The sequence below is a fragment of the Streptomyces sp. NBC_00440 genome, from assembly GCF_036014215.1.
Classification (GTDB): Bacteria; Actinomycetota; Actinomycetes; order Streptomycetales; family Streptomycetaceae; genus Streptomyces.
The window spans coordinates 7,463,822-7,520,877 of record NZ_CP107921.1 but is presented as its reverse complement, the minus strand read 5'-3'; the positions used below and the strand labels follow the sequence as shown (position 1 = coordinate 7,520,877).

Below are 57,056 nucleotides of genomic sequence, written 5' to 3'. Positions count from 1 at the left end.
GACGGTGGAGGCCGCCGCCGAGTTCTTCGCCGGTACGCCGGCCGCCGCACGCAGTCTGCGGACGCTGCTCGACGTGGGGCTCGGCTATCTGCGGCTGGGGCAGCCCGCGACCGAGCTGTCGGGCGGTGAGGCTCAGCGCATCAAGCTGGCGAGCGAGCTCCAGCGGGCCCGCGGGGCGCACACCCTGTACGTCCTGGACGAGCCGACCACCGGGCTGCACCCGGCCGATGTCGAGGTGCTGATGCGGCAGTTGCACGGTCTGGTGGACGCGGGCCACACAGTGGTGGTGGTCGAGCACGACATGGCGGTGGTGGCCGGCGCCGACTGGGTGATCGACCTCGGGCCCGGCGGGGGCGGTGACGGCGGGCGGATCGTCGCAGCGGGCCGGCCGGCCGAGGTGGCTGCCGCGCCCGGCAGCCGGACCGCGCCGTATCTGACGCGCGCGCTGCGCGGGGTGTGACGGGACACCGTACGCCCTGTCACACCCCGCGCAGCGGCCCCGGAACGAGCAGAGCCGGCGGGATCAGCGGCTGACCTTGCGGGTGGCGCGCAGCCACTCCTTGTTCATCGCGGTGATCGACGGCAGCGGGATGCCCTTGGGGCAGGCGGTGGCGCACTCCCCGGTGAGCGTGCAGCCGCCGAACCCCTCGTCGTCCATCTGAGCGACCATGTCGAGGACCCGCGTCTCACGCTCGGGAGCCCCCTGCGGAAGCACGTTGAGGTGGTTGACCTTCGCCGATGTGAACAGCATCGCGGAGCCGTTGGGGCAGGCCGCCACACAGGCACCGCAGCCGATGCACTCGGCGTGCTCGAAGGCGAAGTCGGCGTCCGGCTTCGGTACGGGCGTGGCGTGCGCCTCGGGCGCCGCGCCGGTCGGGACGCTGACGTATCCGCCGGACTGGATGATCCGGTCGAAGGCCGAGCGGTCCACGACGAGGTCCTTGACGACCGGGAACGCCGAGGCGCGCCACGGTTCGACGTCGATGGTGTCGCCGTCCCGGAAGGAGCGCATGTGGAGCTGGCAGGTGGTGGTGCGCTCCGGGCCGTGGGCGTCACCGTTGATGACCAGGCTGCACGCGCCGCAGATGCCCTCGCGGCAGTCGTGGTCGAAGGCGACGGGCTGGTCGCCCTTGAGCGTGAGTTCCTCGTTGAGGGTGTCGAGCATCTCCAGGAACGACATGTCCGGTGAGATGTCGTCGACTTCGTAGGTCGTCATGGCGCCGGGGGCGGCCGCGTTCTGCTGGCGCCAGACGCGCAGGGTGAGCTTCATGCGTAGCTCCGCTGAGTGGGGTGGACGTACTCGAAGACCAGGTCTTCCTTGTGCAGGACGGGGGCGTCGCCGGTGGCGGTGAACTCCCAGGCGGCGGCGTACGAGAACTCCTCGTCGCGCCGCGCGGCCTCCCCGTCCGGGGTCTGCGACTCCTCGCGGAAGTGGCCTCCGCAGGATTCCTCGCGGTGCAGCGCGTCGAGGCACATGAGCTCGGCGAGCTCCAGGTAGTCCACGACGCGGTTGGCGCGTTCCAGCGACTGGTTGAACTCCTCGCCGGTGCCCGGCACCTTGATGCGGCGCCAGAACTCCTCGCGGATCTCCGGCAGCCGGTCGAGCGCCTTGCGCAGGCCGTCCGCCGTACGGGCCATCCCGCAGAGCTCCCACATCAGTTCACCGATCTCCCGGTGGAAGGAGTCGGGGGTGCGGTCGCCGTCGACCGAGAGCAGCAGGTTGAGCCGGTCCTCGGTCTCGGCGACGGCCTCGGCGACCGCCGGGTGGTCGGCGGTGACCTCCTCGTGGTGCGGGTTGCGGGCGAGGTAGTCGTTGATGGTGGACGGCAGGACGAAGTAGCCGTCGGCGAGCCCCTGCATCAGTGCGGAGGCGCCGAGCCGGTTGGCGCCGTGGTCGGAGAAGTTGGCCTCACCGACCGCGAACAGGCCAGGGATGGTGGTCTGGAGGTCGTAGTCGACCCAGAGGCCGCCCATCGTGTAGTGCACGGCCGGATAGATGCGCATCGGTGTCTCGTACGGGTTCTCCGCCGTGATCTGCGCGTACATGTCGAAGAGGTTGCCGTACTTCTCCTCGACCGCCCTGCGGCCCATGCGCCTGATCGCGTCGGCGAAGTCCAGGTAGACGCCCTGGCCGCCGGGGCCGACGCCACGTCCCTCGTCGCAGACGTTCTTCGCGGCGCGCGACGCGATGTCGCGCGGTACGAGGTTCCCGAACGAGGGGTAGGTGCGCTCCAGGTAGTAGTCGCGCTCGTCCTCGGGGATCTCGTTGGCGGGGCGGTCGTCGCCCTTCGCCTTCGGTACCCAGATCCGGCCGTCGTTGCGCAGCGACTCGCTCATGAGGGTCAGCTTCGACTGGTGTTCGCCGGTGCGCGGGATGCAGGTGGGATGGATCTGGGTGAAGCAGGGGTTGGCGAACCAGGCGCCGCGCCGGTGGGCGCGCCAGGCCGCGGTGGCGTTGGAGTTCATGGCGTTCGTCGAGAGGTAGAAGACGTTGCCGTAGCCCCCGCTGGCCAGCACCACCGCGTCCGCGAAGTAGCTGGAGATCTTCCCGGTGATCAGGTCGCGGGCGACGATCCCGCGGGCCTTGCCGTCGACGACGATCAGATCGAGCATCTCGGTGCGCGGGTGCATCTCGACGGTGCCCGCCGCGATCTGCCGGGACAGCGCCTGGTAGGCGCCGAGGAGCAGCTGCTGCCCGGTCTGGCCGCGGGCGTAGAAGGTACGGGAGACCTGGACGCCGCCGAAGGAGCGGGTGTCCAGGAGTCCGCCGTACTCACGGGCGAACGGCACGCCCTGGGCGACGCACTGGTCGATGATCTCCACCGAGATCTGGGCGAGCCGGTGGACGTTGGACTCGCGGGACCTGAAGTCGCCGCCCTTGACGGTGTCGTAGAAGAGCCGGTGCACGGAGTCGCCGTCGTTGCGGTAGTTCTTGGCGGCGTTGATCCCGCCCTGCGCGGCGATGGAGTGGGCGCGGCGCGGCGAGTCCTGGTAGCAGAACTGCACGACGTGGTAGCCCTGTTCGGCGAGAGTGGCGCCCGCAGAGCCGCCCGCGAGCCCGGTGCCGACGACGATGACGGTGTGCTTGCGGCGGTTGGCGGGGTTGACCAGCTTGGCCTCGAAGCGGCGGGTGTCCCAGCGTTCGGCGACGGGCCCCTGCGGGGCTTTGGTGTCGGCGGCCGGGGTGCCGGTCGTGTACTGCGTGTAGTCGGTCATGTCAGCTCACGACTCCGGTCATGACGGCGACGGGTACCGAGATGAAGCCCACCGTCAGCACCAGCGCGAGGATGTTGGCGGTGGCCTTGAGCACCCGGTCGCGGGTGGCTTTCCCGGCGCCGAGGGTCTGTGCCGCGCTCCAGAAACCGTGCCTGATGTGCAGGCCGAGCGCGAGCATCGCGACGATGTAGATGACGTCGCCGTACCAGGTGTGGAACGTCGCCACGACGTTCTCGTACGGGTGCCCGGGCTGGGCGTTGTTGTTGACGGTGAGGGTGGTGAAGTCCAGCAGGTGCCACACGATGAACAGCACGATGATGATGCCGCCCCAGCGCATGGTGCGGGTGGCGTAGCTGGACCGCGGGCGCTTGTGTGCGTACGCGACCGGGCGGGCCCGCAGGTCGCGGCGGCTGAGCTGGTAGGCGCAGACCGCGTGCAGCACCACAGCGACGACGAGCACGACGCGGATGATCCAGAGCGCCCACTCGTAGTGCAGGAAGGGCTCGCCGATGGTGCGCAGCCAGTGCGCGTAGCTGTTGAACTGCCCGGAGCCGAAGAAGATCTTGAGGTTCCCCAGCATATGGACGACCAGGTACAGCAGCATGATCAGACCGCTCACGGCCATGATCGTCTTCTTGCCCACGGTCGATCCCCAGACCGATCGCGCCATGGACGGCCGTTGGTCCGTCTTTGTTGCCAGTGCCATGTCAGAAGACGTTACGGCTCCGGATGGCCAGAGGTCCAAGACATGATGCGGCTCATCTCCATAGGCACTGGCTATCGTGGTCGGCTACCGTGGGAGACATGCAGCTCCAGCAGCTCGGCTACTTCGTCGCCGTCGCCGAGACCCGCCACTTCACCCGTGCCGCCGAGGAGCTGCATGTCGCCCAGCCCTCGCTCTCCCAGCAGATCAGGGCGCTGGAGAAGGAGCTGGGCGCCGAGCTGTTCAGCAGGGCCCGGGGGAACATCACCCTCACCGGCGCCGGCGAGACGCTGCTGCCGCTCGCCCGGCGGATCCTCGCCGACGCCGAGACGGCCCGCCACGAGGTGCAGGAACTGGCCCAGCTGAGGCGCGGCCGGGTACGGCTGGGCGCGACGCCGAGCCTCTGCACCGGCCTGCTCCCCGATGTCCTGCGCACCTTCCACGACCAGCACCCCGGCATCCAGCTGATGATCGAGGAAGGCGGCTCGCACGACCTCGTACGGGAGCTGGCGCGCGGCACGCTCGACCTCGCGCTGGTCGTCCTCCCGCTGCCCACGCCCTCGCCGGCGCTCACCACCGTCGAACTGCTCCAGGAGGACCTGGTCGTCGTCTCGTCGCCCGCGGCCACCGCACCGCGCTCACCGCTGCGGGTCGCCGATCTGGAGGGCGAGCCGATGGTGATGTTCCGGCACGGCTACGACCTGCGGGACCTCACGCTGTCGGCCTGCCGGGCCAAGGGGTTCGAGCCGTACTTCACCGTCGAGGGAGGCGAGATGGACGCCGTGCTCGGCTTCGTACGGGCCGGACTCGGCATCGCGGTCGTGCCCAGCATGATCGCGGCACGGGCCGGTCACGGGCTGCGGGTCACCCCGCTGGCCCGCCCCGGACTGCGCCGTACGATCGCGCTGGCCCACCGCAGCGATGTGGCGCCGCCGCGTGCCGCCCGGGTCCTCCAGGACATCCTGCTGAGCGGCGCAGGGCCGGCCGGCCTGGACCGGTGAGCTCCGGCCGGGCCGGACCGGTTGAGCCGCCCTCGGCCGGCCGGGCCGGATCAGTGAGCCGCGCCCGGCCACGTCACACAGCGTCGGCCAGCGACAGCGTGTGGATCCGGTCGGGTGCGCCGGGCCGTGCGTAGTACCAGCCCTGGGCCGTGTCGCAGCCCAGCTCCTTCAGCTGGTCGGCCTGCGCGCCGGTCTCCACGCCCTCGACGGTGACCGCCAGCTTCAGGCTGTGCGCCAGCGCGACGATCCCCTCGACGATCCTGAGGTCGACCGGGTCGGCCGGATGCTGCTGCATCGACTGCGTGAACGACCGGTCCAGCTTCAGCACGCTCACCGGCAGCCTGCGCAGATTGGCGAGGTTGGAGTATCCGGTGCCGAAGTCGTCGAGCGCGATGTCCACGCCCATGTCGGCCAGTTGCCGCAACGGCTTCAGCAGGTCGTCGTCGGCGCCGATCAGCGCCGACTCGGTGACCTCCAGGCAGAGCGCGCCCGGATCGAGGCCGGTGCGCTCCAGGACCGCCACCGTGTCGGCGACGAGCCCCGGGTGGTAGAGCTGGGTGGGCGAGAGGTTGACGTTGATCCGCAGTGGCCCGCCGTCGCTGTGCGCGGGGTGCAGCTGCTGCCAGCCCCTCGCCTGCCGTACGGACTCCTCCAGCACCCAGCGGCCGAGCGGCACGATCAGTCCGGTGTGCTCGGCGAGCGAGATGAACCGGTCGGGCCCGAGTATCCCGTGCTGCGGATGCGACCAGCGCACCAGCGCCTCCGCCCCGTGCACGGTGCCGTCGCCGAGGTGCACCAGCGGCTGGTACTCGATGAAGAACTCGCCGCGTTCCAGAGCCGCGGGCAGCGCGGTGGTGAGTCCGTGCCGGGTGATGGCGCGGGCGTCCGCCTCGGCGTCGGCCAGCTGGAAGCGGTTGCCGCCCGCGGCCTTCGCCCGGTACATCGTGATGTCGGCGCTGCGCAGCACCTCGGCCGCGCTCTGTGTCCCGGACAGCCCCTCGACCACCCCGATACTCCCCCGGACGGTCAGCTCCCGGCCGTCGATCCGGATGGGGGCCGCCAGCACCGACAGGATGCGTACGGCCAGTTCCTCGACCTCGTCGGCGGACTCGTACCCCGTGGTGAGCGCGACGAATTCGTCACCGCCCAGCCGGGCCACCATCTCGCCGGACGCCGTCGCACAGCTCTGCAGCCGGTCGGCGACCTCGACCAGCATCCGGTCGCCCGCCGAGTGCCCGAGGCTGTCGTTGATCGCCTTGAAGCCGTCGAGGTCCAGATAGCAGAGGCCGAAGCGCATCCGGTCGGGTGCGGTGACCGCCTTGTCCAGCCGCTCGAAGAAGAGGGTGCGGTTGGGCAGTCCGGTCAGCGCGTCGTGCGTCGCCTCGTACCGCAGCCGCAGATTGAGCAGCCGCCGCTCGGTGGTGTCCTCGATGAGCGCCAGCTGGTACTGCGGCTTGCCCTCCGCGTCCCGCAGCAGCGACACCGTGAGGTTGGTCCACAGGACGGTGCCGTCGTTGCGGTAGTACGGCTTCTCGACCCGGTAGTGCTCACGGTCGCCGCGCACCAGCTCGGCGTGGAGCCGCCAGACCTGCGGGGCGTCGTCGGGGTGCACCCACTCGTTGACCTTGCGGCTGCGCACATGGTGGTCGACCCCGCCGAACATCCGCAGCAGGGCCGCGTTGATCTCCAGGATGTTGCCGTCCAGGTCGGCGATGCCGATACCGACCGCCGCGTCCTCGAACACCGCGCGGAAACGCGTCTCGGTGACGTGCAGCGCCTTCTCGGCGGCGCTGCGCGCGGAGAGCGCCGAGCGGGCGATGGCCTCCTGCTCCGCGAGGGTGCGTTCGCGCAGCGCCTGGGCGAACCCGGCGGCCAGGGAGTGCTGGAGGCGGGCGCAGCGGTTGCGGATCTCCTCGGCGGTCAGGTCGGGGCCCGTGTCGAGCGCGCCGCAGTAGAGCACCAGATACGAGTCGACCACCCCGAGAGTCCGGCTGAGGGCGTCGGGGTCGGTGCAGTGGGCGGCCACCAGTTCGCCGCCGATCCGGTGGGCGGGCGCCGGGTCGAAGGGCCAGGCGTGCAGCGCCTCGCTGAGGCCACGCGCGAGCGGCAGCAGATGCTGCTCGAACTCGGGCCTGGTCAGCGAGGTGGCGGTGGACGGGAAGATGGCCCGGCTCCAGATGGTCGCGAAGCGGCCGATTCTGTCCTCGGGACTGTCCTGGTCGGCCGGGGACGCCGACTTCTGCCTCGGCAGGTTCACGGCCTGAGTCCCACTCCCACGACACCCGCGAAGGCGTACGGGTCCTCCTGGTCGACCGGGGTCTCCGGCCGCCACTCCGGCATGGCGACCAGTCCGGGCTGTACGAGTTCGTACCCGTCGAAGAACCGGGCGACCTCCTCGCCCGAGCGCATCACCAGCGGGTTGCGGATGCTGCGGTAGACGCCGACCGCACCGCCCGCCTGCTCCTGCGGGAGCGTCATCCGCTCGTACGACGCGTGGGTGAGGATCAGCAGGCTGCCGGGCGCGAGGGCGTCGCGCAGGGTGGCGACCGCCGTGTACGGGTCGTCGGCCTCCTCGATGAAGTGGAGTACGGCCACCAGCAGCAGCGCCACCGGGCGGTCGAGGTCGAGCAGGGCCTTTACCTCGGGGCAGTTCAGGATGTCCTGGGGCTTGCGCAGGTCGGCGGCGGCCACCGCGGTCAGGTCGTTGCCTTCGAGCACGGCCTTGCTGTGGGCGACGGCGACCGGGTCGTGGTCGATGTACACCACCCGGGAACCGGGATCGACGGACTGGGCGACCTCGTGCACATTTCCGAAGGTCGGTATGCCGGAGCCGATGTCGAGGAACTGGGTGATTCCCCGTTCCACGGCGAACCGCACCGCCCGGCGCATGAAGGCCCGGTTCGCCTGCATCACCTTGGGAAGTCCAGGCATGAACTCCATGGCTTTGCGGGCGGCCTCGCGGTCCACCTCGAAATTGTGCGAACCGCCCAAGTAGTAGTCGTAGATCCGCGACACGCTCGGCACCGAAAGATCGATGCCCTGCGGGGCCCAGGCAGGACGCTCCATCAATGTCTCCAACAGGTCGGCACGACGGTCGGCCATTGTCCATGGCCACTGTGACTGTGGGGGCCGAATCTACTGACCACCTGGCAAGAGAGCGAGCAAAAACGGAAATTGGCGGTCCGTTATTGGTCACATGCAGCTGGCAAGTGCTCCCGGCCTGCCGCCACGCGCTCCGTGCGAGCGTGGCGGAGCCCATCGTAAGCACCCTCCTCCGCGGCAATTCCCGCGGGTGACACGTGAGATGGCCGACTCAAACACAAAGGCGCAGATATCCCCCCTTCCGGCGAATCGGCGACAACGCCGGAGTGCTGACGTGCCGGGCGGATCATGCTGCTCGGCATGTACCGATCGCCGCGGACACTCGTTCCGCTCACCGGCCGGCTGCTGGCGGTGGCGGGCCTCCTCTGGTTGCCGCTGATACCCGTGCCCGCAGCGTCTTCCGACTGCTCCTACGCCTCCATCTCCCAGTCGGGTCAAGCCGTTTCGGGGAGAGCGGTCGCCATCGGCGGCAGCAGCAGCTGCACGGCTGAGCACACCCACAAGCCGAAGCCCCCGCCGCCGCGGCCGAAACCGCCTGCCCCGCCACCTCCGCCACCTCCGCCTCCGCCGCCTCCGCCGCCTCCGCCGCCTCCGCCGGTGTACCACCCGCCGCCCGTCCAGCACCGCGCGCCGGCCCCGGCACCACCGCCGGCCCCCGCGCCACGGCCCGCACCACCGAAGCCTTCGGTACGCCCGCGACCGCCGGCGCCGAAGCCCGTGGCCCTCCCGGATTACAAGGCCCCCGTGCGGAAGAAGCCGCACACCGGGCCGCCCATCGTCACGCTGATGCTTCTGGTGACGGCTCCCGCCGTCTTCGCCGTGGCCGTGCTGCGCCCGCGCTCCTCCCGCTGATCCGCCCGCTCACCGACGGAGACACCCGTGTCGGAATGGCTTGTTCTCACTCTCGCGATGGCGGCCGCCTGTGCCGTCGTCCTGACCATCACCCTGCTCAGCAACCGCCGGATCCCCGAGGACGACGACCCGTCGGAGACCCCCGACGTCATCGAGTACATGACGATGATGATCGGCGTGATCTACGCGATCGTGCTGGGCCTGGCCATCGCAGGCGTCTGGGAGGGCCTCGGCGCCGCCCAGGAATCCGTCCGTACGGAGGCCCAGGCCCTGCACGAGGTCGACGCCCGCTCGGCCGTCTATCCGCCCGCTGTCCATCAGCGCATCCACAACGACGTGGAGACCTATGTCAGTTACGTTCTGGACACCGAGTGGAAGCACATGGGCGAGCACGGCGACCTCACCGACCGGGGTGCGCAACTCCTCAACCAGGTACGCCGGGACGTCACCGACTACAAGCCCGCGAACGATCACGAGGGGGAGGCCTACCAGCCGCTGGTCGACCAGGTGGCCGCGGCCGACGACGCCCGCAGTTCACGGGCGCAGAGCGCGCAGGCGACGATGCCGGGGGTCGTCTGGTTCGGTCTCATCACCGGTGCGGTGATCACCGTCGGGCTGATCTTCACCCTGCAGATCCGGCGCTCCCCGAAGGAACTGCTGCTCGCCGGGCTCTTCAGCGCGCTGATCGCCTTCCTGCTCTTCCTGATCTGGGACTTCGACGCGCCATTCGGCCGGGGCGTCATCTCCGCCACGGCCGGTCCATTCCTCGACCTCTTCCCGCACGCCTCGAAATAGCCCCGAAAGCCCCAGGGGCCTCGGGAGCTTCGGGAGCCCCGGAAAGGTCGAAAATAGGAGCCCGAACGCCGGAGCGATAACCTCTCGGCGTGACAGATCAGCAGCCTCACCAGTTCGAACGCGGTACAGACGGTCCCAAGGTGATCGTGGTCGGGATCGACGGATCGGAGCCGTCGCTCCGGGCCGCCTCGTACGCCGCGGGACTCGCCCGGCGGCAGAACGCACTGCTCGCCATCGTGTACGTGCAGCCGGTGCTCTCCGCCGGGGTGTCCCTCGGGGCCCCGGTCGGAGAGACCACCGGGGAGATCGCCGAGGCACTGGTCGCCGAGATCCGGACCGCGACCGAGCGGGTCAAGGAGATATTCGCCGTGCGCTGGGAGTTCCACACCTTCCGCGGCGATCCGTACAACGGTCTGGTCACCGCGGCCGACGAGCTCAAGGCGGACGCCGTGGTGGTCGGGGCCTCCGAGTCGGCCGGCCACCGGATCATCGGATCGGTGGCCGTCCGGCTGGTCAAGGCCGGCCGCTGGCCGGTCACCGTCGTCCCGTAACCGGCTTCCTCCCAGGTCGCGCAGAATCCGCGCAGGGCACAGCCCGGCGCGCACGCCGACCGCTCACCGTGCCGTTCGTCGCACCGTTCAACCGCTCGCCGCAGAGCCGTGCCCGGCCGCTGTCCCTCCCCGCCGTGCTGCGCTCGTATACGGAGGTGACCTCCACACAGACGCGCCGCGGAACGGACGAGCGGGATCTCCTCGAACTCCAGCGCAGCCACGGCGGTGCGCTGCTGCAGTTCCTGCTGCGTCTGACGTACGGAGACCGGCAGCGCGCCGAGGACCTGGTGCAGGAGACCCTGGTGCGTGCCTGGCAGCACCCCGAGGCCTTCGAGGGTCCGTACGAGTCGATACGGCCCTGGCTGTTCACGGTGGGCAGACGGCTGGCCATCGATGCCCGCAGATCCCGGCTGGCGCGCCCGGCCGAGGTGAGCGACCGGCTGCTGGAGTCCGCCGCCACGCACGGCGATCCCGCCGAGCGGTCGGCCGCCGCCCTCGACGTCCGTGAGGCGGTACGGACCCTGAGCCCGGAACACCGGGAGGTGCTGGTGCAGATCTACTTCCGCGGGCTGAGTGTGCACGAGGCCGCTTCGGCGCTCGGGATTCCGGCAGGGACCGTCAAGTCCCGTGCGTACTACGCCCTGCGCGCCCTGGGCCGCAGCCTGCCCGGCTATCCGGACGGGGTCCGCTGAGCCGCCGGGAAGCCGGGCCCGCCGGGAAGCCGGTCTTCCCTGTCCACAGGGCGCCGTCCGGTGAATCCTGGGTTTATGGCCACGTGGGGCTCCCGGCACGGGTTCAATGCTCCGTGGAGCGTCTGACGGCGCGCCTGCCGACGAGTCGGAGAACTGCCCGGCCGAGAGACGAAAGAGGCGAGACGGGATGCGTCCCGAGAGCACCAACGGGACCAGTGGTGGCGAACTACTGGTCCCGATGGACTGGATGTACGCCGAGTACATCGCGGATGAACTGCTGCGGACCGGCGATCTCATGCCGCCGACGACGATCGAGTACCAGGCAGGACGGGACGCGCTGGCGCTGACCGTCTTCCTCTCCGACGGCCCGGTCGGCGGCGCGCGGGTGGTGGCGCGGCTCGACGAATGGCTGTCACTCACCGCGTACGACGCCCGCTGGCGGGAGTGGGTGTGCCGCCGCATCGGGGAGCTGGTGGATGCGGGCGGGCAGGGGCCCGACCTGCCGCTGGCTCTGGCGGCCTGGCGGTGGCTGGAGGACACCGAGCTGTTCGCGGCCGATCTCGACGCGGTCACACCGGGAGCGGTGCCGGGCCGGGACGACGAGCCCCGGGTGTGGACCCCGGCCTGGCAGCTGGGGCTGCCGCTGGGCCATCTGGCGATCCATCTGTTCTGAGGCGCGCTCCTCACCCGCCGGGCCGCCAGCCGGGTGTCGGGACGGCCGCGCGCAGGGCGCGGGTGTACTCGTCCGCGGGGGCGTCCAGTACCTGCGCGCAGCTGCCCTGCTCCACGACCCGGCCGCGCCGCAGCACCAGCGCGCTGTCGCACAACTGCCTGACCACCGCGAGGTCGTGGGAGATCAGCAGATAGACGATCCCGGTCTCGGCCCGGATGTCGGCGAGCAGATTGAGGATCTGCGCCTGGATGGAGACATCGAGCGCGGAGACCGCCTCGTCCAGGATCAGTACTCGCGGCTCGGCCGCGAGAGCGCGGGCGATGGCTGTCCGCTGGCGCTGACCCCCCGACAACTCCTTGGGTTTGGCATTGGATTGACGGGCCGTCAGTCCGACCTGGTCCACCAGCTCATCCACCCGGGCGGCACGTTGGGGTTCCGTCAGGTCCGTTTGGTGCCGCAGCACCTCCTCGACCGCGGACCGTACGCTCTGCGTGGGGTCCAGAGAGGTGTAGGGGTCCTGGAAGACGATCTGCGCCTCCCGTGCCCTGCGGCGGCGTTCGGCGGCGCCACGGCCCGGCCGGGAACGGTCGCGTCCCAGGACGGTGATGGTCCCGCTGGTGGGGCGTTCCAGGCCCACCAGCATCCGGGCGATGGTGGTCTTGCCGGACCCGGACTCCCCCACGATGCCGAGCGAACCGCCGGCCGGCACGGTGAAGTCGACGTCCGCGACAGCGGTGTGGCGGGTCTGGCCGCCGCTGCCGTCCGGCACTTTGAAGACCTTGCCCAGGCCGTGAACGGAGACCGCGTCGGCCGCGGCCCGGTCGGGCTGGTGCTGTACGGCGCTGGTCATGCGCTCGCCTCCTCGGCGCAGATCTCGGCGACCCGGTGGCAGCGCACCAGACCGTCCTGGAAGGGCAGCAGCTCCGGACGGCTGCGCCGGCAGATGTCCTGGGCATGCGCGCAGCGGTCGGCGAACGCGCAGCCCGGGCCCGTTTCGAACGCCGAGACCGGGCGTCCCGGAATGGCGTCCAGCCGCTCCATCCGGGCATCGATGGACGGCCGCGAGCCCAGCAGTCCCAGCGTGTACGGGTGCGAGGCCCGGTGGTGCAGTTCGTCGGCGGCGCGGATCTCCACGATCCGGCCCGCGTACATCACCGCGACGCGCCCGCAGACCGCGAGTGCCAGGTCCAGGTCGTGGGTGATGAAGACCATGCCGATGCCGCGTTCACGGCGCAGCCGGTCCAGGATGCCCACGACTTCCGCCTGGATGGTGACGTCCAGCGCTGTGGTGGGTTCGTCGGCGAGGATCAGCCGGGGCTCGGCCAGCAGCACCGAAGCGATCATCACGCGTTGCAGCATGCCGCCGGACAGTTCGTGCGGGTACTGCCGCAGCCGCCGGGCCGGGTCGTCGATTCCGACCTCGGCCAGTACCGCCTCGGCGCGCGCCCGGGCGTCCTTCCGGCTGACGCCGCGGTTGCGGACCAGGGCTTCGGTGAGGAAGGAGCCGACGCGCCGGATCGGGTTGATATGGGCTCGCGGGTCCTGGAACACCATGCCGACGCGGTTGTCCCGGTAGCGGCGCAGCTCAGCGGCGTCCATCGCGCCGACGTCCTGGCCTTCGAAGCGCAGGACGCCTTCGGCGCGGGCCCCGGCCGGCAGCAGCCGGGTGACGGCACGCACCGTCATCGACTTGCCCGAGCCGGATTCGCCGACCAGACCCAGTGCTTCGCCCGGGGCGAGGGTGAGGTCGATGCCGTCGAGGACCGGCCGCAGGGTGTCCTGCGCGGCGAGATGGACACTGAGGCCGGCGATTTCCAGCAGTGGTGGGGATGGTGTCGTGTCGGTCATGACAGGGCTCCGGTGGTTCGGGCAGTGCGGCGGGGTGTGCGGCGGCGGCGCAGATACGGCTGGGGGCGCTCGCCGCTGATCCGGCTGCCGAGCACGGTGAGCGCCAGTACGCACAGCACGATCAGCACCCCGGGAGCGATGACGGTGAGCCAGTAGCCCTTGGCCAGGGCGTCGCTGTCGCTGACCATGACGCCCCAGTCGGATCCAGGTGCCTGCACGGCGAGGCCCAGATACGACAGCGACGCCAGGTCCAGCAGGGCGTAGCCGAAGGCGATGGCGGCCTGGCCGAGCACCACCGGGGTAATGTTGCGCAGGATGTGACGGACCGTGATGCGCAGCGTCCCGAACCCCTGGACGGCCAGCGCGTCCACATAGGGGCTGACACGCTGCTGGCGGGCGGCGGCGCGCACGATCCGGCCGAGGAAGGGGATGTAGGCGATGGAGAGCGCGGCGACCGCCGGTGTGAGCCCGGGTCCGAACAGCGCCACGGCGAGCACCGCGAGCAGCAGCCCCGGCAGGGCGTACACCAGGTCGAAGACACGGGCGATGACGGCGTCCACCGCTCCGCCGTACCAGGATCCGGCCAGTGCCAGCGGGATGCCGATCAGCAGCGAGACCGCCACCACGAGTGCGGGCCCGAGCAGGCTGGTGCGCGAGCCGTAGACGAGCCGGGAGGCGATGTCGCGTCCGAGGCCGTCGGCGCCCAGCAGATGCGCGCCGGACGGAGCGGCGTAGGAGTCCAGGAGACTCTGGGTGTTGGGGTCGGTGGGCGCCAGCAGCGGCGCCGCGACCGCGAGTACCAGGACGAGCAGCAGGAAGGCGGCAGCCGCGATCCCGGAGACGCCGAGGGCGGCGCGGGCCCTGCGCGACCAGCCGGCCGCGGGGGCGGACCGTACGGTATCGGCTGGGCTGCCGGCGGTCTCTTCGACGGAGCCGGTGGAATCGGTGAGCGCGGTCATGCGGTCCTCCCCGCGGTGCGCAGGCGTGGGTCGATCAGGGCTTGGACCAGGTCGCTGACGGCGTTGCACACGACGAACGCGCCGACCAGCAGGAGCGCGACGGCCTGCACCACGGGGAAGTCCTTCTGCGCCACCGACTGGATGGTGAGCTGTCCGATGCCGGGCACCGCGAAGGCGGACTCCACCACGAGCGTGGAGGCGAACAGACCGGAGGTGAGCAGCCCGACGGCGGTGATCACCGGCGGCAGGGCATTGCGGAACACGTGGTCGCGCAGCACCACCCGCCGCGGCAGGCCCCGTACCAGCGCGGTCTGTACGTGCTCGCGGTCCAGCTGTTCGCGCAGGGCGTTGCGGGTGATCCGGGCCAGGAAGCCGGCCGAGATCAGGGCGAGCGCACAGGACGGCAGCACCAGGCCGTGCAGGGTCCCGCTCAACCCGCTGCTGGTTCCCGACGCCGGGAACCAGCCCAGGCGTACCGCGAACACCGAGATCAGCAGGGTGGAGGCGACAAACGGCGGTACGGTCACCGACACCGAGGTGATGGCGTTGACGGCGCCGTCCACCCGTCCGGGCCACAGTGCGGCGGCCGTTCCGAGCGTCAGCCCGAGCAGCACCACCAGCACGATGCTCAGACCGACCAGCAGCACGGTGGTGCCGAGTCCGGCGCCCACCCGGTCGCTGACGGGCTGTCCGGTGACCATGGAGCGGCCGAGGTCGCCGTGCAGCAGCCCGGTGAGCCAGTCCCAGTAGCGCACCAACAGCGGCTGGTCGAGGTGGAGTTGGTGGCGGACCGCGGCCCGCGCCTCCGCAGAGGGCGCGCGGCTGCCGAACAGGACGTTCTCCGGGCTGCCCGGAGCGAGGTAGAGGCTGCCGAAGACCAGCATGCTGGAGAGCAGCAGTGTGGTGACCATCCCGCCCAGGCGGTACAGCAGCAGGCGCCCCATCAGGGCGCACCGATGGCCGCGGCCCAGGCGGAGGCCATGTAGGAGAAGGTCAGCGGCGCGCCGGTGACCGCCTTGTTCTGGAACAGCACGGCGCGCGGCGCGACGATCGGGATCCACGGCAGATCGCGCGCCAGCACCTTCTGCGCGGTGAGCACATGGGCCGCACGCGCCTGCGGATTGACGGCGCCCTGGGCTTGCAGCAGGGCCTGCTTCACGGTGGGGTCGGAGTAGCCGTTGAAGTTCTGTGCGCCGGTATCGGTGGCGTAGCTGGCGTACATCGTGGCGGCCTCGGGGAACTCCAGGTAGTTGACCGTCAGGAACGAGTCATAGGCGGAGCGGGCCTTGCGGTCGGTGAACAGCTGTCCGTACTGCTGATCCGGCAGTCCGGTGATCTTCACGTTCAGGCCGATGGCCTTGCCGGTCTCCTGCAGTACCTGGGCAAGCTGGGCCTGGCTGGGGGTCCCGGCTGCGTAGCCGATGGTGATCTTCTTGCCGGTGGCCTTCGCCTGCTTGACCAGCGCGGTGGCGGCAGCCACGTCGGGAGCCTTGGCCAGGCTGTTGTATCCGGCGGAGTAGGTGGCCTTCGCGGGGCTGCCCTGCCAGAATCCGGGGCCCGCCACCGCGTACAGCGGGTCGGCTGCGCCATTGAACAAGGTGGTGGCAATGGCCTTGCGGTCGATGGCCATGGACAGCGCCTGCCGCACCCGCCGGTCGGCCAGGCCGCCGGTGAACCGGGTGACGATCAGGTCGATGTTCTGGGTCGTGGATCCCTTGGCGCCGACGTAGAGCTTTCCGCCGGCTGTCCTGCTCAGCTTGCCGATGGCGGAGGCGGGCAGGTCGAAGCCGCCCTGGAGGCTGCCCGATGCGAGCGCGTTGGCCAGCGCGGACGGGTCGGTGAGGAACTTGAAGGTGATGCTGTCGGCCTTGCCGGCCCGACTCGGGTCCCAGTACCGGGAATTGCGCTTGAGGACCATGGTGTTGGTGCCGTCGAAGGACCCGACGGTGTACGGACCGGCGCAGACCACGCCGGTGCCGGGGCTGCCGAAGTGCTGCCCGGCCTTGACCGCGAACTCCTTCTCCACGACAGCGGCGGCCAGTACCCCCAGGTCGTGCACGAACAGGTAGTCGGGCCGGCTGAAGGTGATCGTGACCTGGGCGGCGCCGGTGGCCTTGATCGCGCTGACGTCGGCGTAGCTGTCGGAGAAATTGCTGGCCACCTTGGGGTCCTGGTTGCGCGCCAGGCTGAAGGCGACGTCCTCGGCGGTGACCGGATGACCGTCGCTGAAGACGGCGCGCGGGTCCAGGTCGAGTACCAGGTGGGTGGCGTCGGGCTGCTTCCAGGACTTGGCGATGCCCGGTCGCAGGCTGTAGTCGGGCGCGGTGCGCAGCACCGGCTCGCAGACATTGCCCAGGATGGTCTCCTCCGGGTAGTCGGCGGTCTTGAGCGGGTCCTCGGAGTACGGGGCGTGGTAGTCCCCGGACCAGGTGAGGTTGCCGATCCTGCCCTTGCCGGGGGCGGTGGTGACCTGCGTGCCGCTGAAGTTGCTGCGGGAGCCGGAGGTGTCGGCGTGCGTGCCGGATCCGCCGCAGGCGGTGGCGAGCAGCGCGAGGGCCGCGACCGGGACGGCGGCGCGCAGCCGGCCGCGTCTGGTCGGGCGCGCCTTCATAGGTGCCTTCATCTGCATGGTGGTGCCTCTCCGTAGGACGGCGAAGGGGAGGGAGGGTTACTGAAGGACGGTGAGGTCAGGACGCGGTGAGGTCAGGAAGCGGCGTGCACGAGAACGCCTTCGACGTAGGTGCGGTCCACCCCGGTGCGGCCGATGTCCCGGGCGGGCCCCGCGAAGGGGTCGCGGTCCAGCACGACCAGATCGGCGTACTTGCCGGGCTGTACCGAACCGGTCTCCGCGTCCAGGTGGTTCACCCGCGCGCTGCCCGCGGTGTACGCCGCGATGGCGGCGCCCAGGTCGATCCGCTCCTCGGGGCCGAAGACCCGTTCGCCGTCCTCGGGCCCGCACCGGTTGACGGCCACATGGGCTCCGAGCATCACGTCCGGGGTGCTCACCGACCAGTCGCTGCCCGCCGCGAGCATCGCCCCGGCGCGCAGCAGTGAGCCGAACGGGTACTGCCAGCCGGACCGGCGCTCACCCAGGAAGGGGATGGTGAGTTCGTCCATCTGCGGTTCGTGCATCGCCCACAGGGGCTGGATGTTGGCGGTCGCGCCCAGCGCCCGGAAGCGCGGGATGTCGTCGGGGTGGACCACTTGCAGGTGCGCGAGATGGTGCCGGTTCCCCCGCCGGCCGTTGCGCCGCTGCGCTTCCTCGACGGCGTCCAGGGCGCTGCGCACGGCGCGGTCGCCCAGCGCGTGGAAGTGCACCTGGAATCCGGCCGCGTCCAACTCGCTGACGTACTCGGCGAGTTTGCCCGGGTCGATGAAGTCGATCCCGGACTCGCCGCTGGAGCAGCCGCAGCCGTCCAGATAGGGCTCCAGCATCGCGGCGGTGTGGTTCTCGGCGACACCGTCGAGCATGATCTTCACGCTCCCCGCCCGGAACCGTCCGCGCCCCTCCCCCGCGCCGGCCGCCTGCTCCCGTCGGTCGGCGAAGCCCGCGAGCTGTTCGAGTCCGCCGTCCCGGTCCCACCACTGGGCGCCGCGGACACGGGCGGTGAGCGTTCCCCGGCCGGCGGCGACGAGGTAGGCGCCGTACACATCACCGGGACCGAAGCCGCTGCCGACGGCGGCGTCCTGCCAGCCGGTGATGCCGAAGCCGTGCAGATGGCGCTGCCCTTCGAGCAGGCCTTCGTAGAACTCCTCGTCCGTGATGGCCGGGATGTGACGGGTCACCAGGTCGGCGGCCCCCTCCTGGAGCATCCCGGTGGGGACGCCGTCGCTGTCCCGCTCGATGCGGCCGTCCGCCGGGTCCGGTGTGTCGCGGTCGATGCCGGCGATCTCCAGGGCGCGGGAGTTGGCCCACAGGCCGTGTCCGTCCCGGTTGGGCAGGGCGACCGGGCGCTCCGGGACGACGGCGTCCAGCATGGAGCGGTGCGGAGTGCCGCCCGGGAACGCCTCCATGCTCCAGCCGCCGCCGGTGATCCACTCGCGCTGCGGATACGCGGCGGCGTAGGCGGCTACGGCGTCGACGTAGAGATCCGCTTCCTCCAGGTCGTACAGGGCGCAACTGCGCAGACCGGCCCCGGCGAGGACCGGATGGACATGCGAGTCCTGGAATCCCGGCAGGAGCAACTTCCCTGCCAGATCGACGACTTCGGTGTTCGCTCCGATGAGATGCCGGACGTCGTGGTCGTCGCCGACTACCACGATCCGGCCGTCACGGACGGCGACGGAGCCGGCCCAGGAGCGGGCCGGATCGACGGTGTAGACGGGGCCGCCGGTGAAGACCAGGTCGGCGAAGTGGTGATCGCGGGGCACGGGGCCTCCGTAGTGGGAAGTGGCACTGCCGGATGATCGAGCAGCAAAGCCGATGTCAATCTCACTGTCAACGGCGTTGACAACGATGCTCGGTTACGATCGGATCAACCCGGCCGCCTATGGGGCCGACCGACGGATGGAGCGCAGATGGGTCAGGCCAAACCGACCGCGGTAGCAGGCCGCACACGCAGGGCGGCCCTCACCAGGGAGTCGATCCTGGAGGCTGCGCTGCACGTGTGCTCACCCGAAGGCGGTGCGGTCCTGACCTTCAACCGGCTCGGCAAAGAGCTCGGCGCCGACCCCACCGCCGTCTACCGGCACTTCCGCGACAAGGACGAACTCGTACTGGCGCTCAGCGAAGTGCTGGTCCGGGAGTCGGAGGAACTCGCCGCCGCCGACGCGCCCGGCCGTGAGGACTGGCGCGGCTGGCTCACCGCCACCGCCCGCGCCTTGCGCACCGTCTACCTGCGCCGCCCGGTCCTCGCGGTACTCGCCGCCGGACGCACCACGGCCGGACCGGCGGAGACCGAGAGCGTCGAGGAGATCATCGGAGTACTCCACCAGGCCGGACTGCCCGTGATCGAGGCGGCCGAGTGCTACCGGATGGCCGTGGACCTGACGCTGGCGTTCATCCACACCAACGCCTCGTTCCTCGTCCTCGACGCCGACACCCAGGCCAAGGACGACTCTGCCTGGGCCGTCAAGTACGGCCTGCTGCCGGCCGACCGTTTCCCGCTGCTCCAGCAGAGCGCGGCCCGCCTCACCGAACTCTTCCGCAAGGACGAGGAAGTCTTCGAGATGGTCCTGTCGACCTTCCTCGACGGCGTGGCACTGCGCATCGAACGCGCCAGGGGGTGACCCGGGCGCCACGAGCCGCCGGTCCACCACCCGTCCCGTGGCCCTGTGGCGCGGGGATCACGAACCGTGCACGCCCGCACGGTATTTCGGGATGCGCAGAGTCACTTTCATCCCCGCGCCGCGCGCCGTCTCGATCACGAGGCCGTACTCGTCCCCGTACACCTGGCGCAGCCGTTCGTCCACGTTCAGCAGTCCGACGCCGGACGAGGTCCCGGCCTCACCGCGAAGAATCCGGCGCAGCCGGTCCGGCTCCATGCCGACGCCGTTGTCCTCGACCACCACCTCGGCCTCGGCCCCCGCGTCGAGCGCGCTGATGGTGACGCGGCTCTGTCCCGTCTCCCCCTCGATCCCGTGTTTGACGGCGTTCTCGACGAGCGGCTGCAGACAGAGGAACGGCAGCGCCACGGGCAGGACCTCCGGCGCGACCTGGAGCGTGACACCCAGCCGGTCGCCGAAGCGGGCCCGCACCAGGGCCAGGTACTGGTCGATGGAGTGCAGCTCCTCGGCGAGCGTGGTGAAGTCGCCGTGGCTGCGGAAGGAGTAACGGGTGAAGTCGGCGAACTCCAGGAGCAGTTCGCGTGCCCGCTCGGGGTCGGTGCGGACGAACGAGGCGATGGCCGCGAGGGAGTTGAAGATGAAGTGCGGGGAGATCTGCGCCCTCAGGGCCTTGATCTCTGCCTCGATCAACTGGGTGCGGGAACGGTCGAGTTCGGCGAGTTCCAGCTGTACGGAGACCCAGCGGGCCACCTCCCCGGCCGCCCGGGCGAGCACCGCCGACTCGCGCGGTGCGTAGGCGACGAGCGCGCCGAGCACCCCGCCGTCGACGGTCAGCGGGACGGCCACCGCCCAGCGCAGCGGGCAGTCCAGATCGTCGCAGGCACTGCTGAACGCCTGGTCCCTGCCGGTCTCCAGGAGGGCGCCCAACTGCTCCATGACGGGGGCGCGGTGGTGGTCACCGATGCCGTCCCAGGCGAGGACGCGCTCGCCGTCGGTGAGGCAGAGCGCGTCGGTGCCGAGCAGGGAGCGCAGCCGGCGTGCGGCCTTGCGGGCGCTTTCCCCGGTGAGCCCGGCCCGCAGCGGCGGGGCGGCGAGCGACGCGGCGTGCAGCGTCTCGAACGTCGCGTGCTCGACGGGCGTTCCGACGCCGCTGCCGCGTGCGGGGCGGGTGCGCCGGCCGAGCAGGAACCCGCCGGCCACCAGCAGCGGTCCGAGCACGATCAGCGCGGCGAGTGCGGCCCCGCTCACCGGCCGCCGCCCCGGGCCGCGGCCAGCGCCTCCGGCAGATGGAAGCGGGCCATGGCGGCGCTGGTGCCCGGCGGGATACGGCCAGGGGTGGCCAGCGACACCAGGATCATCGCGAGGAAGCCCACCGGTACGGACCATACGGCGGGCCAGGCGAGAAGGGTGTGCGCCCAGCCCGGCGGCACGCCCCCGCCCATCGTGACCGAGACGGCGATCAGCGCCGAGCCCCCGCCGAGCAGCAGTCCCGCGACGGCGCCGGGCGGGGTGAGGCGGCGCCACCAGATGCCCAGGACCAGCAGCGGGCAGAAGGACGAGGCGGACACGGCGAAGGCCATCCCGACGGCGTCGGCGACCGGTACGCCACTGACCAGCAGGGCGGCGCCGAGCGGTACGCCCATGGCCAGCAGCGTCGCGAGGCGGAAGTGCCGTACCCCGCGGGCCCCCTGGGTGAGGACACCGGTGACCGCCATGGTCAGTCCCGAGGCCGTGGAGAGGAAGGCGGCGAAGGCCCCGCCCGCGACGAGCGCACCGAGCAGGGCGCCGCCGGTGCCGCCGATCACCCGGCCCGGCAGCAGAAGCACGGCCGCGTCGGCGTCACCGCCGAGGGACAGCTCCGATGCGTACAGCCGTCCCAGCGCCCCGTACACCGGCGGGAGCAGATAGAAGGCGCCGATCAGTGCGAGGACCACGACGGTGGTGCGGCGGGCGGTGCGGCCGTCCGGGCTGGTGTAGAAGCGGACGACGACATGGGGCAGGCCCATGGTGCCGAGGAAGGTCGCGATGATCAGTCCGTAGGTCGCGTACAGCGGGTGTCCTGCCCGGTCGAAGCCTGCGGCGACGGCCAGTTGGGGGCCGACGGACGGCACCCGCGGGCGTCCGTCGCCCTGCCAGGCGAGGACCAGGAAGAGCGCGGGGACCAGCAGCGCGGTGAGTTTGAGCCAGTACTGGAACGCCTGGACGAAGGTGATGCTCCGCATTCCGCCCGCGGCGACCGAGAGCACGACGACCGCGGCGACGATCACCGGGCCCAGCCAGCCGGGCGCACCGGTGAGGATCTCCAGGGTGAGCCCGGCGCCCTGGAGCTGGGGCACCAGATAGAGCCACCCCGCGCCGGTGACGAGGACCCCGACCAGGCCGCGGACCTGCCGTGACTCAAGCCGTCCTTCGGCGAAGTCGGGCAGGGTGTAGGCGCCGGAGCGGCGCAGCGGTGCGGCGATGAGCACCAGCAGGACCAGATATCCGGCGGTGTAGCCGACCGGGTACCAGAGCATGTCGGGGCCGTGGACGAGGACGAGTCCGGCGATCCCCAGGAACGAGGCGGCGGAGAGGTACTCGCCGCTGATCGCCGCGGCGTTGAGCCGTGGGCCCACGGTGCGGGACGCCACGTAGAAGTCGGACGTCGTACGGGAGATCCGCAGGCCGAAGCCTCCGACGAGGACGGTGGCGAGGACGACGACGGCCACCGCCACCACGGCGTACGTGCGGCTCACCGCGCGGGGCGGCCTTCCACGAGACGGGCGAAGTCCTGTTCGTTGCGTTCGGCGCGGCGCACGTACCACCAGGCGACGGCCACCAGCAACGGGTAGGCGCAGAGGCCCAGGACGACCCAGACGGCCAGGTCGCTGCGGAGTGCGGTGAAGGCGAGCGGCAGGGTGCCGGCGAGGAGCGCGACGAGCGTGAAGGCACCGAGTCCGGCGCGGAGCTGACCGCGCATCAGGGAGCGTACGTAGGCGTCGCCCAGCGCGGTCTGTTCGTCGATCTCGGACTGCGTCCGGTGGCGGGGCAGCGGCCGCACCCGCCGGGGCTCGCCCGTCACCGTCTCGCGTCGGGGTGGCGGCTCTGCGGGCATGGCGCGGAGTGTACGCAGCGCGGCGAGCCGCCGGGAGGGAAACGGCGAAGGACCACTCGTGCGGGGTTCAGCGGCCGGGGCGCCGCATGAGCCGGTCGCGCAGCGCCCTGGCATGGCGTCTGCTCACCTGGAGTTCGGCCGTACCGATCCGGACGTTCATGGAGCCCGCGTCCAGGCGCAGTTCGTCGATGCGGTCCAGCGCGACGAGATGGCTGCGGTGGATCCGGACGAAGCCGCGTGAGCGCCACCGCTCCTCCAGGGCGGAGAGCGGGACGCGGACGAGATGGCTGCCGTCGGCGGTGTGCAGCCGTGCGTAGTCCCCGTGGGCCTCGGCATAGGTGATGTCGGCGACGGCCACGAAGCGGACGACACCGCCACGTTCGACCGGGATCTGGTCGGCGGCGGCGTCCAGTACGGGGGCCGCGCGGTCGGTGACGAGTTCGGCGACCCGGCGCACGGCTTCGGCGAGGCGTTCTCTGCGCACCGGTTTCAGCACGTAGTCGACGGCCTGGAGGTCGAAGGCCTGGAGGGCGAACCCCTCGTGCGCGGTGACGAAGACAATCAGCGGGGGCCGGGTGAACCCCGCGAGCAGCCGGGCGATGTCGAGGCCGGTGAGCCCGGCCATGTGGATGTCGAGGAAGACGACGTCGACGGCCGGCGCCTCGTCGGCGCCCGGGCCGAGCGCGTCACCGATACGGCGCAGTGCCTCGGTGGCGTTCAGCGCGCCGTCCGCGCTGTGGACACGGGGGTCGCTGCGGAGCAGGTAGAGAAGCTCTTCGAGGGCGGGCTCCTCGTCGTCCACGGCCAGTACGCGCAGCATGGCCCGGAGTGTACGGCCAGGCGTGTACGGGCCGGTGTGCGCCTCAGATGCCGTAGATCCGTGCGGCGGTGGCTCCGAGTACCTGGGCACGCTCCGATTCGCTGAGCCGGCCGGTCAACCGGTGTGTGGTGTCGACGACTTCGCCGTAGGAAGCGCCGAGGGTGCAGACCGGCCAGTCCGAGCCGAACATCAGCCGGTCGGGGCCGAAGGCTTCGAGCACCGTGTCGGCGTACGGGCGGAGTCCGTCCGTCGTCCAGTCCGCGCCCGCTTCGGTGACCATGCCGGAGAGCTTGCAGACGGTGTTGGGGCGGGCCGCCAGGGCGCGTACGTCGGATGCCCAGGGCTGGAGTGCGCCGTCGGCGATGGGCGGCTTGCCCAAGTGGTCGAGTACGAAGCGGAGTTCGGGGACCTGCGCGGCGACCGCTGCGGCGACGGGCAGCTGGTGGTCGAGGACGATCAGGTCGTAGGCGAGACCGGCCGCCGCGACGGCGGCGAGACCGCGCCGGACGTCGGGGCGCAGCAGCCAGCCGGGGTCCGGTTCGCCCTGCACCTGGTGGCGGATGCCGACCAGGCACTCCCCGCCGGGCAGTTCACGCATCGCGGCGAGCGTGTCCGCGATCCCGGGGTCGGTGAGATCGGTCCAGCCGACGACTCCGGCGACCAGGTCGCTCTGCCCGGCCAGGGCCAGGAACTCGGGGGTCTCGTCGGCGACGGTGACGGTCTGGACGAGGACGGTGGCCGCCACGCCGGCGGCCCGGGCCTGCGGTGCGAGGTCACCGAGTGTGAAGTTCCGTCGCAGCGGGGCGAGTTCCGGTCCGGTGATCCAGTCCTGGTCCCGTACGGCGAGGTCCCACACATGGTGGTGGGCGTCGATGATCCGCATCGGCTCTCAGCCCTCCCACAGTGCGGTGAGGTCGTCCCAGAGTGCCTCCGGTATGCCGAGCCGCAGCATCTCGGCTGCGTCGCGCACCTCGGCGGCCGAGCGGGTACCGACGAGCACACTCGCCACCGCCGGGTGGCGCCGGGGAAACTGGAGGGCGGCGGCGCGCAGAGGTATCCCGTACCGTCCGCAGACGTCCTTCATCCGCAGCGCCCGGTCGAGGACGCCGGCCGGCGCCGTCCCGTAGTCGTACGGGGCGTCCGGCCTGGGGTCGGCCAGCAGGCCGGAGTTGAAGACCCCTCCGACGACGACGCTCCGGCCGCGCGCCTGCGCCTCGGGCAGCAGAGCGTCGAGGGCGGACCGGTCGAGCAGGGTGCAGCGCCCGGCGCAGAGCACCACGTCGGCATCGGTGTCGCGGAGGAAGCGGGTGAGCATCGCCGTCTGGTTCATCCCGGCACCGATCGCGCCGAGCATCCCCTCCGAGCGCAGCTTTTCCAGCATGGGGTAGGCGTGCCGGAAGGCGTCTTCGGCGTGATCGTCCGGGTCGTGCAGATAGGCGATGTCGATCCGGTCGGTGCCGAGCCGGGTCAGGCTGTCCTCGATGCTGCGCCGCACCCCGTCCGCGCTGAAGTCCCAGACCCGGTGATGGGTCGCGGGGACGGCGAACCCGTTTCCGATGTCGTCGCCCTGACCCGGCCCCGGCTCCAGCAGTCGTCCGACCTTGGTCGACAGCACATACTCGGCGCGGGGCCGGTCGCGCAGCGCACCGCCGAGCCGGCGCTCGGAGAGGCCCAGCCCGTAGTGCGGAGCGGTGTCGAAGTAACGGATCCCCGCTTCCCAGGCAGCATCCACTGCCTCGTCGGCCTCCGCCGGGTCCACCGGGGTGAAGAGATTGCCGATCCCGGCTGCCCCGAAGGACAGTTCGGTGATGTCGACCGTGCTGTTTCCGATCTTGTTGCGCCGCATGACACGAATATTCATCGGATCACTTCAGGGCGTCAACACCCTTGCATGATCTCTCGTCCGTCACTTTCAGCAGTTCGGCCAGTTCGTCCGAGAAACACTGGGCGAGCAGTCCCGCGTCCGGCACCGCCTTGCCGTCCGCCACCAGGCCGACATGGACCCGCCCGCCGTAGGCGGAGAGCGCGACGGCGAGGGACTGCCCGTGCGCGAGCGGCGCCAGCGGGTAGAGCTCCCGGAGCGGGCAGCCGCCGAGCGACAGCGTGGAGCGCGGCAGCGGCACGCTGGTCACCAGGACGTCGAAGAGCATCCGCGCCGCGTTCCCGGCCAGTTGGGCTCCCACCCGGTGAGCCAGCGGGGGGAGCCGGTCCGCCAGTACGGCCACCGCACCGGCGCCGCGCGCGGGCCCCGCCGCCTTGTTGCGGTCCATGGCGGCCCGGACCCGGCCGAGCCTGCGCCACGCGTCGGGTTCCGAGACCGGCAGCCCGAGCAGATACGCGGACAGTTTGTTCGCCGAGCCGGGCGGGGAGCCGGGGCGGCGCCGGGACACCGGGACCAGGGCCCGCGGATCGGCTCCGGGCAGCCGCTCACCGCGCTCCAGCATCCACCGGCGCAGCCCGCCCGCGACCACCGCGAGCAGCACGTCGTTGGCGGTGCCACCCGCCTCCCTGCGCACCCGCAGCACGTCGTCCTGGTCGAGCACGGCGGTGGCGAGCCGCCGGGTGCCGCTGGAGCTGGCGGCCAGTGCGGATCCGGCCCACAGGTCGATGCGGCTGGCCCGCATGACGGAGGCGCCGATCCCCACGGCCCGGCCCAGCTCCTCGATCCGCTCCCGGGCGAATCCCGCGAACTGACCGGGCCCCGGCAGCCATGAGCGCGGGGGCACCGGACGCGCCCTCCTGCCGTCCGCGCCGTGACCGCCCGCGATCTGGTCGAAGATCCCGGCCCCGATCGCCACGGCCCGCATCCCGTCGGCGAGCGCGTGGTGCAGTTTGACCAGAACGGCGAAGGGATCGCCGGAGCGTCCGGTCAGGACGTACATCTCCCAGGGCGGGCGCCCGCGTTCCAGCGGCCGTTCCATCAGCTCGCCCGCGAGCCGGTTGGCCCCGGTGGCGAAGTCGCCGTCGGGCAGGACGGCGTGCCGCACATGACGGCGTACGTCGAAGTGCTTGTCCTCGGACCATGCCGCGCCGCCGAGCGGCAGCAGTACCGGGCGTACGCACATCCGCAGCCGGGGGATCGCGGCGGCGCGCTCCGCCAGCAGGTCCATGACCTCCTGCGGGCCGGGCCCCGGGGCGGGACCGGGCCCGAAGACCGCGAGCGCCCCGAGATGCATGGGGTGCTCGGCGGATTCGAGGTGCCAGAACGCGAGATCAAGCGGGGCCAGCAGCTCGGAGCTCAACAGAACCTCGATGTCGTCGGGAGCCGGTGCCGCGATGTCATGGACAGACATCCGGGAAGCAGCAGTCAAGCTCCATGGGTCAGTTACGGTCAAGTACGATCTCGATACTGACAGTTACCGTTGGGTATCCTTCACATCGACGTCCTCTCCGGCACCGCGAATTCACTCCAGACGCACTTGCCGCCGCCCCGCGACTCGACCCCCCACCGGTCCGCGAGCCGGTCCACCAGCAGCAGGCCCCGTCCGGACACCCCCGTCTCCCCCGCGTCCAGGCGGCGCGGCAGCGCGCTGGAGCAGTCGTCGACCTCGACCCGCAGCCGTCGGTGCGGCCGGGCGAGCACTCTGAGGGTGATCACCGCCTCGCCCTCCGTATGCGTCAGGGCGTTGGTCATCAGCTCGTCGGCTGCCAGCTCGATGTCGTCGGCGCGCTCCGCCGCACCCCAGGCACGTACCGCCGCACGGACCATGCGGCGTGCGGCGGTGAGCGCGTCGGGGTCGGACTGCGCCACGTGCTGCTGGAGCCTGCCACCGCTCTGCGGGGCGTCCAGCCCCTGTCTGCGCAGCAGGAGCAGCGCGACATCGTCGGGGCCACTCCACTCGTGGGCCACCTCGCACAGCTGGTCGGCGAGGAGTTGCAGGTCGCGGGGACCGCGCTCGACCACCGTGGCGAGCCGTCGCATCCCGTCGTCCAGGTCGGCACCCGGCTCCTCGACCAGCCCGTCGGTGAAGAGCAGCAGGGTGTGGCCCGGATCCAGTTCCAGGGTGGTGACCGGGTAGTCGAGCCGGGCGAACTCCGCCGAGAGCCCCAGCGGCAGCCCGCCGTCCACCGGCACCCGGCGACAGGTGCCGTCGGGCGCCCGCAGCAGCGGATCGACATGCCCGGCGCGGACCAGTTGGACCACTCCGGTCGCCAGATCGACCTCCGCGTACAGACAGGTGGCGAAGCGGTCGGTGTCCAGCTCGTGCAGGAAGTCGGAGGCTCGCGCGATCACGGTCGCCGGGCTGTGCCCCTCGGCGGCGTACGCCCGCAGCACGATGCGCAGCTGGCCCATGACGGCGGCCGCGTGGGTGTCGTGCCCCTGCACATCCCCGATGATCATGCCGAATCTGCCGCTGGGCAGCGGGATCACGTCGTACCAGTCGCCGCCGATGTCACGGCCCATCCCGGCGGAGCGGTAGCGGACCGCGACCTGGCCGCCGGTGACCTCGGGTATGCGGCGCGGCAGCATGGCCTGCTGGAGCCCCTGGGCCAGGTCGTGCTCCTGCTCGTAGAGCACGGCCCGCTGGAGGCTCTGCCCGATGGAGCTGCCGAGCGCGATCAGCAGGTCGCGTTCGTCCGCGCTGAAGCCGACCTTGTCGCGGTAGAGCAGGCCGATCGCGCCGATCGGTCTGGCCTGCGCGATCAGGGGAAGATAGGCGGCCGACGTGATGCCGAGGCCCTTGATGTGGGGCCACAGCCCCGGGTACGAGACGGCGAAGTCGTGCGCCGACTCGATGAAACGGGGCGCGAAGGTCCGGATCACCTCACCCATCGGGTACTGCTCGTCCACCCGGGTGTAGCGGGTGCCGGGCACGAAGCTCCCCTCGGGCCCGTCCGCGACCAGCCGGATCCGCCCGCCGTCGACGAGCCCCACCACCAGGCTGGTCGCGCCGAGGTATTCGAGTCCCTGAGCGTCGTTGAGCACATCGATGACGTCCTGGACGGTACGGGCATGGGCCAGGGCCGCGGTGGTGCCCTCGACGACGCTGGTTCTCCGGCGGCCCTCGTCGTCCAGGGCGATACGGACCGAGGCGTCCGCGAGTTCCTGGGCCGCGTGCCTGACGATGCCGATGATCCGGTGCGGCCGGCCCGAGACGTCACGCCGGACGGCGCCCTGCGTATGGGTCCACCGCAGCGAACCGTCGCGGCGGCGGATGCGGAAGTACGCGCCGTAGAAGGCGGCCCCGCTCTTGAGTGCCTGGGACACCATGGCGTCCAGCCGGGTCGACTCATCGGGCGGCACCCGCCGGGCCAGCGTCGCCGGACGGCCGTCGTACTCGTCGGCGTAGAGGTCGAACACGTCGAGGGCGGCCTGATCGAGGTGCATCAGCCCGGTGTCGAGATCCCAGTCGAAGCTGCCCATGCGGTTGAGGGCAAGACTCAGATCGGGGTGGGCGGGCCAGTCCGCCGGTAGGGACAGGGCGCCCTCTGCCCGTTCAACCATGCGATCACTCTGTCATGGTTTGTCCAATTCTTCGAGAGGTCTCACCACCTCAGAAGGGAATGGTTGTTCTATTTTCGGCGGGTCAGGAAGGATGAAAAGGGAAAGGCCCGCCGGGGTCGGAACCCCGGCGGGCCCCGGTGCGGCTACCTGCTCTGCTCGACCTTGAAGACCCAGGCGTACTCGCCGGCGGAGCGCGCACCCGCGGGTACGTCGATCACCAGCTTGTCCCCGCTCGTACGCCAGGTGAGCGGCCGCCGGTAACCGAGCATGGTCACCCGGTCCCCGCTGCGGATCGGCACCGGCGCCTCGACGGTCAGCGTGGCGCCCGGCCGGACCAGCGAGTGGATGTAGAACGCCTTGCCGGGCCGGACCGTGAAGCGCAGATCGTCACCGAGCTGGGGCATCCGCGCCCAGTAGGTGCTGCCGTGGATGGCCTCGCCGTTGACCTCCAGCCATTTGCCGGTCTGCCGCAGCCTGGTCTGCATGATCTCCGGAATGGTGCCGTCCGCGCGCGGCCCGATATCGAGGAGGAAGTTGCCGTTCTTGCTCGATGTGTCGATGAGCGTGTGCACGATCTCCTCCGCCGACATGTACATGCTGTCGGGGGTGGCCTGGTTGTAGCCGTAGCTGTAGGGATCGAGCCCCCGGCTGGCCTCCCACTTGTCGGTGACGATCGAGTCGTACGTCGCGTACTCGGGGGTCGTGAAGTCGTGCGGCCCGATGCCGGAGCGGTTGTTGACGGCGACCCCGATCGGCCGGGCCCGGTCCTTGGCGTTGTTGTAGTACTCGGCCATCACCCGGTGGCTGTCGTTCGGCCCGCCGATGTCGCACCAGAGCACCTCGGGGTCGTATCCGTGGATCAGCTCCAGCATCTGCGGGGCCTGGTAGTCCTTGATGTAGTCCTTGCCCGCCGTGTAGCCGGTGTACGGGACGGGCTCCAGGGTGTACGGATTGCGCGGCGGATAGAGCTGCCCGCTCCAGGGGTTGTCCGGGTTGAACCACTCGGGCATCGAGAAGTACAGCCCCCGGTGCAGCTCCGGCGCGTACCGGCGGGAGGCGTCGAACAGCTCCTTGACCAGGTCGCGCTTCGGCCCCATCTTCACGGCGTTGCGGTCGGAGACCTTGGTGTCCCACAGCGCGAAGCCTTCATGGTGCTTGGAGGTGAGGACGTGGTACTGCGCTCCGGCGTCCCGGAACAGCTCGACCCAGGAGCGCGGATCGAACTTCTCGGCTGTGAACCTCGGGATGAAGTCGTCGTAGTTGAAGTTCTCGCCGTAGACATCGCGGTGGTGGGCGTACGTGGGGTTGTTCGGGTCCTGCATCTGGTTCCAGTACCACTCGGCGTACTGCTTGCCGACCGGCGCCCAGGCGGGCACCGAGTAGACACCCCAGTGGATGAAGATCCCGAACTTGGCGTCCTGGAACCAGTACGGCGCCTGGTGAGTGGAGAGCGAGGCGTCGGTGGCCTCGAACTCCGGAACACCGAGGGTGAGCCTGCTCGCCGCCGTGGCCGCGTCGGAGCCGCGGCCGTGCGCCACGACGCGGCCGTCGCGCGCGGTGCCCGGCTTGACCCCGGGCTTGCTGCGGATACCGATCCGGACCCTCGCCTGGTCGCCGGGGGCGAGCCGCGGGACGCGAGCGGGATCGACCGTACGGGCGCCCTGCACATCGACGGAGAGGGTGAGGGCGTCGGAGCCGAGCACGGCGACCGTGCCCGCGTTGACGACGGTGGCCTCGACGCTCTGGGCGCCCGAGTCGAGCAGGCTGGTGGTGGAGTGGGCGTCACGTACGGCCAGCACGCGGCCCTCGGCCGCCGGCTGCAGAGAGAGGGCGAAGACGTGCAGTGAAGCCTTGTTGGCCTCGGCCGGATTCGTCTTCGGCAGGGTGATCCCCACCAGTTCCCGGGCGGCGTCCACCGCCAGTTCGGAGACCCCGATGACGACCTGATGCTGGTCCTTCGCGCCGGACGAGGTGTAGCGGTAGGGGGCCGAGAGCGGACCGCTGCCGGTGTACCAGTCGGGTCCGCCGAGACCTGCGGTGCCGGTGGAGCCGTCCGCGTAGTGCAGGGTCGCCTGACCTGACGCCTCCCCGTAACTGCACGCGACGAGGAACGCCCCGGACAGATAGCGCCCCCGGGGCAGGTCCAGCCGCTGCCCGAGGGCGACGGCGTTGTTCTTGGCCCCCGCGGTCGCGACCGGGAAATCGAATGCGATGCCGTTCAACTGCACGGCGCCGGAAGGAAGTTCCTCGCCGGGGAAGGTGTATCCGGAGCCGTCGAAATCGCCGCCGCGGGCGTCCGCGGTGTCGATGCCGTCGTTGTCGAACCACTGGTCGAGCGGTACGGGGACCGCGGCCGGAACCTGCCCCCAGCCGCCTTTCGTTCGTGCGCCGGGAACCGCCGTTCCCGTACCGGGGGTCCGGGCCCCCTGCGTGCCGGTGTCCGCGTCGGCCGTGGCCGGGGCGAGCAGGGCGGCGCCGACTGCCGCCCCCGCCGTCATTCCGAGTACATGGCGTCTTGGAAGTTCGGTCATAAGGTCCGATGATTGGAGCATGACGAGTGCCTGTCAATACACCTCACAGCACAGAAAGCGGCATGGAGAAATAATCCTCCACCAGACATCGGATGCCTGACGATTTCAGCTGGCCGGCGAAAACCCTGTCCGCACCACGCGAACGGCCCGCTCCGGATGCGGAGCGGGCCGTTGGGGCGTGCGTGCAGCGGTCAGTCGATCCCCTGCAGGATGTGGGGCTCGGCGAGGTCGTCCTCGTAGCCCGCAAGCCTGATCGGGGCCGACCTGGCCCAGACGTCGAGATTGAGGAGCTTCTCGGGCCGGACAGTCCCGGTACGTTCCGCCGGGCGCTGCTCGCGCTTCGTGATGGTCTCTGATGTCACCGCGCACTCCTTTGTGTCGCGTAACCGCATGGACGGGGGCAGCTCGGACGCGGTGGCGCCGGTTTTCGGGCGGGACCGCGGCCGTGGTGCGTACCTGTCCCAGGACGGGACGAGAGATTTGGTGGAACCCCATCGACTGTCCGTCCGCATCAGAGTAACCAAATGAGCGGGGTTCCGCTCGATAGGGGCGACAGTCGGATGGCCAAGTTTTCTTTGCCTTCCGTTCAGAGGGACTTCCATCCGGCCATGATCTGCTCGAATCCGCCCGACGGCACTCCGGGAGGACGGACCGGTGGCGTCGGACGGAGCGGCGGAGCTGGAGGTCCTACCAGTTCGCGGGCGCGTAGTCCTTGAGGAAGACGCTGTGCAGGTCTTCGCCCGCCTCGCCGCGCACGATGGGGTCGTAGACCCGGGCCGCACCGTCGATCAGGTCCAGCGGAGCGTGGAAGCCCTCGTCCGCGAGGCGCATCTTGTCCGGGTGCGGGCGCTCGTCGGTGATCCAGCCGGTGTCCACCGCGGTCATCAGAATGCCGTCCGATTCGAACATCTCCTGGCCGCTGGTGCGGGTCAGCATGTTCAGCGCGGCCTTGGCCATGTTGGTGTGCGGGTGGCCGGCCCCCTTGTAGCCGCGGCTGAAGACGCCCTCCATCGCGGACACGTTGACCACATAGGTACGGTCGGCCGCCGCTGCCGCCATCGCCGGGCGCAGCCGGCTGATCAGGATGAACGGCGCGGTGGAGTTGCAGAGCTGGACCTCCAGGAGCTCGACCGCGTCGACCTCCTCGACGGTCTGGATCCAGCTGTTGGTGTCGTGCAGATCCGGCACGAGTCCACCCGCGTCGATCGCGGTGCCCGCCTCGATCCGGGCAGGCGAAGCGGATCCGGTGACCAGCGCGAGCTCGGCCACGTCCTGGGCGCTCAGCCCACCGGGCCTGGCGCTGGGCAGCGAGACCTGCGCCCCGCTGCCGAACGCGCCGATGACCTGCGAGGAGGGCAGCTCGCCCGCGGGCAGGGGCGCGGCCTCGGCGGCGATCAGCTCGCTGTACGCCTGCGGGGAGCGGCGCACGGTCTGCGCGGCGTTGTTGATCAGGATGTCGAGCGGGCCTTCGGCGGCGACCGAGTCGGCCAGGGCCACGACCTGGGCCGGGTCACGCAGATCTATGCCGACGACCTTCAGACGGTGGATCCACTCGTCGCTGTCGGGCATCGCCTTGAAGCGGCGGACCGCGTCCTTCGGGAAACGCGTGGTGATGGTGGTGTGGGCGCCGTCCCGCAGCAGCCGCAGCGCGATGTACATGCCGATCTTGGCCCGGCCGCCGGTGAGCAGGGCCCGCCGTCCCGTGAGGTCGGTACGGGCGTCGCGGCGCGCGCGGTTCTCGGCGGCGCAGTCGCGGCAGAGCTGGTGGTAGAAGACGTCGACCTCGACGTACCGGGTCTTGCAGATGTAGCAGGAGCGGGGGCGCTGGAGTACGCCCGCGATCTCGCCCTGGGCGCTCGACGAGGGCAGCACTCCCTGCGTCTCGTCGTCGATGCGCTCGGCGGAGCCGGTGGCGGTGGCTTCGGTGACGGCCTTGTCATGGGCGGTCTTGGCGGCGCGGCGCTCCTGCCTGCGGCGCTGCTTCACCGTGCGGTAGACACCGGCAGTGGCACGGCGTACCGCGACGGCGTCCGGGTGGTCGACGTCGATCTTCTCCAGCTCGTCGAGCACGCTGAGGCAGAGAGCCAGCCGCTCCGGATCAATGCCGGGGCCGAATGCCTGGCTGTCCTCTGTCACCGTCATCGTCGTTCCTCTGTGTTCCCCAGCCCGAGGTCAGCAGAGCCCCAGGTCAGCAGTCGGCCATCGACCAACTTACGAAGATATACGCAGCCGGGCGGGATACCAAAAACGGCGGCCGCACACCCGGTCGGCCCCGCGGGCCACACGCCAGTGCCTCCTGCCCGGCGAAGGCCGGATGTGGCCTGACACGTTCGGCCCAACACCGCGTTTTATCCCACTTGTTGGGCGTTTTGCGGCGTAATGTCCCACTCGCGTCAATGAGTGTCATTGCGCTTCACGAACCAGGAGACCCTCTTGTCCACAACCGCTGTCCTCCGTACCCTCCGCGGCCGGAACGTCATCGCGGGCGCAGGCGCGCTGACCACCGCCGTGGCCCTCGGAGCCACGCTGATGGCCGCCGCCCCGGCCCAGGCCGATCCGCACGGCCCGTACGGCACGGTCACCGCCCGCACCGGCCTGATCGAGCGCCAGTACCCCAGCACCGACTCGTCCGTGCGGGGATCGCTGCACTTCCGCCAGACGGTTGCCCTGAAGTGCAAGGTCCGCGCCCAGAACATCGAGGGCAACACCGTCTGGTACCTGCTCCGTGACCGTCAGGTGTGGGTCTCGGCGCGCTACATGGACAACCACGGCTTCGTGAAGTACTGCAAGGACGTCGACCGCAGCAGCCGCGAGATGCTCAACTCGGTGCCGAAGGGCGCCATGGGCTGATCAGCCCCATCGGCTGAGCGCGCCGGGATGCTCGTCACCCCGGCGTGTCAGCGCCCCGGGGTGAAGTACCCGGTGGGACTGGTACCGAGCGCGCGGCGGAACATCGCGGTGAACGCGCTCGGTGTCGCATAGCCCAGTGCGCCGGACACGGATGTGACCGGCACTCCCCTGGCGAGAAGTGTCACCGCGTGAATGAGCCTGGCCTGCTGAACCCAGCGGGCCAGGCTCATTCCGGTTGCGGCCGGGAATCTGCGCTGCAGGGTCCGCGGGCTCAGATGCGCGAAGGCCGCGGCCTCCTTCGTCCCCCAGGCCGCTCCGGGCTCCCGTACGACCGCAGCGCAGAGCGACGACAGAGCGTCGTCCGCGGGGGCGGGCAGATGCAGTGCGGGGACCGGGTGCGGGGTCAGCTGGAGGAGGAGCAGCTCCATGACCTTGCCGTCGCGGCTCTCCGGGTCGTACTCCACGGGCAGCCGCGCGGCCTCCTCGATCAGTTCGCGCAGCAGCGGCGAGACCGAGACGACGGTCGGCTCCCGCGGCAGGTCCGGCTGCGGCTCGACGTACAGGGTGCGCATGGCGACCGCCCCGGCGCAGCTCATCTCGTGAGTGAGGCCGGCCGGCACCCAGACCCCGCGAGTGGCCGGGACGACCCAGGCCCCGTGGCCGGTGACCACGGTGATGGCACCGGTCGTGCCATAGATCAGCTGGGCCCGCCGGTGGTGGTGCGGGGGGATGTGGTGGCCGTCGGGCAGGTCCCTGGCCATCGCCGCCAGCGGTCTGGGGACCGACTGGTAGTCGTCGCGCTGCTCGCTCTTCCCGTACATTGGCGCATTCTCGATAGACATTGGCGTAGCAGAGAAAGTCTGCCACTGTTTGCCCGCCCTAACGTCGACCTATGTGATCGAATCCAACGTTTCCGCAGGCCAGAGCCGTGCGAGCGGCGGCGGGACCCGGCGGCTCACCCTGCTGCTCACCGCCACCAGCGCTGTCACGGCTGCCAATGTCTATCTCAGCCAGCCGCTCATGGGAGCGGCGGCCGCCTCGCTCCGCGCCGGGCCCGATGCCCTCGCGGCCGTTCCGACGGCCACCCAGCTCGGCTATGCGGCAGGCATCCTGCTGCTCGTGCCGGCCGGGGACAGCCATGACCGGCGACGGCTGATCCTCGGACTCGGTACGGCGTCGGCCGTCGCGCTCGCGGGGTGCGCGCTGGCCCCTTCGGTGGGCTGGCTCGTCGTCGCCGGGTTCGCCGTCGGTCTGCTCTCGCCCGTCCCGCAGTTGGTCACTCCGCTCGCCGTGGCCCTGGCGGGCGACGGACGGACCGGGCCGGGGGCCGGACGGATCGTCGGCACCGTGCAGGGCGGCCTGCTGATGGGCGTGCTCGCGTCCCGCGCCTACTCGGGTTCCCTGGCCGAACTGGCGGGCTGGCGCGCCGTGTTCGGATGCTCCTGCCTGCTGACCCTGCTGCTGGTGCTCGTGCTGCGCGGGGCCCTGCCGTACGTCCCGGCCGCCACCGGCGCAGCCTCGTACCGGGCCACCCTGTCCTCACTGCCGCGGCTGTTCCTGGCCCACCCGCTGGTCCGCCGGATCACCGTGTCGGGGGCGCTGGTCGGGATCGCGTTCGGCGCCTTCTGGACCACGCTGACGTTTCTGCTGGAGCAGCACTACCGCGTCGGTCCGACCGGCATCGGGCTTTTCGGTCTGGTCGCGGCGGCCAGTGCTCTGCTCTCGCCGTTCGCCGGGCGGCTGGCCGACCGGATCGGCCGGCGCGGCGCGCTGGCGGCGCTGATCGGGCTGGTCGTCGCGGGGTGGCTGGTCCTGCTGCCTGGCGGCACCCGGTTCTGGTGGCTGGTGGCCGGGGTGATCGTGCTCGATGTGGGGGTCTGGGGCGGTCAGGCCGTCAGCCAGACCGTGCTGTTCACCCTGGACCCGCGTATCCACAGCCGTCTCAACACCCTCTACTTCACCTTCCGTTTCCTGGGAATCGCACTCGGCTCACTGGTGGGTTCGCTGGCGTGGGCGGGCGGCGGCTGGCCCGCGGTGGTGGGCACCGGGGTGGTCGCAGCCGTGGCCGGTCTTGTGGTGGGCGTCCTGCCCGCACGCGACGGGGACCGCCCGCCCCCCAGCACCGGAGCGGGCGGTACGGGAGCGGGCGGTCCTGATCAGCCGGTCAGCGAACGGCGGGCGGGGCGGCGGAGGCGTCCGTACCCCAGTCGGACGGCTTGGCTCCGACGTTGAAGGAGAGGGTGCGGCCCGAGCGGATCTCGTCGGTGGTGAGATACGTCTTGGCGTGGGCCGTGCCGTCCACGGCCGCCGACTGGATGTACCGGTCGGTGTCCGAGGCTCCCGGCGCCTTCACCGTGAAGCCGCCGTGCGGGTAGTAGCGGCGGTCCAGCTTCAGATCGACGCGCTGGAAGGCGGGCGTCGACAGGCCCCAGGTGTCGGTGCCCGGCTGGACCGGGAAGACACCGATGGAGGACAGGACGTTCCAGGCGGACATGGTGCCCAGGTCGTCGTTGCCCGTCATACCGGTCGGGGTGTCGGTGAAGAGGGTCAGCGCGGCGTGCACCACATCGGTCGTCTTCCACGGCTGGCCGGTGGAGAGATAGGTGTACGGGGCGATCAGGTCGGGCTCGTTCTGCGGGTTGTACTTGTCCGCGTTGTAGTAGTCGTACGGGCCGTTGACCCACACGTCGGTGGCCGTCTTCGCCGGGTCGGCGAGGAGCTGGTCGTAGGCGAAGAAGGAGTCGAGGCGCTTGTTGGCCGCGTCCTTGCCGCCGATCAGACCGACCATGCCGGACAGGTCCTGCGGGACCATCCACTGGTACTGCCAGGCCGTGCCCTCGTGGAAGCCCTCGCCCTGCGCCGGGTCGGCCGGACCGGTGAAGTTGCCGTTCTCGTCGCGGGCACGGAAGAAGCCGGTCGAGGGGTCGAAGATGTTGCGGTAGCTCTGGGCGCGGGCCGCGTAGCGCTTGGCGTCCGCCTGGTGGCCGAGGTCGCCCGCCATCTGACCGAGCATGGCGTCGGACAGCGCGTACTCCAGGGTGGCCGACGCACCGTGGTCGAAGTCCGAGTCGCCGGGCTTCACATGGGGACGGTCCTTGATGTACGGCGCGAAACCGTCCTTCAGATACTGCACGTTGGCCTCACGGCCGACCGCCGGGGAGTCCGCGGGCGGGGTCCCGTCGGCGTTCTTCTTGAGCGCGCGGTAGGCCTGCTCCTCGTACCCCTTGAGCAGCCCCTGCCGGTAGGCGTTGGTGAGGAAGGGGGTGACCGGGTCACCGGTCATGATGTTCGTCTCGACCGTGCCGTAGCCCCACTTGGGCAGCCAGCCGCTCTGCTCGTCGATCTTCAGTACGGAGATCGCCATGTTCCGTTCCTCGCGCGGCGCGAGGAGGGAGAGCAGCTGGGTCTGGGTGCGGTAGGTGTCCCACAACGACCAGTTCTGGTAGTAGTCGAACCCCTTGGCGCGGTGGATCTTCTGGTCCCAGCCCGTGTAGCGGCCGTCGGTGTCGCTGCCGATGTTGGGCGCGAGGAACGACCGGTAGAGCGAGGAGTAGAAGGTCCGGCGCTGGGTGTCGCTGCCGCCCTGCGCCTGGACGTCGTCGAGCCGGTCCTCCCAGCTCGCCTGCGCGGCGCGGTGGACCCGGTCGAAGCTCTTGCCGCCCTCGGCGCGCAGATTGCGGGCCGCGCCTGTCGCGTCGACGTAGCTGATGGCCGTGGTGGCCTCGACCGTACGGTCCTTGGACGTGTCGAAGCGCACCCAGGCGCCGTTGCCGCCGGTCCCGGTGGACTTCCGTGAGCCCTGAGTGACGGTGCCGTCCTTCCAGGTGCCCGATGTGGTGAAGGGGCGGTCGAAGTGCGTGACCGTGTAGAGGGTGTACGGCTTGGTGTCCTGGCAGAAACCGCTGCCTGTGATGGTGGTGCGGATGGTGCGGGAGTCGAGCACTTCGACGGAGGTGGAGACCGTCTTGTGCAGCGACTGGCCCGCGTTCAGCAGGACGTTGGCCTTGTCGGTGGCGGGGAAGGTGTAGCGCTGCACCCCGGTGCGCTTGGTGGCGGTGAGTTCGGCGGTGATGCCTGAGTCGAGGCCGACCTTGTAGTAGCCGGGGCTCGCCTTCTCGGTGTCGTGGCTGAACTTCGCCGCGTACTTGGCGTAGTCGGTCTCGGTGACGTCACCGGTGGTCGGCAGGGTCGGCAGATCGCCGCCGAGGCCGCAGCCCACCCCCGAGATGTGCACGCTGGAGAAGCCGCGGATCTCGTTCTGGGCGTGGTCGTAGCCGGTGTTGTGCCCGGTGTCCGGCGAGAGCTGCACCATTCCGAAGGGCACCGCGGCACCCGGGTAGGTGTTCCCCTCGTTCTCCGTGCCGATGAACGGGTTGACCAGATCGGTCAGTTGGCCGCCGTGAGGAGCTCCCGCCGCCTCGGCCGTCGGCGCGGCGAGGGCCCCGCCGATCAGCGCGGCGGCGGCCACGGCCGTCCCTGCGCCGCGCAGCCGTTGTGTCCAGTACATGGGTGGAGACCTCCACGGGGAAGAAGGGCGGGCTGTGTGTACGGGGCTGTGGGGGGGGCTTTCGGGGATGGCGGGCGCCGGGGTCAGGAGGCGCCGAGCGGGACGAGGGGCGCGTCGTCGTAGTGCCGGCCGGGAACGGCAAGGGCAAGGGCAACATAACGGGCGGACCCGTCCGCGGTCGGCGCGCTGTCCTGGCCGTGGCGGGAGAGTTCACCCGCCGGCCGGTAGGCGAAGCGGCGTGGGCTCAGCTCGTACGGGTGATGGGACAAGCCGCTCCGCCTCCTTTGGACAACGTTGTCAGAACGCGATCATTGTTGATTCCTGTCGCGCTCGCGTCAAGAGTTCCGACCGCGCAAGAGTTCCGACCGCAACGCTCCGGGTGCACCGGGCCGTGCGCGGTCCGGTGCACCCGGACCGGTCAGGAGGCCGGGCACCCTGCCGGAACCGCCTGCGACGCGTCGTGGATCAGCGCCTGCTGGGCGGCCCTGACCCGCTTCACATCGGGCTTGACGATCTTCCGGTCGTAGGTCATCAGCCCGTTCAACTCGCCCTCCACATCGGAGATCTGGGTGTAGACGGCGCCGTTGCTGCCCTGGCAGGCGAGCTTGCGCACCTCGTCCAGCTTGGCGAGGTAGTCGTCGGTGTACGTGGCCGGGTCGACCGCGACGTACGACTGCTGCACCGCCCAGGCGTGCCCGGGGACGGCCAGTCCGAGTCCGCCGTACTCACCGCTGACCAGCGCGCGTCTCCCGTCGGGCGCCGGCAGGGCCGGGCTCGGGTAGCCGTGCTCGTCGATGATGTCGCCGGTGCCGCCGTCCGTTCCCAGGTTGATGCCCGACATGCTGTTGACCAGCCGCGTCGGGTCCCATGCCTTGGCCTGGTCGGCGATGCGCGCCATGTCGTACTGGCCCCAGCCCTCGTTGAAGGTCACCCACATGACGACCGACGGATGGCTGCTGTGCTGGTCGATCATCTGCTTCATCTCGTGCTCGTACTCGGTGCGCGCGGCCGGGGACGGGTTGGTGCCCGCCTCCATGGCCGGCATGTCCTGCCAGACCATCAGACCGAGCTTGTCCGCCCAGTAGAACCAGCGGTCGGGTTCGACCTTGATGTGCTTGCGGACCGCGTTGAAGCCCATCGCCTTGTGCATCTTGAGGTCGTACGCGAGGGCCTGGTCGGTGGGCGCGGTGTACAGGCCGTCCGGCCAGAAGCCCTGGTCGAGGGTGGCCATCATGAAGACGGGCTTGCCGTTGAGTACGGTGCGCGGGGTGCCGTTCACCTTCTCGACGGCGATGGAGCGCATCCCGAAGTAGCTGCCGACCCGGTCGGAGCCGACGGTGACCCTGAGCCGGTAGAGATGCGGATCGTCCGCCGACCAGAGGTGCGGCTCGGGCACCGGTACGTTCAGTGCCGCACCGGTACGGCCGGTGGCGGTGCCCACCTTGCGCTTCCCGTCGTACGCGGTGGCCGTGACGGGTACCCCGTCGCGTACGCCCCGCACGTCGACGGCGACCTGCTGCGCCGTGATGTCCGGGGTGAGCTTGAGGGAGTCCGCGTGGTCGGCCGCGACCGGCTCCATCCACACGGTCTGCCAGATGCCGGACGACGGGGTGTACCAGATGCCGCTCGGGTCCAGGCGCTGCTTGCCCATCGGCGGATTCTCGCCGCCCTTGGCGTCGGTCGGGTCATAGACCCCGACGATCACTTCCTGGGTGCGGCCCGGCTTCAGCGCGTCGGTGATGTCCGCGCTGAACTTGTCGTAGCCACCCTTGTGTTCGGTGACCTTGGTGCCGTTGACGTACACCTCGGCCTGCCAGTCGACCGCCCCGAAGTTGAGCTGGAGCCGCTTGCCCGAGCCGACCTTCCAGCCCTTGGGGACGGTGAACGTACGCCGGTACCACATCCGGTCCTCGTGCCGCTCGATCCCGGAGAGCTGCGACTCCACCGGGTACGGCACGAGGATCTTCTCCGCCAGCTTCTTGCCGACCGGCGGCTTCTCGCCCGCCTTGGCGGCGGCGAACTGCCAACTGCCGTTGAGGTTCTGCCAGTCGTCCCGGGTGAGCTGGGGCCTCGGGTACTCGGGGAGCGCGTTGGACGGGCTGACGTCGTCCGCCCACTTGGTGCGCAGTTCGTACTCGGAGTCGTTGCCGCCGCTCGACCAGAAAGCTCCGACCGTCTTGCCGTCCCGGCCCTTCAGCGCGCCCTTGCCGTCGTAACGGATGTCCGCGAGGCCGTTGGCGCCGCCGCCCTTCTTGCCCACCACGGGCTTCTTGAGTGCCACGATCAGGCTGCGCGGGTCGGCCGGGTCCGCCTTGACGGCGCCCAGCGGCCAGGTCGCGCCGCCGATGACGGCATCGAGATGGCCCGCCAGTCCGGCGGGCAGGGGCGCGAGCTTCTGCGCGAAGTCCAGCTTGAGGGTGCGGCCGGACTTCTGGACGGTGGCGGCGATGGCACCGTCGTAGTCGTAACCGTCGGGCAGCCGGAACGCGGACTGGGGGACCGGCGTCTTGGTACCGCCCGGCGGGGTCCACTTCAGATGGAGGTCGGACCCGCCCTCGTGCTCGAAGTACTCGATCTTGATGTCGTAGGCCCTGCCCGCCGTCAACTCGACCGGCTGGGAGGTCTGTTCCTTCTCCCAGTCGTCCACCCAGTGGTCGATGACCGGTTTTCCGTCGATCCAGAGCCGGAAACCGTTGTCGCCGATCATCGAGAACGTGTGGGCGCCGGACTTCTCCGGGACGATCTTCCCGGTCCAGCGGACGCTGTCGTTGTCCGACTGTCCGGTGGCGGACTGGAGCCGTGACTCCAGGGTGGGGAAGTCGATATCCGGGTCGAACCCGGTGGCCTTGAGCTGCCCGAAGTCGAAGGCGCCCGGGGCCGATTGGGTGTAGTACTCCCCCTTCAGCCCGTGGGCTGTGACGGCGGGACTCGGGTGTGCGGGCGTGGCGGACGCGGCCGGCAGGGCGGAGAGCCCCGCGAAGCCGGTGACGGCGGCGAGGAGTAGGGCCAGATTTCTTCGGATGCGCACGGATCCTCCTTTGGTGAGGAAGGGTGGCGGCTCGTTGCGACAGTCTGTACAACGTTGGAAGGAACGGCAGTTGGCATGACAGCACGACTCCTGCCTGCTGTCCAGCGGCATGACCACTCGGAGGGGAGACTCAGTGGGCGTAAGCCTCAAGGACGTCGCCGGGCTCGCGGGCGTCTCGATCAAGACCGTCTCGAACGTGGTGAACAACTACCAGCACGTCACTCCGGCCATGCGGGCCAGAGTGCAGGCGGCGATCGACGAACTCGGCTACGTACCGAACCTCACCGCGCGCCACCTGCGGAAAGGCCGTACGGGAATCCTCGCGCTCGCGGTGCCCGAACTGGGCAACCCGTACTTCGCCGAGCTGGCGGGGGCCGTCATCGACGCGGCGGCCGAGCACGACTACACGGTGCTGCTCGACCACACCCGGGGCGAACGCGAACAGGAGATCCTGGTCAGCCAGGGCTTCCGGGGCCGGGTCATCGACGGGCTGATCCTCTCCCCCATCGAGCTGGAGGCCGACGACCTGCGCAGCCGGATCCACGACGCCCCGCTGGTGCTGCTCGGCGAGCGCGAGTACGACCTGCCGTACGACCACATCGCGATCGACAACGTCGCGGCGTCGCGCAGCGCGGTGCGGCATCTGATCGGACTCGGCCGCACCCGCATCGCGTACCTCGGCGCGCGCACCGACCGGATCAACAGGCCCGCCCAGCTGCGGCTTCGTGGCTGGCGCGAGGAGCTGACCGCCGCCGGTCTGCCGGCGCCGGACACTCTGGTGGCTCCCACCAGCGGCTGGGACCGGGATGACGGGGCGCAGGCGATGGCCTGGCTGCTGGACTCGGGCCGGCGCCCGGACGCGGTCTTCGCCTATAACGACCTGGTCGCGGTCGGTGCGATGCGGGTGCTCTCGGAACGGGGACTGCGGGTGCCCTGGGACGTGGCGGTGGTGGGGTTCGACGACATCGCGGAGGGCAGGTTCGGCGCGGTCACCCTCACCACCGTCTCGCCGGACAAGCAGTCCATCGCCCGGCTCGCGGTCGAGTCGGTCATCGACGGTCTCCAGGACTCCGAAAGGGGCCCCGGAACGGGATCCGGCAGCGGCTCCGGCCGGCACCCGGGGCAGGTGGCCGACGCGCCGGCCGGACGTGAACTCGCCGCGGAATTCCGGCTGGTGGAGCGGGAGAGCACCCTGGGCCGCCGGTGACGCGGCATCAGGCCCGGTATCGGCTCCGGCGCCGGGCCCGATATCGGGTTGTCAGGTACGCGAAGGGTTTACAGGACTCTTCTAACGTTGTAAAAAGTGGCCCGGAACGCTGAGTCGACTCGTACGAGCCCGCCTCCCGTGCCTCGTTGCCACGGGCCCGCGCCACATCTGGGGACGCCATGAATCCGACCATGCTCCTTCGACGTACCACCAGCAAAGCCCTACTCGCCACCGGTCTCGCCGCGAGCCTCGCGCTCGCCTCCGGCTGCGCCAAGTCGGAGGACGACGGCGCGAAGGACACCTCCGCCTCGTCCGGCAAGGGCGATTCGGGCCAGGTCGTCGCCACCCCGTCCGCCGGGGACGCCAAGAGCTGCACCATCGGTCAGTTCGGCGGCAAGAAGCTCGACATCAAGAGCGCCACCATCGGTTTCTCCCAGTCCGAGAAGGAGGCCAACCCCTTCCGGATCGCCGAGACCGCCTCCATGAAGGCCGAGGCCCACAAGCGCGGCCTGAAACTGCTCACGGCCAACGCGCAGTCGCAGTTCTCCAAGCAGATCAGCGATGTCCAGGACCTGATGGCCAAGGGCGCGGACCTGCTGGTCATCGCCCCGCTGAACTCGGACGGCTGGGGACCTGTGCTCCGCACGGCGCGGGCGAAGCACATCCCGATCGTCACCGTCGACCGCAAGATCAACGCAACCCCGTGCAAGGACTACGTCAGCTTCATCGGCTCCGACTTCGTCCAGCAGGGCAAGCGGGCGGCCGACCAGATGATCGCGTCGACCGGCGGCAAGGGCAAACTCGCCATTCTGCTCGGGTCCGCGGGCAACAACGTCACGACCGAACGCACCAAGGGCTTCAAGGACGAGCTGAAGGCGAAGGCCCCCGGGCTCAAGGTGGTCTTCGAGCAGACCGGTGAGTTCGTCCGCGAGAAGGGCCAGCAGGTCACCGAGCAGCTCATCCAGTCGAATCCGGACATCGCCGGGATCTACGCGGAGAACGACGAGATGGGCCTCGGCGCCGTCAACGCGCTCAAGGGCGCGGGCAAGAAGGCCGGTGCGGTGAAGATCGTGACCGTGGACGGTACGCGCAACGGCGTCCAGCAGATCGTGGACGGCTGGATGAGCGGAGATGTGGAGTCCAACCCGCGCTTCGGACCGCTCGCCTTCGAGACGCTCGACAACTTCACCAAGGGCCAGAAGGTCCCGCAGAACATCATCATCCAGGACAGCGAGTACAGCAAGGACAACGCCAAGTCCGACATCGGCAAGGCGTTCTGAGCGTGGAGGCGCCGGAACAGCCGGTGAACAGGGAGGCGCCGGAACGGCCGGTGCTGTCCGTCACCGGTCTGACCAAGACGTTCCCGGGCGCCCGTGCGCTCGACGGGGTGGACTTCGCGGTGCGGCCCGGCGAGGTCCATGCGCTGATCGGTGAGAACGGCGCCGGGAAGTCCACCCTCATCAAGGTGCTGACCGGTGTCTACCGCCCCGACGAGGGCGAGTTGACCTACCGTCAGAAGCCGGTGTCGTTCGCCACCCCGCTCGCCGCACAGCACGCCGGGATCTCCACGATCTACCAGGAGGTGAATCTGGTCCCGCTGCTGAGTGTGGCCCGCAACCTCTTCCTCGGCCGCGAGCCCCGCAACCGTATCGGCCTGATCGACTTCCGCCGGATGCACCGCGAGGCGGACGAGGCACTGTGCTCGCTGGGGGTACGGACCGACGTCCGCAGACCGTTGCGTTCGCTCGGCGTCGGCACGCAGCAGATGGTGGCACTCGCCCGTGCGGTCTCGGTCGACGCGCGGGTGGTCATCATGGACGAGCCGACGTCCTCACTCGAACCGGCGGAGGTCCGGACCCTGTTCGGGGTGATCCGAATGCTGCGCGAGCGCGGGATCGCGGTGATCTATGTCAGCCACCGCCTTGAGGAGCTGTACGAGGTCTGCGACACCGTGACCGTGCTGCGGGACGGCGAAGTCGTACACACCGGACCGATCGCCGAGCTCGGCCGGCTGCGGCTGGTCTCCATGATGCTCGGGCGCGAGATGGGCGAGGTGCGCAGCGAAGGCCTCACCCAGTTCACCGGCGGGCACGCCGACGAGACCGAACCCGTCCTGCGAGCCGAGGAATTGACGATCCGCCATGTCCTGAAGGATGTTTCGATCGACATCCGGCCCGGCGAGGTTGTCGGGCTCGGCGGGCTGCTCGGCTCGGGCCGCAGCGAGACCGCCAAGGCCATCGCCGGCGCGCTGTCGCCCGAATCGGGGCGAGTGCTCGTCGCGGGTGGCGCCGTCCGTACGGGATCAACCCCCGCGGCCATCCGGGCGGGCATCAGTCTGCTGCCGGAGGACCGCAAGGCCGAGGGCATCGTGCCGGGGCTCTCGGTCCGGGAGAACATCGCACTCGCCGCGCTGCCGGGGCTCTCGCGCTTCGGCCTGGTCGACGAGAAACGTATCGACAGCATCGTGGAGACCTTCATGACGCGTCTGCGGATCAAGGCCGCGGGCCCGCACCAGAAGGTGGGCGAACTCTCCGGCGGCAACCAGCAGAAGGTGCTGCTCGCCCGCTGGCTCGCCATGCGGCCCAAAGTGCTGCTCCTCGACGAGCCGACCCGGGGCATCGACGTCGGTGCCAAGGCCGAGGTCCAGAGACTCATCGACGAACTCGCCGAGGACGGACTGGGCGTGCTGCTGATCTCCTCGGACCTGGAGGAGCTGATCGAGGGCTCCGACCGGGTGGTCGTCCTGCGGGACGGCGCCGTCGTCGCGGAGCTGTCGGGTGACGCCGTCACCGGGGAGCAGTTGCTGCGGGCCATCGCGGCGAAGGGCGGGGACGATGACTGACCTGGCGCTCCGGCGCACTTCGGCCGACCGCGACCGGCTGCTGCGGCTCCTCCAGGAGTACGGGGTGTACGCCGGGGTGGCCGTGCTGATCGTGGCCAACATCGCCTTCACTCCGCACTTCCTGTCCGCGGAGAACTTCCGTACCCAGGCCGTGCAGGTCGCACCGGTCCTCATCGTGGCGCTCGGGATGGCGCTGGCGATCGGCAGCGAGGGCGTCGACCTGTCGGTGGGCTCGGTGATGGCCCTCTCGACCTCACTGGTCTCGCTCTATCTCGGCTACGGGGTGTGGATCGCGCTCATCACGGCCGTCATCGGCGGAATCGTGGTGGGGGTGGCCAATGGCTCGCTGATCGCGTTCATCGGTGTCCAGCCCATCGTCGCGACACTGGCGCTGATGGTCGCCGGACGCGGGGTCGCCCTGGTCCTGCTCCCCCAGCTCAAGGACATCCACGACCCCGGGATGGCGTCGCTGGGCTCGGGGGACATGCTCGGCATCCCCTATCTGGTGCTGATCGCGGCAGCCCTCGCCCTGGTCGTCGCGTTCACCGTGCGACGTACGACGTTCGGCAGGCAGCTGCTGGCCATCGGCGACAGCCGGCCGGCCGCGCAGCTGGCGGGACTTCCGGTCCGGCGGGTGCTGATCCTGGTCTATGTCTGTTCCGGGGTGCTGGCCGCCGTCGCCGGTGTCCTCGCGTCGGCGCGCCTGCAGGCCAGTGACCCGACCTCGCTCGGCACTCTGATGGAACTCTCCGCGATCACCGCGGTGGTCGTCGGCGGTACGCCGCTGAGCGGCGGCCGCATCAGGATCGGCGGCACCGTGGCGGGGGCCGTCCTCATCCAGCTGCTCACCGCCACGCTCATCAAGCACGATCTGCCGCCGTCCTGGACGCAGATCGCTCAGGCCGTGGTGATCGTGCTCGCGGTGTACGCGGCACGGGAACGGGGGAAGCGGTGACCGCCGTGCAGACCATCGGGACCGGCCGGCCGACCGAAGGGGCCGGGCCGGACGGCCCGACCCGCGGGGAGCGGATCAGCGCACTCGCCCAGCAGCACGGCGCGCTGGTGACACTCGTCGTCGCCGTGATCGCTGCCTCGCTGAGCTTCGACACCTTCCTCACCACCGACAACCTCGGCAACATGGCCGTCTCCTCGGCCTTCCTCGCCGTCGTGGCCCTCGGTATGACCTTCGTGATCATCACGGGCGGAATCGACCTGTCGGTGGGCTCGCTCTTCGCGCTGGGGGGCGTGCTCGGCGCCTGGGGCTCGCGGTACGGGACCGTGGTGGCCCTGCTCCTCCCGTTGGCGGTCTGCGGGCTGATCGGCCTGGTCAACGGCCTGTTGATCGCGAGGGCCAGGCTGGCACCGTTCATCGTGACACTCGCGTCGCTGCTCGCCGCCCGCGGCATTCTGCTGGCGATCACCCATGAGGGCGCGACGACCTATCTGGTCGACGACACGTCGTTCTTCGCCCGTCTCGGCCAGAACAAGCTGCTCGGCGTCGGGGTGCCCGTCTGGATCACGGTGGCGCTCTTCGTGCTGGGAGCGGTGGTGCTGCGCCGCACCCGCTTCGGCCAGTACGTGTACGCGGTCGGCGGCAACGAGGACGCGGCAGCGCTGATGGGCGCCCCCGTCGCCCGTACGAAGACCACCGTGTACGCGCTCTCCGGGGTCTGCGCGGGGCTCGCGGGGGCGCTCAACGCGGCCTGGCTGGTCTCCGGTGTCACCATCCTCGGCTCGGGCATGGAGCTGGAGGCGATCTCGGCCGTCGTCATCGGCGGCACCCTGCTGACCGGCGGATTCGGCTTCATCAGCGGCTCGCTCGTCGGTGTGCTGCTGCTGAAGGTCATCCAGAACGTCATCAACCAGATCGGCTCGCTGGACTCCGCGTACCAGCAGGTGGTCAGCGGCGCCTTCCTGGCGGCCGTGGTCATCGCCCAGACCTGGCTGGGCAGGCGCCGCAGGATGCTGTGAAGCCCGGCCCGCCGCCCGGGGCGGCGCGTGGCGTCACACCGGACGGATCCCGGCCTCCCGCACGACCGCCGCGAGGACTACGCCCCGGGCAGCCACGTACTGCTCTGGTAGTACGAACGATTCGGTGCCTGGGTACGACGACATTACGGCCGAAAGGAGAGATCGTTGATACATGAGTGCCCTCGCGCTGTCCGTGCTGCTGTCGCTGGTCTCCGCGGTCGCGTATGCGGCCGGAGCCATCGTGCAGGAACGCGTCGCCGCGGCCACCCCCGGCAGCCCGTACGCACCTCTGCGTCATGGCGGCTGGTGGGCCGCCATGACGCTGAACGGCCTCGGAGCGGGACTGCACGTGGTCGCGCTGGCGTACGGGCCGCTGAGCCTGGTGCAGCCGCTCGGCGCGCTGACCATCGTCTTCGCACTACCGATGGCCGCCGTGTTCGTACATCGCAAGGCGGGCGCTACCGCCTGGCGCGGCGCGATCATGGCCGCCGTGGGTCTGGCCGGGCTGCTCGCGCTGACCGGCGGTGCGGACAGCGGCACGCTCCCCGGCGGTGAGCGGACCGTACTGGCGCTCGCGACCTTCGGCGGGATCGCGGTGCTCTTCCTGGCGGCCCTGCGCGTGCGCAAGCCGGTCGTGCGGAGCATTGTGCTGGCGACGGGCGCGGGCGTGGCCTTCGGCGCCGCTTCCGTCTTCACCAAGACCGTCGCGGTGGACCTGACCTCGCACACGCCGACCGCAGAGTGGGCGAGCCTGCTGGCGATCGCCGGGTTCGCGGCGACCGGAGTGCTGCTCTCGCAGGCGTCGTACCGGGGAGCCGGTCTCGCCGCCCCGCTGGCGACCGTCACCGTCGTCAACCCGGTGCTGGCCGCGGCGATCGGGGTCACGCTCTTCGGCGAGCAGTTCCGTTACGGGGTGGCCGGTACGGTGCTGGCGCTCGCCTGCGGTGTCGTGGCGGCGGGCGGACTGATCCTCCTGACGACGGAGCGGCTCTCCGCCGACCGGCCGGGGTCCGAGGACGAGCGCGTGTCAGGGGACCGGCAGAACTCCGCCCAGGTACCGCCACTCGGCCGCCCCGCGGGACCGGCGCCGCGGCTGGTGCCCGCGCGCACCAGGTCCAAGAAGGACGATCACACGGTGACGCCGCCCGCCCTGAGGTAGGCCAGCGGATCGGTGTCGTTGCCGTACTCCGGGCCGGTCCGCGCCTCGAAGTGCAGGTGCGGACCGGTGGCGTTCCCGGTCGCCCCCGAGCGGGCGATGCGCTGTCCCCGCTGGACGTTCTGGCCCATTCGGACGGTCACTGCGGACAGATGGGCGTACTGGGTGTACGTGCCGTTCGTATGCCGGATGACCACCTGGTAACCGTAGGCACCGCCCCAGCCCGCGGCGACGACCCGGCCCGCGGCGACCGCCTTCACCGAGGTGCCGGTCGGAACCGGGAAGTCGATACCGGTGTGGTGGCCGCTGGACCAGGACCCGCCGGACGCGCGGTAGGGCGTGGTGTGGTGGCCGGGTACGGGCGCGACCAGGGCCGTCGATGCCGCGGTCGGCGCCGCGGAGTGGTGTTCCGCGGAGTGGTGTTTCGCGGGCGGCGGTGTCCGGCGGGGTTTCGAGTGCGGCGCCGCGGGCTCGGCAGGGGCCGCTTCGGTCCGCGTCGTGCGGGGCTTCGCGGGGCCGGTCCTCGCGGGCGCGGTCTTCGCGGACCGGGGCTCGGTGGGGCCGGCCGGGTGACCCGTCGTGGCCTTCTGCTGCTGCTCGCCGATGCTCAGCCGCTGGCCGGGACGGATCAGATCGGGGTCGGCGCCGACCACCCGGCGGTTCCCCTCGTACAACCGGTGCCAGCCGCCACTGACGTTCTCGGACTCGGCGATCCCGGAGAGCGAGTCGCCGCTGACCACGGTGTAGGCGGCAGGGTGCGCGGCGGGGGCGGTGGACGCCGCCGGTCTCGCGGACGGTGCCGGCCGGGTCCGCGACTCCGGCTCGCTCCGGGGCTTCGCGGTCCGCGCCCCCGTGCGAGTCCCCGTGCCAGTGCGGGCTCCGGCTCCCGTGCCCGTCCGTACGGCGGTCTCCGGGGCGGCGTCGTCCCTGCTGAGCCCGGCCCGTACCGAGCAGACCGGCCAGGCCGTGGGCCCCTGCGCCCTGAGCACCTTCTCCGCGACCGCGATCTGCTGCCGCTCGGTCGCCAGGTCCGCCCGCGCGGCGTAGACGCCACCGCCGTACGCCTGCCAGGTGGACCGGCTGAACTGGAGCCCGCCGTAGTAGCCGTTGCCCGTGTTGATCTGCCAGTCGCCGGTGGATTCGCAGCGCGCCACCTTGTCCCAGACGTCCCCCGATGCCGCGCCGGCCGAACCGGCGGTGAGCAGCGGGAGCGCGAGTCCGGCACCGCCGGCGGTGACCGCGAGCGAGGCACGGTTGATCCGGCTCGGCTCGTAACGGCGATGACGACCGGATGCGGCCATGCTGGGCTCCCCCACTCGCGCGTCGGACACGCCCGTCGGTCACGTCCGTCGGACCCGTCGCAGGGCGCAAAAGTAAGGCCGCTGTGGAGGGAATGACAAGAGCGCGTGTGCACCGTAACTTCGCGGGCGGTCCCGGAGAGCGGTCGGAGTGCCGCGGCTGACGGCGCATCCGGTCGGATGACCCACGCCGAACCACCAGCCGGGCTGCGGGCATTGGCCGTATCCGATGGGCGGGCGGCCGCACGGCGGGACTCGCGGTCCCGGCGCCCGGACCGTGCCCCGGCACCGACCGGCCCCGGAGTGACAGACTTCGAGGTGGGGACGGGCGGCTGAGCGGTGCGTGAGCGCCTGGCTCCGCCGCCCTCCCGCCCCCTTCGGACCCGCAACGGAGCACCCATGACGGCAGGCAACCCCAAGCACCAGATCGACACCAGCAAGCCGCACCCCGCGCGTGTCTACGACTATCTGCTGGGCGGCAAGGACCACTATCTCGTCGACCGTGAACTGGGCGAGCAGCTGGCCGACTTCATCCGGGTCGGAGCGGAACAGAACCGGGCGTTCATGCACCGCGCCACCGCCTGGGCCGCGCACCAGGGCATCGACCAGTACCTGGACATCGGCACCGGAATCCCGACCGAGCCGAACCTCCACCAGATCGTCCAGGAGATCATTCCGGCGGCCCGGGTCGTCTACGCGGACAACGACCCCATCGTGCTGCGCCACGCCGAGGCCCTGCTGGTGAGCACCCCGGAGGGCGCCACCCACTACATCCAGGCCGATGTCCGCGAACCGCAGGTGATCCTCGAACACGCCCGTACGTTCCTGGACTTCAGCCGGCCGGTCGCCCTGTCGCTCATCGCCATCATGCACTTCATCCTGGACGAGGAGGACCCGCACGCGATCGTGCGCGAGCTGGTCGGCCGGCTGCCGTCCGGCAGCTGCCTCATCCTCGCGCAGGCCAGTCTCGACTCGTTCCCGGAGGCCGAGGAGCATGTGGCCCGTACCTACTCCAGCCACATCCCTTTCCGGCCCAGGGCGCGCGCCGAGATCGTGCGGTTCTTCGACGGGCTCGACCCGGTGGAGCCGGGCGTGGTGACGGCACCCGAGTGGTTCAAGGACACGCCCGCACCCGAGCTCATCCCGTATCCCGGCTATGTCGGCGTGGGGCTGGTCCCGTAGCGGCGTAAGGGCCCCGCGCGGCGGGCGACGGCGCGCTCACTCGCCCTCTCGCTATATATCGGAAGCCGATATAACATGACCCACATGGCTTCCCGAGGCATGACCCAGGCCGCGTTCTTCATACTGACCGCACTGATCGACGAGCCGAGACACGGTTACGGCATCGTGCGCGAGGTCGAGGAGCTGTCCGACGGCGAGGTCCAGCTCCGGGTCGGGACGCTGTACGGCGTCCTGGACCGGCTGGCGGCGGACGGGCTCATCGAACTGGACCGCGAGGAGGCGCAGCAGGGCCGGCTCAGGCGGTACTACGCCCTCACCGACGACGGCGCCTCCGCGCTGTCGGCCGAGGCCGAGCGGATGGCGGCCGGAGCGCGTACCGCGACCCGCCGGATGGCCGCCCACCGCCCGGCGGATGCCCGCGCGCAGCCCACCACCCGGCCAGGACGCCCGGGCCTCGCAGGAGGTGGCGCATGACCACACTGCTCGAACAGCGCTACCGGACGGTGCTGCGGATGCTGCCCGCGTACTACCGGGCCGAGCGGGAGGAGGAGATGGTCGAGACCTATCTGGACGACATGGACGAGGCCGATCAGGACCTCGCGCGCCCCGCGTGGGGAGAGGTGGCAAGCATCGTCGCCCTCTCGGTCCGCACCAGGCTCGGCAGCGCGGGTGCCCCGCCCCGCTACGCGGCCATCGGATCGGCGGTACGCCTCTTCGCCCTGCTGAGCGTGGCGCTCCTGGCAGCCGACGCCCTCACCCAGCGGGCGCTTCCCGCCGCCTGGCTCACCGGCGCCGCCCCCAAGGACCGGGCCGACTTCATGAGGACATTCACCGGCAATGGGGTGCTCATGGGGGTGGCCCAGACCCTGCTCTGGGTGCTGCCGCTGGCCTGGCCGGTGGCGTACGCCGCGCTGCTGCGGGACCGCCGGCGGGCGGCGTTCACGCTCGCCCTGCTCGGTGCTGCGCCCTCGCTGTCGTACCTCGTCGGCCGGCCGATGGGCCAGGGGCTCGGGGTGGCGCCGTCCGCGCTGACGGTCGTGACGGCCGCGACGGCCTGGCTGACGGTCGCCGCCGTCGGGTGCGGGTACCACTCGGACGCCCCGCCCGCCCGGCTGCCGTTCGCTCCGGCGGGCCCCGCGCTCCTGGGCACCTGCGTGCTCATGGGCGGTTCGATGGTGGTGTGGCCGCAGGGCGCGGACTCGGTCTGGGGCAGTGGCACCGTCGTCGTCGCGGCGGGCTGCGCCTGGTGGGTCGCACGGATCCGGGCGTCGCGGCGCGGCGCGGGGACCCCGGAACCGGCCCTGCCGCTCGCGCTGGCTGTGCTCGGGACCGTCGTTCTGGCCCAACGCTGCGCCCTGATGGGCCTGTTGACGTCGGCGCAGGCCCCGTACTCCACCATCGTCGGCGGTGAGATCCAGGCGGCGGCCCTGGCCGCACTGGTGGCGACGCTGACGGTCAGCGGTACCCGCGGTCTGCTCGCGCGGACGAAGGCCACCGCCGCCGGCGCCGCCCCGCACGCCTGAGAACGGGGCCGGGCCGGCGAGGGCCTGGCAAAGCGGCAGGTCCGGCACCCGCCCGAGCGCGACCGTGGAGGGATGCCGACCCCCGCCTCATCGCCGTTCGACCACGACAGGCCGCCAGTTCCCCTGCCCCCGCAGCAGCGCGGCAGGTCCGGCGCCCGCGTCCGGGGCATCGTGTCTGCGGTGCCTGCCGCCGCGGGCGAGGAAATCGGCGAGCGGCAGAGTGGCCGCCCCCAGTGTCACCGCGTCGGCGCCCAGCGTGCCCAGGTCGATGGTGACGCGCCCGGCCGGGTGGTGCATCGCGTACTCCTTCGCGTACCGGCGCACAGCGGGCAGCAGTGCCGGACCGAGGAGCAGGCCGGCCCAGCCCCCCACCAGGATCCGTTCGGGGCGGAAGAGGTTGATCAGATCGGCGATGCCCGCCCCCAGATACTCGGCGGTCTCGTCCAGCAGCCCGGCAGCGGCGGTGTCGCCCGCACTGCCGCCGGCCGTGGGCAGCGCCGCGGCGAGCAGGGTGGCGAGGGCCGTCTCCTCGTCGGCTGCCGCGGCCGGAGGCCCGCCCGACTCCAGCCACCGCTCCCGGATGGCCTCGGCGCCCACGTATGCCTCCAGGCAGCCGGGCGAACCGCAGCGGCAACGCCGCCCACCCACCCGTACGGTGGTGTGCCCCCACTCGACGGCCCTGCTGTCCGCACCGCCGTACAGCTCGCCGTCGACGACGACGCACGCGCTGACTCCGGAACCGAACAGCACCACGACAGCGTCGCTCGCACCACGCCCGCCGCCGAACCACATCTCCGCCTGGCCCAGGGTCTTGGCCCCGTTGTCGATGAAGAGCGGTACCCAGGACGGGAGTTCGGCCGACTCGCGGAGCATCGCCTCCAGCGGGACGGCGTCCCAGCCGACGGTCTGGCCGTGCACGACGACGCCGTCGGGCCCGTCCCGGTCGATGATCCCCGGTACGCCCACTCCGACGCCGACCAGCCGGGCCGCGCTCACGTCCGCCTCCCGGAGCACATCGGCGACGGCTTCGCGGATATGGCCGACGATCCGGCCGATGTCATAGCCATGGTGCACCAACGGACGTTCAGCACGCGCCAGTTCACCCAGCGACAGGTCGAAGAGCTCGACCCGGACGCGGGTCTCCCCCACGTCGATCCCGATCAGATGGCCGCTCGCGGGGGCGACGCGCAGCAGCGTACGCGGACGGCCGCCCTCCGACTCGACCACCCCGGCCTCTTCGAGCAGTCCGTCGGCGGCCAGTTCAGCGACCACATTGCTGATCGAACCCGAGCTCAGACCGGTGGCCGCGCCGAGCTCCTGACGGCTCAGCGGCCCGTCGAAATACAACCGTTGCACTACCTCTGCGCGGTTGCCGCGCCGCAGGTCACGCACTGTTCGTCTGCCCTGTTCAGCCATGTGGCTCCTTCCCGGTAGGCAACATACCCCTGTGAAAGCTCTTGACCCGACCTTCTCTCACTACTTAACTCACGACCTGAATTAAGTCGTGAAGGCCGTTCGAATCCTGAACGCAGCCACCCCGGGAAGGGGCCAACGAACATGCGCAGTATCAGAGCCGCAGCAGCAGTCGCCGTCACTCTCACCACGCTCGCCGGAGCCACGGCGTGCGGCGGAGGCAGTGACCCCAGCGGCGGGGGCAGCAACGCGTCCCCCAAGACGCTCACCTACTGGGCCTCCAACCAGGGACCGGACATCCCCGCCGACAAGCGGATCCTCACGCCCGAACTGAAGAAGTTCGAGAAACAGACCGGCATCAAGGTCAAGCTGGAGGTCGTGCCCTGGGCCGACCTGCTCAAGCGAATCCTCGGGGCGACGACCTCGGGCCAGGGTCCCGATGTGCTCAACATCGGCAACACCTGGTCGGCCTCGCTGCAGGCCACCGGCGCTCTGCTGCCCTGGAACAAGGCCAACTTCGCCGCGATCGGCGGCCGCGACCGGTTCGTCGAAGCGGCCGTGGCATCGGCGGGCGCCCCGAAGAAGGACCCGGCGGCCGTCCCGCTGTACTCCCTCTCGTACGCGCTCTACTACAACAAGAAGATGTTCGCCGACGCGGGCATAGCCAAGCCCCCGGCCACCTGGGACGAGTTGGTCGCCGACGGCCGGAAGATCTCCAAGAACGGCACCAGCGGCAAGTGGGGCCTCGGCGCCGAGGGCGGCAACCTCTCGGAGAACATCCACCAGGCGTTCGTACTCGGCAAGCAGCACGGGGCCGACTTCTTCGACGCGTCCGGCAAGCCGACCTTCACCTCTCCCGGTGCCGTGGCCGCCGTGAAGCAGTACGTCGACCTCATGGGCAAGGACAAGGTCATCGCGCCGGGCAACGCGGAGTACGCCCAGAACCAGTCGCTCAGCGATTTCTCCAAGGGCAGGACCGCCATGGTGCTGTGGCAGGCCGCCGCTTCCACCTTCGCCGCCCAGGGGATGAAGCCGCAGGACTGGGGGGCTGCTCCGGCGCCGGTCGAGTCCGGCACCCCCGGGCAGGGGAAGAACGTCAACTCCATGGTGGCGGGCATCAACATGGCCGTCTTCAAGAACACGAAGAACACCAAGGGCGCGCTGAAGTTCGTGAAGTTCATGACCAGCGACGAAGAGCAGAAGATCCTCAACAAGGCCTATGGCGCCGTGCCTCCCGTCACGGCCGCCCAGTCCGACCCCGCCTTCAACGTGCCCGGGGTGAAGGTCCTCAAGGACACGCTGACCCAGAGTGCGGCGCCGCTGCCGCAGGTGGCTTCGGAGTCCCAGTTCGAGACGACCGTCGGAACCGCCATCAAGGAGCTGTGGGCCGACGCCGCTGCCGGAAAGACCATCACGACGGCCTCGGTCAAGTCCAAGCTCACCAAGGCGCAGCAGCAGATGACCCAGTGAGGCACTGACTCCGATGACCTCCCCTCCGTCGCCAGAGCCCCAGTCCGTCACCCGAGGATCCGCCGCGCCCCTCCTTCTGGAGAGCACGTCCCAGCTACCGCCGGCGGCCGGCGGCGATGCCCTGAAGTCCGGGGGTGCGCGGCGGCCACGCACCCCGCGCATCCCCGACCGGATCCGCCGCGGCGGCCTGCCGTACCTGCTGCTGCTGCCCGCGCTCGTACTCGAACTGCTCATCCACATCCTGCCGATGGTCATCGGCATCGTGATGAGCTTCCGCGGCCTCACTCAGTTCTTCATCCGCGACTGGAACCGGGCGCCCTGGACAGGCCTGCACAACTTCAGGATCGCCGTCGACTTCAACGCCCCGATCGGCGAGGCCCTCCTCCACTCCTTCTATGTCACCTGCGCGTTCACCGTGCTGGCCGTCGGCCTCTCCTGGCTGATCGGTACCGGTGTGGCGATCCTGCTCCAGGAGGACTTCCGGGGCCGCGGACTGCTGCGGACCGTCTTCCTCATCCCGTACGCCCTGCCGGCCTATACCGCGATCATCACCTGGGCGTTCATGTTCCAGCGGGACAACGGGCTGGTGAACCACGTACTCCACGACCAACTGGGCATCACCGACAAGCCGTCGTTCTGGCTGATCGGCGACAACAGCTTCTACGCCCTCGTCATCGTCGCCGTCTGGAAGTCCTGGCCGTTCGCCTTCCTGATGGTGATGGCGGCGCTCCAGAACATTCCGCGCGAGCTGTACGAGGCGGCCGCGATCGACGGCGCCGGGATGTGGCAGCAGATCCGCAAGATCACCCTGCCGTCACTGCGCTCCGTCAATCAGGTCCTGGTCCTGGTCCTCTTCCTGTGGACCTTCAACGACTTCAACACGCCGTACGTCCTGTTCGGCAAATCCGCACCCGAAGCCGCCGACCTGGTCTCCATCCACATCTATCAATCCTCGTTCGACACCTGGAACTTCGGCAGCGGCTCGGCCATGTCCGTGCTGCTCCTGCTCTTCCTGCTGCTGGTGACAGCCGTCTACTTGATCTTCACGTCGCGCGGGAGGAAGAGCGCCGATGTCTAGTACCAGCACCGCACCACACTCC

At 70.5% G+C, this 57,056-nt stretch carries 49 protein-coding genes (2 of these 49 running past the window's edge); 21 read left to right on the top strand and 28 right to left on the bottom strand.

What is annotated here, in order from left to right; genetic code table 11:
- Positions 1–460, top strand: partial view of an excinuclease ABC subunit UvrA gene (locus OHB13_RS33480; protein ID WP_328379604.1) — the 3' end only. It extends 1,883 nt beyond the left edge of the window; only the last 460 of its 2,343 coding nucleotides appear in the window; its start codon lies off the left edge, out of view; the stop codon is at positions 458–460.
- A 63-nt stretch (positions 461–523) separates the two neighbouring features.
- Here the strand turns inward: OHB13_RS33480 and OHB13_RS33475 are convergent, their stop codons facing one another.
- From OHB13_RS33475 to OHB13_RS33465, 3 genes are read right to left on the bottom strand one after another with little or no spacing between them, the layout of a single operon-like run.
- Positions 524–1,270: a succinate dehydrogenase/fumarate reductase iron-sulfur subunit gene (locus OHB13_RS33475; RefSeq protein ID WP_266850690.1), complete on the bottom strand. Its 747-nt coding sequence runs from the start codon at positions 1,268–1,270 to the stop codon at positions 524–526.
- Positions 1,267–3,216 (bottom strand): fumarate reductase/succinate dehydrogenase flavoprotein subunit, encoded by a 1,950-nt coding sequence (locus tag OHB13_RS33470; RefSeq protein WP_266850692.1) that lies wholly within the window; start codon positions 3,214–3,216, stop codon positions 1,267–1,269. Before OHB13_RS33470 ends, OHB13_RS33475 begins: the two co-directional genes overlap by 4 nt.
- Position 3,217: 1 nt before the next feature.
- Complete coding sequence (locus OHB13_RS33465; protein ID WP_328379603.1) at positions 3,218–3,922, bottom strand: succinate dehydrogenase cytochrome b subunit; 705 nt, start codon at positions 3,920–3,922, stop codon at positions 3,218–3,220.
- A gap of 98 nt (positions 3,923–4,020) precedes the next feature.
- Between OHB13_RS33465 and OHB13_RS33460 the strand changes: the two genes are divergently transcribed.
- The gene (locus OHB13_RS33460) at positions 4,021–4,920 is read left to right on the top strand and encodes a LysR family transcriptional regulator (RefSeq protein ID WP_328379602.1); all 900 of its coding nucleotides are present in this window, start codon (positions 4,021–4,023) and stop codon (positions 4,918–4,920) included.
- A 73-nt stretch (positions 4,921–4,993) separates the two neighbouring features.
- On the opposite strand, the gene OHB13_RS33455 is transcribed toward OHB13_RS33460, so the two are convergent.
- Positions 4,994–7,177: a putative bifunctional diguanylate cyclase/phosphodiesterase gene (locus OHB13_RS33455; protein ID WP_328379601.1), complete on the bottom strand. Its 2,184-nt coding sequence runs from the start codon at positions 7,175–7,177 to the stop codon at positions 4,994–4,996.
- Complete coding sequence (locus OHB13_RS33450; RefSeq protein ID WP_328379600.1) at positions 7,174–7,986, bottom strand: SAM-dependent methyltransferase; 813 nt, start codon at positions 7,984–7,986, stop codon at positions 7,174–7,176. Before OHB13_RS33450 ends, OHB13_RS33455 begins: the two co-directional genes overlap by 4 nt.
- Positions 7,987–8,901: 915 nt before the next feature.
- On the opposite strand from OHB13_RS33450, the gene OHB13_RS33445 reads away from it, so the two are divergent.
- The 4 genes from OHB13_RS33445 to OHB13_RS33430 all read left to right on the top strand — a co-directional run bounded on the left by OHB13_RS33445 (position 8,902) and on the right by OHB13_RS33430 (position 11,585).
- A complete protein-coding gene (locus OHB13_RS33445) occupies positions 8,902–9,669 on the top strand; it encodes a bestrophin-like domain (protein ID WP_266850701.1) in 768 nt (255 codons plus the stop codon).
- Positions 9,670–9,758: 89 nt separating this feature from the next.
- A complete protein-coding gene (locus tag OHB13_RS33440; protein ID WP_266850703.1) occupies positions 9,759–10,220 on the top strand; it encodes a universal stress protein in 462 nt (153 codons plus the stop codon).
- Positions 10,221–10,339: 119 nt separating this feature from the next.
- Positions 10,340–10,912 carry a sigma-70 family RNA polymerase sigma factor gene (locus OHB13_RS33435; protein WP_401609060.1) on the top strand — a complete coding sequence of 191 codons (573 nt, stop codon included), beginning with the start codon at positions 10,340–10,342 and terminating at the stop codon, positions 10,910–10,912.
- Between the two features lie 187 nt (positions 10,913–11,099).
- A complete protein-coding gene (locus tag OHB13_RS33430) occupies positions 11,100–11,585 on the top strand; it encodes a hypothetical protein (protein WP_266850705.1) in 486 nt (161 codons plus the stop codon).
- Positions 11,586–11,595: 10 nt separating this feature from the next.
- Here the strand turns inward: OHB13_RS33430 and OHB13_RS33425 are convergent, their stop codons facing one another.
- The 6 genes from OHB13_RS33425 to OHB13_RS33400 form a co-directional block, all read right to left on the bottom strand.
- Positions 11,596–12,435: an ABC transporter ATP-binding protein gene (locus OHB13_RS33425; protein WP_328379599.1), complete on the bottom strand. Its 840-nt coding sequence runs from the start codon at positions 12,433–12,435 to the stop codon at positions 11,596–11,598.
- Positions 12,432–13,433: an ABC transporter ATP-binding protein gene (locus OHB13_RS33420; protein ID WP_266850709.1), complete on the bottom strand. Its 1,002-nt coding sequence runs from the start codon at positions 13,431–13,433 to the stop codon at positions 12,432–12,434. Before OHB13_RS33420 ends, OHB13_RS33425 begins: the two co-directional genes overlap by 4 nt.
- Positions 13,430–14,392, bottom strand: coding sequence for an ABC transporter permease (locus tag OHB13_RS33415; RefSeq protein ID WP_328379598.1), 963 nt, complete (start codon positions 14,390–14,392; stop codon positions 13,430–13,432). Before OHB13_RS33415 ends, OHB13_RS33420 begins: the two co-directional genes overlap by 4 nt.
- Positions 14,389–15,336 carry an ABC transporter permease gene (locus OHB13_RS33410; RefSeq protein WP_266850713.1) on the bottom strand — a complete coding sequence of 316 codons (948 nt, stop codon included), beginning with the start codon at positions 15,334–15,336 and terminating at the stop codon, positions 14,389–14,391. The genes OHB13_RS33415 and OHB13_RS33410 overlap by 4 nt, the downstream gene beginning before the upstream one ends.
- On the bottom strand, positions 15,336–17,003 hold the full coding sequence (locus tag OHB13_RS33405) for an ABC transporter substrate-binding protein (RefSeq protein ID WP_266850714.1): 1,668 nt from the start codon (positions 17,001–17,003) through the stop codon (positions 15,336–15,338). The genes OHB13_RS33410 and OHB13_RS33405 overlap by 1 nt, the downstream gene beginning before the upstream one ends.
- A gap of 92 nt (positions 17,004–17,095) precedes the next feature.
- Entirely contained in the window at positions 17,096–18,763 is a 1,668-nt protein-coding gene (locus OHB13_RS33400; RefSeq protein ID WP_328379597.1) for an amidohydrolase, read from the bottom strand.
- 147 nt (positions 18,764–18,910) lie between these two features.
- On the opposite strand from OHB13_RS33400, the gene OHB13_RS33395 reads away from it, so the two are divergent.
- Entirely contained in the window at positions 18,911–19,621 is a 711-nt protein-coding gene (locus tag OHB13_RS33395; RefSeq protein WP_328379596.1) for a TetR/AcrR family transcriptional regulator, read from the top strand.
- A gap of 57 nt (positions 19,622–19,678) precedes the next feature.
- On the opposite strand, the gene OHB13_RS33390 is transcribed toward OHB13_RS33395, so the two are convergent.
- The 11 genes from OHB13_RS33390 to OHB13_RS33340 form a co-directional block, all read right to left on the bottom strand.
- Entirely contained in the window at positions 19,679–20,866 is a 1,188-nt protein-coding gene (locus tag OHB13_RS33390) for a sensor histidine kinase (RefSeq protein WP_328379595.1), read from the bottom strand.
- Positions 20,863–22,353 (bottom strand): sodium/solute symporter, encoded by a 1,491-nt coding sequence (locus OHB13_RS33385; protein ID WP_328379594.1) that lies wholly within the window; start codon positions 22,351–22,353, stop codon positions 20,863–20,865. The genes OHB13_RS33390 and OHB13_RS33385 overlap by 4 nt, the downstream gene beginning before the upstream one ends.
- Complete coding sequence (locus OHB13_RS33380) at positions 22,350–22,712, bottom strand: hypothetical protein (protein WP_328379593.1); 363 nt, start codon at positions 22,710–22,712, stop codon at positions 22,350–22,352. The genes OHB13_RS33385 and OHB13_RS33380 overlap by 4 nt, the downstream gene beginning before the upstream one ends.
- A gap of 67 nt (positions 22,713–22,779) precedes the next feature.
- Entirely contained in the window at positions 22,780–23,532 is a 753-nt protein-coding gene (locus OHB13_RS33375; protein WP_328379592.1) for a LytR/AlgR family response regulator transcription factor, read from the bottom strand.
- 43 nt (positions 23,533–23,575) lie between these two features.
- Positions 23,576–24,415 (bottom strand): amidohydrolase family protein, encoded by an 840-nt coding sequence (locus OHB13_RS33370; protein ID WP_328379591.1) that lies wholly within the window; start codon positions 24,413–24,415, stop codon positions 23,576–23,578.
- Positions 24,416–24,421: 6 nt separating this feature from the next.
- Positions 24,422–25,378 (bottom strand): aldo/keto reductase, encoded by a 957-nt coding sequence (locus OHB13_RS33365; protein WP_328380451.1) that lies wholly within the window; start codon positions 25,376–25,378, stop codon positions 24,422–24,424.
- A gap of 19 nt (positions 25,379–25,397) precedes the next feature.
- The gene (locus OHB13_RS33360) at positions 25,398–26,774 is read right to left on the bottom strand and encodes a wax ester/triacylglycerol synthase family O-acyltransferase (RefSeq protein ID WP_328380450.1); all 1,377 of its coding nucleotides are present in this window, start codon (positions 26,772–26,774) and stop codon (positions 25,398–25,400) included.
- Between the two features lie 131 nt (positions 26,775–26,905).
- Positions 26,906–28,978 (bottom strand): SpoIIE family protein phosphatase, encoded by a 2,073-nt coding sequence (locus OHB13_RS33355; protein WP_328379590.1) that lies wholly within the window; start codon positions 28,976–28,978, stop codon positions 26,906–26,908.
- A gap of 143 nt (positions 28,979–29,121) precedes the next feature.
- The gene (locus tag OHB13_RS33350; protein ID WP_328379589.1) at positions 29,122–31,509 is read right to left on the bottom strand and encodes an alpha-L-fucosidase; all 2,388 of its coding nucleotides are present in this window, start codon (positions 31,507–31,509) and stop codon (positions 29,122–29,124) included.
- A 191-nt stretch (positions 31,510–31,700) separates the two neighbouring features.
- On the bottom strand, positions 31,701–31,901 hold the full coding sequence (locus OHB13_RS33345; protein ID WP_203600357.1) for a hypothetical protein: 201 nt from the start codon (positions 31,899–31,901) through the stop codon (positions 31,701–31,703).
- Between the two features lie 295 nt (positions 31,902–32,196).
- Entirely contained in the window at positions 32,197–33,651 is a 1,455-nt protein-coding gene (locus OHB13_RS33340; RefSeq protein WP_266850735.1) for an SDR family NAD(P)-dependent oxidoreductase, read from the bottom strand.
- A 291-nt stretch (positions 33,652–33,942) separates the two neighbouring features.
- Here OHB13_RS33340 and OHB13_RS33335 point away from each other — a divergent pair, with 291 nt between their 5' ends.
- Positions 33,943–34,359: an SH3 domain-containing protein gene (locus tag OHB13_RS33335; protein ID WP_266850736.1), complete on the top strand. Its 417-nt coding sequence runs from the start codon at positions 33,943–33,945 to the stop codon at positions 34,357–34,359.
- A 47-nt stretch (positions 34,360–34,406) separates the two neighbouring features.
- Here OHB13_RS33335 and OHB13_RS33330 read toward each other — a convergent pair whose 3' ends face one another.
- A complete protein-coding gene (locus tag OHB13_RS33330) occupies positions 34,407–35,180 on the bottom strand; it encodes an AraC family transcriptional regulator (RefSeq protein ID WP_266850737.1) in 774 nt (257 codons plus the stop codon).
- A 73-nt stretch (positions 35,181–35,253) separates the two neighbouring features.
- Here OHB13_RS33330 and OHB13_RS33325 point away from each other — a divergent pair, with 73 nt between their 5' ends.
- Positions 35,254–36,591 carry an MFS transporter gene (locus OHB13_RS33325; protein WP_328379588.1) on the top strand — a complete coding sequence of 446 codons (1,338 nt, stop codon included), beginning with the start codon at positions 35,254–35,256 and terminating at the stop codon, positions 36,589–36,591.
- Here OHB13_RS33325 and OHB13_RS33320 read toward each other — a convergent pair.
- From OHB13_RS33320 to OHB13_RS33310, 3 genes are all read right to left on the bottom strand, one after another.
- On the bottom strand, positions 36,524–38,866 hold the full coding sequence (locus OHB13_RS33320) for a GH92 family glycosyl hydrolase (RefSeq protein WP_328379587.1): 2,343 nt from the start codon (positions 38,864–38,866) through the stop codon (positions 36,524–36,526). The two genes, OHB13_RS33325 and OHB13_RS33320, sit on opposite strands and share 68 nt — an antisense overlap.
- A gap of 83 nt (positions 38,867–38,949) precedes the next feature.
- A complete protein-coding gene (locus OHB13_RS33315; RefSeq protein ID WP_328379586.1) occupies positions 38,950–39,135 on the bottom strand; it encodes a hypothetical protein in 186 nt (61 codons plus the stop codon).
- Between the two features lie 149 nt (positions 39,136–39,284).
- Positions 39,285–42,005 carry a PA14 domain-containing protein gene (locus tag OHB13_RS33310; protein WP_405754699.1) on the bottom strand — a complete coding sequence of 907 codons (2,721 nt, stop codon included), beginning with the start codon at positions 42,003–42,005 and terminating at the stop codon, positions 39,285–39,287.
- 22 nt (positions 42,006–42,027) lie between these two features.
- Between OHB13_RS33310 and OHB13_RS33305 the strand changes: the two genes are divergently transcribed.
- The 6 genes from OHB13_RS33305 (at position 42,028) to OHB13_RS33280 (ending at position 49,073) form a co-directional block, all read left to right on the top strand.
- Positions 42,028–43,101 (top strand): LacI family DNA-binding transcriptional regulator, encoded by a 1,074-nt coding sequence (locus OHB13_RS33305; protein WP_328379584.1) that lies wholly within the window; start codon positions 42,028–42,030, stop codon positions 43,099–43,101.
- A 191-nt stretch (positions 43,102–43,292) separates the two neighbouring features.
- The gene (locus OHB13_RS33300) at positions 43,293–44,381 is read left to right on the top strand and encodes an ABC transporter substrate-binding protein (protein WP_266850749.1); all 1,089 of its coding nucleotides are present in this window, start codon (positions 43,293–43,295) and stop codon (positions 44,379–44,381) included.
- Between the two features lie 50 nt (positions 44,382–44,431).
- Positions 44,432–45,943 carry a sugar ABC transporter ATP-binding protein gene (locus OHB13_RS33295; RefSeq protein WP_328380449.1) on the top strand — a complete coding sequence of 504 codons (1,512 nt, stop codon included), beginning with the start codon at positions 44,432–44,434 and terminating at the stop codon, positions 45,941–45,943.
- Positions 45,936–46,898: an ABC transporter permease gene (locus OHB13_RS33290; RefSeq protein WP_328379583.1), complete on the top strand. Its 963-nt coding sequence runs from the start codon at positions 45,936–45,938 to the stop codon at positions 46,896–46,898. Before OHB13_RS33295 ends, OHB13_RS33290 begins: the two co-directional genes overlap by 8 nt.
- Entirely contained in the window at positions 46,895–47,914 is a 1,020-nt protein-coding gene (locus OHB13_RS33285; RefSeq protein WP_405754694.1) for an ABC transporter permease, read from the top strand. The genes OHB13_RS33290 and OHB13_RS33285 overlap by 4 nt, the downstream gene beginning before the upstream one ends.
- A 172-nt stretch (positions 47,915–48,086) precedes the next feature.
- Entirely contained in the window at positions 48,087–49,073 is a 987-nt protein-coding gene (locus OHB13_RS33280; protein ID WP_328379582.1) for a DMT family transporter, read from the top strand.
- On the opposite strand, the gene OHB13_RS33275 is transcribed toward OHB13_RS33280, so the two are convergent.
- Entirely contained in the window at positions 49,043–50,371 is a 1,329-nt protein-coding gene (locus tag OHB13_RS33275; RefSeq protein WP_328379581.1) for a transglycosylase family protein, read from the bottom strand. The genes OHB13_RS33280 and OHB13_RS33275 overlap by 31 nt on opposite strands.
- A 396-nt stretch (positions 50,372–50,767) precedes the next feature.
- On the opposite strand from OHB13_RS33275, the gene OHB13_RS33270 reads away from it, so the two are divergent.
- The 3 genes from OHB13_RS33270 (at position 50,768) to OHB13_RS33260 (ending at position 53,073) form a co-directional block, all read left to right on the top strand.
- Positions 50,768–51,550: an SAM-dependent methyltransferase gene (locus tag OHB13_RS33270; protein WP_328379580.1), complete on the top strand. Its 783-nt coding sequence runs from the start codon at positions 50,768–50,770 to the stop codon at positions 51,548–51,550.
- A gap of 99 nt (positions 51,551–51,649) precedes the next feature.
- A complete protein-coding gene (locus OHB13_RS33265) occupies positions 51,650–52,024 on the top strand; it encodes a PadR family transcriptional regulator (protein WP_266860529.1) in 375 nt (124 codons plus the stop codon).
- Positions 52,021–53,073, top strand: coding sequence for a hypothetical protein (locus tag OHB13_RS33260; protein WP_328379579.1), 1,053 nt, complete (start codon positions 52,021–52,023; stop codon positions 53,071–53,073). Before OHB13_RS33265 ends, OHB13_RS33260 begins: the two co-directional genes overlap by 4 nt.
- An 87-nt stretch (positions 53,074–53,160) precedes the next feature.
- Here the strand turns inward: OHB13_RS33260 and OHB13_RS33255 are convergent, their stop codons facing one another.
- Complete coding sequence (locus tag OHB13_RS33255; protein WP_328379578.1) at positions 53,161–54,489, bottom strand: ROK family transcriptional regulator; 1,329 nt, start codon at positions 54,487–54,489, stop codon at positions 53,161–53,163.
- 141 nt (positions 54,490–54,630) lie between these two features.
- Between OHB13_RS33255 and OHB13_RS33250 the strand changes: the two genes are divergently transcribed.
- The 3 genes in view from OHB13_RS33250 to OHB13_RS33240 are tightly spaced (at most 13 nt apart) and all read left to right on the top strand, a layout consistent with a single transcriptional unit that may run on beyond the window.
- Positions 54,631–55,956, top strand: coding sequence for an ABC transporter substrate-binding protein (locus OHB13_RS33250; protein ID WP_328379577.1), 1,326 nt, complete (start codon positions 54,631–54,633; stop codon positions 55,954–55,956).
- Positions 55,957–55,969: 13 nt separating this feature from the next.
- The gene (locus OHB13_RS33245; RefSeq protein WP_328379576.1) at positions 55,970–57,034 is read left to right on the top strand and encodes a carbohydrate ABC transporter permease; all 1,065 of its coding nucleotides are present in this window, start codon (positions 55,970–55,972) and stop codon (positions 57,032–57,034) included.
- Positions 57,027–57,056, top strand: partial view of a carbohydrate ABC transporter permease gene (locus OHB13_RS33240; RefSeq protein ID WP_328379575.1) — the 5' end (the start) only. It continues 879 nt past the right edge of the window; the window shows 30 of its 909 coding nt (coding positions 1–30); its start codon is at positions 57,027–57,029; its stop codon lies beyond the right edge, outside the window. The genes OHB13_RS33245 and OHB13_RS33240 overlap by 8 nt, the downstream gene beginning before the upstream one ends.

Bases quoted from the DNA above. Each gene is read 5' to 3' on its own strand.
- OHB13_RS33475 (WP_266850690.1), bottom strand. From the start codon at position 1,270: ATGAAGCTCACCCTGCGCGTCTGGCGCCAGCAGAACGCGGCCGCCCCC.
- OHB13_RS33470 (WP_266850692.1), bottom strand. From the start codon at position 3,216: ATGACCGACTACACGCAGTACACGACCGGCACCCCGGCCGCCGACACC.
- OHB13_RS33465 (WP_328379603.1), bottom strand. From the start codon at position 3,922: ATGGCACTGGCAACAAAGACGGACCAACGGCCGTCCATGGCGCGATCG.
- OHB13_RS33460 (WP_328379602.1), top strand. From the start codon at position 4,021: ATGCAGCTCCAGCAGCTCGGCTACTTCGTCGCCGTCGCCGAGACCCGC.
- OHB13_RS33450 (WP_328379600.1), bottom strand. From the start codon at position 7,986: ATGGAGCGTCCTGCCTGGGCCCCGCAGGGCATCGATCTTTCGGTGCCG.
- OHB13_RS33430 (WP_266850705.1), top strand. From the start codon at position 11,100: ATGCGTCCCGAGAGCACCAACGGGACCAGTGGTGGCGAACTACTGGTC.
- OHB13_RS33425 (WP_328379599.1), bottom strand. From the start codon at position 12,435: ATGACCAGCGCCGTACAGCACCAGCCCGACCGGGCCGCGGCCGACGCG.
- OHB13_RS33420 (WP_266850709.1), bottom strand. From the start codon at position 13,433: ATGACCGACACGACACCATCCCCACCACTGCTGGAAATCGCCGGCCTC.
- OHB13_RS33415 (WP_328379598.1), bottom strand. From the start codon at position 14,392: ATGACCGCGCTCACCGATTCCACCGGCTCCGTCGAAGAGACCGCCGGC.
- OHB13_RS33410 (WP_266850713.1), bottom strand. From the start codon at position 15,336: ATGGGGCGCCTGCTGCTGTACCGCCTGGGCGGGATGGTCACCACACTG.
- OHB13_RS33405 (WP_266850714.1), bottom strand. From the start codon at position 17,003: ATGAAGGCGCGCCCGACCAGACGCGGCCGGCTGCGCGCCGCCGTCCCG.
- OHB13_RS33395 (WP_328379596.1), top strand. From the start codon at position 18,911: ATGGGTCAGGCCAAACCGACCGCGGTAGCAGGCCGCACACGCAGGGCG.
- OHB13_RS33380 (WP_328379593.1), bottom strand. From the start codon at position 22,712: ATGCCCGCAGAGCCGCCACCCCGACGCGAGACGGTGACGGGCGAGCCC.
- OHB13_RS33375 (WP_328379592.1), bottom strand. From the start codon at position 23,532: ATGCTGCGCGTACTGGCCGTGGACGACGAGGAGCCCGCCCTCGAAGAG.
- OHB13_RS33370 (WP_328379591.1), bottom strand. From the start codon at position 24,415: ATGCGGATCATCGACGCCCACCACCATGTGTGGGACCTCGCCGTACGG.
- OHB13_RS33365 (WP_328380451.1), bottom strand. From the start codon at position 25,378: ATGCGGCGCAACAAGATCGGAAACAGCACGGTCGACATCACCGAACTG.
- OHB13_RS33355 (WP_328379590.1), bottom strand. From the start codon at position 28,978: ATGGTTGAACGGGCAGAGGGCGCCCTGTCCCTACCGGCGGACTGGCCC.
- OHB13_RS33350 (WP_328379589.1), bottom strand. From the start codon at position 31,509: ATGACCGAACTTCCAAGACGCCATGTACTCGGAATGACGGCGGGGGCG.
- OHB13_RS33345 (WP_203600357.1), bottom strand. From the start codon at position 31,901: ATGCGGTTACGCGACACAAAGGAGTGCGCGGTGACATCAGAGACCATC.
- OHB13_RS33340 (WP_266850735.1), bottom strand. From the start codon at position 33,651: ATGACGGTGACAGAGGACAGCCAGGCATTCGGCCCCGGCATTGATCCG.
- OHB13_RS33330 (WP_266850737.1), bottom strand. From the start codon at position 35,180: ATGTACGGGAAGAGCGAGCAGCGCGACGACTACCAGTCGGTCCCCAGA.
- OHB13_RS33320 (WP_328379587.1), bottom strand. From the start codon at position 38,866: ATGTACTGGACACAACGGCTGCGCGGCGCAGGGACGGCCGTGGCCGCC.
- OHB13_RS33310 (WP_405754699.1), bottom strand. From the start codon at position 42,005: ATGCCGCTGGACAGCAGGCAGGAGTCGTGCTGTCATGCCAACTGCCGT.
- OHB13_RS33300 (WP_266850749.1), top strand. From the start codon at position 43,293: ATGCTCCTTCGACGTACCACCAGCAAAGCCCTACTCGCCACCGGTCTC.
- OHB13_RS33290 (WP_328379583.1), top strand. From the start codon at position 45,936: ATGACTGACCTGGCGCTCCGGCGCACTTCGGCCGACCGCGACCGGCTG.
- OHB13_RS33280 (WP_328379582.1), top strand. From the start codon at position 48,087: ATGAGTGCCCTCGCGCTGTCCGTGCTGCTGTCGCTGGTCTCCGCGGTC.
- OHB13_RS33275 (WP_328379581.1), bottom strand. From the start codon at position 50,371: ATGGCCGCATCCGGTCGTCATCGCCGTTACGAGCCGAGCCGGATCAAC.
- OHB13_RS33270 (WP_328379580.1), top strand. From the start codon at position 50,768: ATGACGGCAGGCAACCCCAAGCACCAGATCGACACCAGCAAGCCGCAC.
- OHB13_RS33265 (WP_266860529.1), top strand. From the start codon at position 51,650: ATGACCCAGGCCGCGTTCTTCATACTGACCGCACTGATCGACGAGCCG.
- OHB13_RS33260 (WP_328379579.1), top strand. From the start codon at position 52,021: ATGACCACACTGCTCGAACAGCGCTACCGGACGGTGCTGCGGATGCTG.
- OHB13_RS33255 (WP_328379578.1), bottom strand. From the start codon at position 54,489: ATGGCTGAACAGGGCAGACGAACAGTGCGTGACCTGCGGCGCGGCAAC.
- OHB13_RS33250 (WP_328379577.1), top strand. From the start codon at position 54,631: ATGCGCAGTATCAGAGCCGCAGCAGCAGTCGCCGTCACTCTCACCACG.
- OHB13_RS33245 (WP_328379576.1), top strand. From the start codon at position 55,970: ATGACCTCCCCTCCGTCGCCAGAGCCCCAGTCCGTCACCCGAGGATCC.